Origin of the sequence: Pseudoalteromonas sp. SWYJZ98, from assembly GCF_015864495.1 — a bacterium.
Classification (GTDB): domain Bacteria; phylum Pseudomonadota; class Gammaproteobacteria; order Enterobacterales; family Alteromonadaceae; genus Pseudoalteromonas; species Pseudoalteromonas distincta.
In genome coordinates this window covers 1-57,671 of record NZ_JADYXA010000019.1, presented here as the reverse complement: position 1 = coordinate 57,671, position 57,671 = coordinate 1, and the positions used below count along the sequence as shown (strand labels likewise).

Below are 57,671 nucleotides of genomic sequence, written 5' to 3'. Positions count from 1 at the left end.
TAGGTTTTAAAACCTGTGCCCACTGCTACAGATGGCTCAGTGGTTGCTATATACTCATTGTTTAGTAAATCAGGTTTTATAACGCATTCTTGGTTAACTAAAAGCATTAGATTATTTTGCGCTTGGTAATGTGCAAAGTATATCTCACCCATACGCGCATCTATACTTGGATAAACACTCAGGCTGCGATTTTGTTCAAACGTTTGTTGAGCCATAGTTGCCAGTGTAGACACACCAACAAGCGGCAAATTAGTTGAATACGCTAAACCTTGCGCTATAGCAACACTAATACGTACACCGGTGAAACTACCTGGCCCTTGGCCAAAACCGATTACGTCTAAATCTTTTAATTTACAGTTTGCTTTAGTTAACAGTTCATCCACAAGTGGAAGTATTTTTTGGCTGTGCTGCTGCGGACACTCTTCAAAATGATGAAACGTTTGGCCCTGGTAATGTAAGACAATTGAAAGTGCTTCAGTTGAAGCATCAAGGGCGAGGATATTACTTTTGATCATTTTAGTACTCTAATTAATTTGTTTTAAAAATGTATTGGCATCTTCTAAGCTTCGCGTGCGGCGCATCGGTGGTAAGCTTTTCAAAAATACTTGGCCATATTGGCGCGTAACTAAGCGATTATCGCATATTACAAGTACGCCTTTGTCTTTACTATCTCGAATTAAACGCCCTACACCTTGCTTTAGCGCAATAACAGCCTGCGGTAATTGTATGTGTGAAAAAGGGTCTTTTCCCTGCATTTGGCAATCTTGCATTTTAGCTTGTAGCAATGGATCGTCAGGGGCTGCAAATGGCAATTTGTCTATAATAACACAGCTTAATGTACTGCCGCGTACATCAACGCCTTCCCAAAAAGAAGCCGTGCCGAGTAATACCGCATTACCATGGCGAGTAAATTTCTCTAAAATTATACGCTTAGACATTTGCCCTTGCATATAAACTGGGTAGTCTATTTGTGTAGTTAGCCCTTCGGCCACTAAGTGCATCATTCGATAGCTAGTAAATAACACAAAACAACGCCCTTGTGCCGATTTTATAAGCTCAAGCGTTAGTTTTACAATCGCATGCGGCATATTATCAGCATGCGATTCGGGTAAGTAGCGAGGTAAACACAGCAGCGCCTGATTAGGGTAATCAAATGGGCTATCTACCATCATACTTTGTTTTGGTTTCAAACCTAGGCTTGCATTAAAATGCTCTAGTTTGTTATCAACCGAAAGTGTTGCAGAAGTGAATACAAAGCCTGCGCCCGTGTCTTGCATCATTTGAGCAAACTTAGCTGATACATTCAATGGCGTTATATTAATTGTTAAATAACGGCGCGTTGTTTCATACCAATAACTAAAGCCGGTTTGGGCTGTATCAAAAACCCGCTCTAACTGCCCTTTAAACGCAAGTGCACGTTCAAATGGATGCTCAATTTTGTCGCTTCTATCTAGGCAAAGCTTGAGTACTTGATAAACAAAATCTAAATCACTGATCACACGATGGAGCGCCGCGCAAATTTGTTTATCGCTTAGTTTTTCTCGCCAATCGCCACGGCTGCCATCAACACCAAATTGTAATCGTAAATCAGCAACGCTTGTCTCAAGCTTGTTTAAGCTTTTACCAAGTTGCAGCATATCGGGAATTTCAGCTCTATAAATAGCACGTAAATCATTAATTAAATCTACCAACTTTTTAGTGCTTAAACTTTCACCAAAGTAATCACTAGCAATTTCGCTTAACTGATGGGCTTCATCAAATATATATGCGTCGGCTTTTGGCATAAGTTCAGCAAAGCCACTTTCTTTTACAGCCATATCAGCAAAAAACAAGTGGTGATTAATAACAACCACATCAGCATCGGCCGCAGTTAAACGTGCTTTGCGTATATAACAGCTTTGAAAATCTGGACACTCTTTGCCTAAACAATTATCGGCTGTTGAATTTACATAAGGCAGTACTTTGGCATCATCTTCTATACCTATGCAATCGGCTAAATCGCCCGATTGTGTTTCGCTTGCAAACTTAGCTACCATAGCTAGTTGATGCATTACGTCAGAGTCGTCAGTAGGTACATGTGCAACATGTTGATTAAGTCGGTAGGTGCATAGGTAATTGGCGCGCCCTTTTAATAAGGCGGTTTTTTTTGAAGCACTTAAAGCTTTAACTAGTTGCGGTAAATCTCGGTGATAAAGCTGCTCTTGTAGAGCTTTAGAACCTGTTGATATTATCGTGCGCCCTTTTGACTTAAGTGCAGGGGCTAAATATGCAAATGTTTTACCCGTACCCGTGCCTGCTTCAACAACTAATTGCGAACTGTTTTTTAATGCATCCGCAACAGCTATTGCCATATCAATTTGTGGTTGGCGAGGCATATACCCATCTAAAGATAACGCTAAAGGCCCGGTTGCACTAAACAGCTGTTTGATAATACCAATCACTTTAAAATAAATAATAGCGGGATTTTACGTAAGCAAAGCATTAAGGGCAAGTAATTACAAAACCCACTTTTACTTTACGAATTAATACGCACTTTAAATAGTGAAATTAATCATTCGATTTTACAATACACTGTGTATTTATAACGTACATTTAATTTAATAATGACAATATTTACAAAGCCTAATTTCCTATTAACTCTTACTAAAAATAATCCGTATTAAAAGCTATATTTAGGCATAAAAACTGTGACTCTGAAATATTACAGGAGTACCATACGCGGGTTTATAATCCTCTTTTTCGTGTGTCGTTAAAAAAATAGTAAGGTTAGCCAATGAATGCTTGGTATCTCATTTGTTTTCTCTCTGCCATTGCAATTTTTATTGCTTTTGCAAACCAATATATCCTCAAAATGCAAACTACAATTGCCATTACTACAGGCTCAGTTGTTATTTCTTTATTATTGATTATTGCCGTTAAATTATTAGGCGATCAAAATGCGTTAGCCATGACCCAAATTGTTTCCAGTATTAACTTTAACGAGTTATTACTCAAAGGTATGCTCGGATTTTTACTTTATGCTGGCGCATTGGAAATTAACCTTATGGCGCTTCGTAAACAGCGCTGGGAAATAACCGTACTAGTGCTATTTTCTACTATTGCTTCCACTTTTATAGTCGGTTATTTAAGTTTTTATCTGTTTGCCTTATTTGGCTTTGATGTACCGTTTATATACTGTTTATTATTTGGCGCGCTTATTAGCCCAACCGATCCTATTGCCGTACTTGCTATTATTAAACAAATGCGAGCGCCAGAAGGAATCTCAGTTCAAGTAGAAGGTGAGTCGCTATTTAACGACGGTATTGGTTTAGTAATATTTACGACCATTTTTTCGGTTGCTTTTTATGGCACCGATGCACAATTTGGCGATATAGCAGAACTCTTTTTTGTAGACGCCCTAGGCGGCATTGCGTTTGGTTTGGTTATCGCTTTGGTTGGCCACTTTTTAATTATTAACAGCCGCGATGTAAACATTCGCTTATTGATAACCTTAACTATTCCTACCGCAGGTTTTGCTGCTGCAAATATTTGGGAAATATCAGGCGCACTTGCCATGGTAACGAGCGGCATATTAATGGGTAACATTACTCGTACTAAAGCAACTGAGCGCACGGGGCCTGAAGACACTCGTTACGTAAAAGATTTTTGGCATGCAACCGATAGCTTTTTAAATGCCCTACTCTTTTTAATAATAGGTATGCTAATAGTGACGATGCCAATCACGCTTGGTGAAATTGGCTTAGGCTTACTAATGGTACCTGCAGTATTACTAGCACGCTTTATTAGTGTAGGCGCACCCTTTGTTATCTTTAAACGCTTTAGAAGTTACGATAAACACAGTGTTAAAATTTTAACCTGGGGTGGGCTACGCGGTGGTCTTGCACTGGCAATGGCGGCAGCAATCCCACGCGAGCAAGTTTTTGTAGGCGGCTCTGACCTACATAACCTAATCGTTATTGTTACCTACGTTGTGGTTATATTTTCTATTATTGTACAAGGCTTAACTATTTCGCCGCTTATTCAAAGCAGCATTAAGTCAGCTGAGCAAGCAAAGTAATAAATGCTTTGTGAGCAATCAACTCAGTAACCAAGTTATTATATAAATCACTTGGTTACTGTTACTCACATGTTACAAAAACACTTTAAAGTTCTATAAATTGTTATCCTTTTTATTTATCTTCTTTGTTTAAATTAATCCGCTTGAAATGCAAATGAAAACAATTATAATTTTGGCTTTTCCTCTGTAGGGCTTTTCAATGTCCAAAAATAATTCTCACGTGTTTTTAAATTTGGTATCTATGGGCAAACGACAATTTCATTGTTTTTTTGTGCTTTTTATAATGGCTATGGCAAGCTTTAATGTGTCGGCCTCACCTAATGAGCAAACAAAAATAAAACAAATTGCACAGCTTGCAGAGTATATAGGTGTAGATTACGTGGCAGCTGTTGGAAATGGTGAAATACTAGACCCCGACGAATATCAAGAAATGACTGAATTTTCGCACGTTATTATTGAGCAAGCTGGACAGCTATCAAGCCAAACCAATGAGTTTGATACAGTAAAGGCACAAGCTAAAGCACTGCATACAGCGATTGCTAATAAAGTGAGTGTTGCCGATGTACGTGCAGCAAGCTCAGCGCTTCGTGAGTCGCTGCTTACCTTTATGCCACAACTATCGTTACCTACATCGTTGCTTCCGGTTGAGCAAACTAAAGCGCTTTTTGCTGCTAACTGCTCAATGTGTCACGGCCAAAGTGGTCAAGGCGACGGCCCGCTTGCAAAAGATTTATCGCCAGAACCTACCAACTTTACCGACGAAGAACGTGCAACTAACCGCTCATTAATGGGGTTGTTTGACGCTGTAAGTAACGGCATTGACGACACACCTATGGTTGCTTTTACCCAATTTAATGAACAACAACGATGGTCTTTAGCTTTCTATGTAGGTAGCTTGGCATTTAAAGATGTTCAAAAACCACAAAATGTAGAACAAAACATTACCGCTTCGCAGATTGTAAACCTAAACCCTGCACAATTATCGGCAGGTCAAAGTGAAGCACAAGCACATTACGTTAAATGGCTTCGTGGTAATCCAGAGCAATTATTTAGCGCTAACAAAAATCCGATAACAGTTACTCGCACGCAATTACTTGCAGCGCAAGCCGCGCATGCTAAAGGCAATTACTCACAAGCAAGTGATTTAGCAATTAGCGCATACTTAGATGGCTTTGAGCTTGTTGAAAACAACTTAAATGCCTACGACGAAACACTGCGTAAAAACATCGAAGTACAGCTGATGAACCTGCGCCAAACATTCAAAAACGAAAAAGATACAGCCGTCGTTGCCGAAAAAGTAAGTGCGGCACTAACACAACTAGCTAAAGCAGATAGCATGCTAAACGAAACCAAGCTAACTGATGGCGCTCTACTTTCAGCGAGTTTAATAATATTACTGCGAGAAGGCTTAGAGGCACTCTTAGTTATTATTGCCCTTATGACTGTGCTTATTAAAACGAAACGTCAAGATGCGCTTAAATACGTACATATTGGCTGGGTAACAGCACTTATTGCCGGTGGCTTAACATGGGCTGCTGCGCAAACATTAATAGAAATAAGTGGTGCAAGTCGCGAAGTTATGGAAGGTGCTGGCGCATTGTTTGCCGCTGTAATTTTACTGTATGTTGGCGTATGGATGCACAGTAAAACAAGTGCTCAACAATGGCAAAAATATATAAAAGACAATATAGATAAGCGTCTTGAGTCGGGGACACTTTGGGGATTAGCGGGGCTTTCTTTTATTGCCGTATACCGTGAAGTATTCGAAACCGTATTGTTTTATCAGTCTTTATTAACGCAAAGCTCGCCTGCTCAATATTCATCTATTGCATCGGGTTTTGCGATAGCTGTAGCAATACTGGCTATTATTACGTGGGTATTAATTAAGTACTCAATTAAATTACCGGTTGCTAAGTTTTTTGCAATTACCACTTACCTATTATTTGCACTCTCGTTTGTGCTTATGGGCAAAGCCGTTATTGCATTACAAGAGGCCGATATAATAGGTATTGCCCCGCTACCAATGAGCTTGGAAATAGCATGGCTTGGTATTAAGTCAACATGGCAAGGTATTGTAGCTCAGGTATGTGTGTTCGCTATATTTAGCTTTTATATATTTAAAAGCAAAAACCAAGAGTAATGCCAATCTGCTTAAGAGTTTAAGCTAATTGGCATAAGCAAAATACATAGTAAAAAGGCCCGCAAGGGCCTTTTTAGTTAATTGCTTATGTATTTAGTAAAGCTGGTATTTTCAAGCCCATGTATCTAAATGGGGGTTTTCGTCATCGTCTACGTTAGACTTTTTTTTACTACTTTGATCATCAAGCATATTGAGCTTTTTCTTTTTCTGTAACTCACGCCTTTTTTTATTCTCTAGTTCAACTTTTTCAGTAGCCGATCCACTTTGCACACCCGCAATATGGAAAGCGCCTTTTGACTCAACTTCTAGCCTGGTGATTCTTCCTAAATAAGGGATCATGATATCCATACGTACTTCCTTATTTAACTGTTTGATTATCAAAATGCTAAATTTGAATGATAAACAAACAATTATTCGCTAAAATTGCGCTTATTATCTTAATATTATCGACAGTTATAACATATGCTTTAATTAAGCTAAAAAAAACTTGCCATAATATCGCTGTTTATGTTTTTATGAATGCGAAATTTATTTAAACAGATAACAACTGCACGTTAACAAAGCAACGGGCAGTTATATAGGATAAAAAATGCGCTTAAACCTGACAACAGTACATCATCACCACCATTCACCGGAATAACCTGTCAGGTCTTTCGCTGAGAGGTTATTCCTAAAAGGAACCTCTGGCGATTCAAATAACATTGATTCATTTTCGCCCTGAGGTTCCCCTCGGGGTTTTTAGTTTTTAAATTAAAGGAAAATGAATAATGAACAACAGTAATCGTCTACGTATCGCCATCCAAAAAGGCGGCCGCCTATCTAAAGATTGTCAAGATCTGTTAAAACAGTTAGGTGTTAAACTTAACCTTCGTGAACAACGCTTAATTGCACACTCAACTAATATGCCAATTGACGTACTACGTGTGCGCGATGACGATATTCCGGGTTTAGTAATGGACGGTGTATGTGACTTAGGTATTGTTGGCGAAAACGTACTAGTAGAAGTTCAAGCAGAACGTGAACGCCAAGGTGTTCCAAGCGAAGTAAACAAACTTTCAAAACTAGATTTTGGTTACTGTCGTCTTGCACTTGCATGGCCACAAGAGCTAGGCGCTCGCGATAAAAGCTGGTTTGAAGGCAAACGTATTGCAACTACCTACCCAGAAATTTTAACTCAGTGGTTAAAGCGCGAAGGCATTAACGCAAGTACAGTAATGCTTACTGGCTCTGTTGAAGTAGCACCACGTGCAGGTTTATCTGATGCAATTTGTGATTTGGTATCTACTGGCGCAACACTTGAAGCTAACGGCTTAATTCAAGGTGATACAATTTTAGAATCAAACGCATGTTTAATTCAAAATAAAGATCTGCAAGACGCTGACAAACTAGCACTAATCAATAAGCTTATGCCGCGCCTACGTGGTGTTAGACAAGCTAAAGAAAGCAAATACATCATGCTACACGCACCAAAAAATAAACTTGATGAAATTTGTGAAATTTTACCTGGTTCTGGTCAACCGACTCTACTTGCCCTTGCGGGTAATGAAGAATACGTAGCACTTCACATGGTAAGCAGCGAAACATTATTTTGGGAAACAATGGAGCAGTTAAAGGCCCTAGGCGCTAACTCTATTTTAGTTATGCCAATTGAAAAAATGATGGAGTAAGTACCATGCTTCGTTGGAATGAGGAATCTTCACAAGTACAAGCCGCGGCGCTAATGCGCCCTGCAGTTTCTGTAAGCGCAAAGGTTGAAGCAATATGCAAAACTATTTTAGCTAATGTAAAAGAGCAAGGCGATGAGGCCTTACTTAGCATGGCCAAAGAGTTTGATAATAGAGCTAACCCACGTTTGCGTGTACCGCTAGATGAAATTAACGCATCAGAGCAAGCACTAAGTGCAGAGCTTAAATACGCAATTGATACCGCTTATGCAAACGTTAAACGTTTTCACGAAGCGCAGTTGCCAAAAGATATTAAATTATCGACCCAACCAGGCGTTGTATGTGAACTGAAATATCAAGCCATCGAAGCAGTCGGTATTTATGTACCCGGTGGCAGTGCTCCACTGCCATCGTCGGTTATTATGCAAGGTGTATTAGCACAGTTAAGCGGCGCTAAAACCGTCGTACTTGCTACACCAGTACAAGGTGACAAAGCAATTAACCCTGCTATTTTATATGCAGCTAAGTTATGTGGCATTACTACTTTGATAGAAAGTGGTGGCGCAGGCGCAATTGCAGCAATGGCTTATGGCACCGAATCGGTTCCTAAAGTAAACAAAATTTTTGGCCCAGGTAATAGCTTCGTAACAATGGCTAAACAGCTCGTTGCGCAAACTATCCCAGGTATGGCAATTGATATGCCAGCAGGTCCGTCTGAAGTATTAGTTATAGCAGATGAACGTGCAAACCCAGAATTTATAGCCGCCGATTTACTCTCACAAGCAGAGCACGGCGCAGACTCGCAGGTTATTTTATTATGTAACAGCGAAAGTATTATAGAACAAACTCAGCAGGCACTTACACGCCAATTAGCTAATTTGAGCCGCAAAGAAACAGCCGAGCAAGCGCTCGCTAATTCTTCACTTATTTTGGTTGATTCAATTGAGCAAGCATTTGACGTATCGGCGCAATACGGCCCAGAGCACTTAATTTTACAACTAGGCGATGCAACACCTTACCTAGACAAAGTTAAAAATGCAGGCTCAGTATTTGTAGGTGACTACACACCAGAATCTGCAGGCGATTACGCATCGGGTACTAACCACGTGTTACCAACATATGGTTATAGCGCAAGCTATTCTAGCTTGAACTTACTTGATTTTTTTCGCACCTACACAGTACAAACAATTACTAAAAGTGGTTTAACGCAGCTTTCAAAAGCAATTTTACCACTTGCAGATGCAGAAGGCCTTGATGCCCACGCTAATGCGGTTTCAATTCGTTTAGAGGCAATTAAAAATGAGCAATGAGAGCGCACAAGCGTCTAGCTTATTACCTAAGAATATTGCAGCCCTTGCTGCATACAGCTCTGCAAAAAGTGAAAAGCTAACCGGTACTACGTGGCTAAATGCTAACGAAAGCCCGTATGCTAAAAATCTTGAACTGAGTATTGAGGATTTAAATCGCTACCCCGACCCACAACCGCAACTGGTTATTGACCGTTACGCCGCTTATACAGAGCTTGAAAGCGAAAATGTATTAATGACGCGCGGCGCAGATGAAGGCATTGAGCTTTTAGTGCGCACATACTGTGAGCCAGCTAAAGATAGTATTGCGCTATTTTTACCAACCTACGGTATGTACAAAGTTACCGCCGATACACACAATGTTAGTATTAACGCGCTTACCCAAGAATTATTATTAAATGGCAGTGCTGACGAAATAGTTGCAGCTGTTGGCAGCTCAAAACTGGTATTTATTTGTAACCCAAATAATCCAACGGGCAGCCTAACACCACTTGATAAAGTAAAAGCGATTGCAACAGCACTTATGGGTAAAGCACTGGTTATTGTTGACGAAGCCTATATAGAGTTTTGCCCAGAGCAAAGCGCCACAAAACTTATTAATGAGTTTAGTAATGTAGTGGTTTTGCGTACGCTTTCTAAAGCCTTTGCGCTAGCAGGGCTCAGAACGGGCTTTACGCTTGCACAAGCAGCAACACTAGCGCCAATTCGTAAAGTTATTGCGCCGTATCCGGTATCTGGCGTAGTAGCAAGTATTGCAGCGCAAGCAATTGCACCCGATGCAATTACCTCAATGCGCCGCCAAGTGATTATTTTAAACGCTTTAAAAGCTAAACTTGTACAGTGGCTAAGTGAATCGCCTGCTGTATTAAAAATTCTCACTGGTGAAGGTAACTTTGTTACTTTAAAGTTAGCCGATAAAAACTATTTTAAAATCGCACTTGAGCAAGGTTTGGTTATGCGCGCTTTTACCTTATATGGTGAAAACGACTGGCTACGCATTTCAATTGGTAGCGAACAAGAACTTAAACAAGTAAAAATTTGGCTTGATGGCCTAGCATTGCCAACAGCCTCAGCAATTTCAGCACAACAGGAAGTATCATGAGTAACCCCTATTTATTTATTGACCGCGACGGCACCATAATTGAAGAGCCAATTACCGATAAACAGGTAGACAGCCTTGAAAAGCTGGCGTTTTTACCCGGTGTAATGCCCGCATTATTACAATTACAAGCCGCAGGTTACCGTTTAGTAATGGTGTCTAACCAAGATGGTTTAGGCACAGATAGCTTTCCTACTGCTGATTTTGACATAGCACAAGACAAAATGATGGACATAATGCAAAGCCAAGGCATTAGCTTTGACGAAGTATTAATTTGCCCACACTTTGATGAGCAAAACTGTGATTGCCGTAAACCTAAAACGGGCTTACTTACCGAGCTTATGCGCTCTGGCAAAGTAGACTTAGCGCGCTCTTTTGTTATTGGCGATCGCCAGACCGATATTGGCCTTGCTCAAAACTTATGTTGTGAAGGTATTTTATACGACGGCGATTGGAGTGCGATAGTGACAAAATTGACTACCGCAAACCGCGAAGGTCGTGTTACACGCAACACTAAAGAAACCCAAATTGATGTAGCCATAAACTTAGATCAAACTAAAAATGGCAGCATAGACACCGGACTTGGCTTTTTTGATCACATGCTTGATCAAATTCGCACCCACGCAAACATTGGTTTAAACATTAAAGCCAAAGGCGATTTACACATAGACGAGCACCACCTTGTTGAAGACATTGGTATTGCTCTTGGTGTCGCACTTAAACAAGCGCTTGGCACTAAATCGCAAATTGCACGCTATGGTTTTGCGCTTCCTATGGACGAGTGTAAAGCTGAAGCACAAATTGATTTATCGGGCCGTGCATCATTTGTATTAAACGCTAACTTTAGCCGCGAAAAAGCAGGCGACTTAGACGTGCAAATGGTTGAGCACTTTTTCAAAAGTTTGAGTGATAACGCCGCAATTAGCCTTATTTTATCGGTAAGCGACGGTAACTGTCATCACCAAGTAGAGGGCTTATTTAAAGCGTTCTCACGTGCTCTTCGTATGGCAGTAGCACAAGACACGACCCAACAAACAGCCAGCTCTAAGGGATGTTTATGATTGCCATAATTAATACCGGTTGTGCCAATATAAATTCAGTGCGCTTTGCGTTTGAGCGCTTAGGGCAAACGCCAACAGTAATTACTTCACCAGAGCAATTAGCGGGTTTTGAGCGCGCTATATTGCCAGGTGTAGGTCACGCGTCGGTTGCTATGAAACGCCTATTAGATAACGGCTGGCAACAAGCTATAAATGAATACCAGCGCCCGCTTATGGGTATTTGTTTAGGTATGCAGTTACTGTGCGAGAGCACCGAAGAAGGTAACGTACAGTGCCTAGGTAAAATACCAGGACAAGTAAAAGCACTTGATGTAGGCAACTTAACGTCGCCGCATATGGGTTGGAATAACTTAAGCGTTAACAAAGAGCATGCATTAACTAAAGGGCTGACGCTTGATGAGCAAGTGTATTTTGTTCACAGCTTTGCGCACACCGTAAACGACGCCACACTAGTGAGCGGCGAATATGGTCAAACCTTTTCAGCCATTGTTGCTAAAGACAATTACGCAGGCATGCAATTTCACCCAGAGCGCAGCGCAAAAGTTGGCGCACGTTTATTACAAAATTTTGTTGATTGGCAGTTGTAAGCTGCCCATTAACTAACAAAAAAGAGATTATTTGTGATTATTCCAGCATTAGACGTATTACAAAATCAAATTGTGCGCTTGTACCAAGGTAAATACGACACAGCACAGTTTTACCCTTTCGAACTTGGCGCGCGTTTAAAAGAATACGCCGACAGTGGCGCAGGTAAACTACACCTTGTTGATTTAGAAGGTGCACGCGATCCAAGTAAAAAGCAGTGGAAACATATTCAAGCTGCAACCAAAGCACTTAACGTACCGTACCAAGTGGGCGGCGGTATTCGCTCAGAGCAAGATGTAAGTGATTGGCTAAAAGCCGGTGCAAACCAAGTTGTTATTGGTTCAATGGCAGTAGAAAAACGCGAACAAGTAAAAGCCTGGATTGAACAATTTGGCGCAGAGCACTTTGTTATTGCCCTTGATGTAAATAAAACAGCCACGGGCTGGGCACCAGCAACACACGGTTGGTTAAGTGAATCTGAATTTGGTTTACTTGAGCTGGTAGATTTTTATGTGAACTTAGGTGTTATTGATTTTTTATGCACGGACATCAGTAAAGATGGCACCATGACAGGTCCATCGTTTGAACTTTACGAAGACCTAACTCGCCACAACAGCACAATTAAAGTGCAAGCCTCAGGGGGCGTAAGCTCACTTGACGACATTAAAAAGCTTAAAGAGCTTGGTGTGGGCGGCGTTATTTTAGGTAAATCATTGCTTGATGGCGCATTTAGCGTTGAGGAGGCATTGGCATGTTATCAAAACGCATAATCCCGTGTTTAGACGTTAAAGACGGCCAAGTAGTTAAAGGCGTTAAGTTTAAAGGCCATGAAATAGTTGGCGATATTTTAACAATGGCTAAAGCCTATAGCGAAGCTGGCGCCGATGAACTAGTTTTTTACGAAATCAGCGCAAGCGTTGAAAAACGCCTACTTGATGTAAATTGGGTAGAGAGCATTGCACGCAATATCGACATTCCATTTTGTGTAGCGGGCGGTATTAAATCGGTCGCTGATGCAGCGCGTGTACTTGAGCGCGGCGGAGACAAAATAAGCATCAACAGCCCTGCTATTGCTCGCCCTGAACTTATTAAAGAATTACACGATGAGTTTGGCAAGCAATGTGTTGTAGTCGGCATTGACAGCTTTTTTGATGAAATTACCGGCGAGTATTTAGTGTATCAATTAACCGGCGATCCTAATGCATCAAGCCGTACGCGCTATAAAACACAAGAATGGGTTAAACGCGTACAAGACCTAGGCGCAGGCGAAATTGTATTAAACTGTATGAACCAAGATGGCGTTCGTAACGGTTACGACAACGAGCAACTAAGTAAAATTCGCGAGCTGTGTGACATTCCTTTAATCGCCTCTGGCGGTGCGGGTAGTATGCAAGATTTTGTTGATGTATTTAAACAAAGCAAAGTAGATGGTGCATTAGCCGCCAGCGTTTTTCATAAAAATGTGATTAACATTAGCGAACTAAAACAATTTTTAACAGATAACCAAGTGGCAGCAAGATTATGCAAGTAACACAACAAAACCAAGCTCAGGTCGATTTCGCTAAAAGTGACATGATCCCTGCTATTATTCAAGATGCCCGCTCTGGTGTTATTTTAATGCAAGGCTTTATGAACAGCGAAGCACTCGCTGTTACGCTTGATACCAATAAGGTAACGTTTTACTCGCGTTCAAAATCGCGTTTATGGACTAAAGGCGAGTCATCAGAAAACTACTTAAACGTAGTATCTGTGCATACAGATTGTGACTACGATTCAATTTTAGTACTTGCCAACCCAGAAGGCCCAACATGCCACTTAGGCACACAAAGCTGTTTTGGTGATGAAGCAAAACCAAGTTTAAGCTTTTTGGCACAGTTAGAAGATGTGATTGTTGCGCGTAAAAACGACGACCCTGAAAAAAGCTACACAGCGTCATTATTTGCAAAAGACTTAAGCCGTAGTTGTCAAAAAGTAGGTGAAGAAGGCGTAGAAGTTGCTCTTGCCGCTATGAAACACGATAACGATGAGCTAACAAACGAGTCTGCTGATTTAATTTATCACCTGACAGTATTACTACAACGCCAAGGCTTAGCCCTTGAAGATGTAGTTAAATGCTTGCAAGGTCGCCATAAATAGCATTAGTTGCAACTAACAAAGAGGCTCATATTTATATGGGCCTTTTTATTTTTACAGTAAATCACGTGTGATATAGTGCGTGGCTAAATTAATCGGTTACTGTGAAACATGAAAAACTATATTATTCCTTCTATTGTCGCGTTTATTTTAGCGGGCTGTACCAGCAAAACTAATCAGACTACAACTACAACAACCACTACTACTACAACGAATCAGTCTGTAAAAACCACAGTAACACCCGACGAATGCAGCACCATAAATAACCTTATAAGCAGTTATGAGTCTGGTTTTAATTCAATCAAAACAGATAAAGTAAATAACCAGTTTACTAATCAATGGCGTACTAGTGCTCATATGATTGGAGCAAACTGTACGGTTACTTTAAATAAGTCAGAGCAAGCAAGCTACCAATGCCAAACACCTGTTAAAACACAAACGCAAACAATAAAGTCTCATCAAAAACTGGCTAAGCAATTACGCCAATGCTTAACCAAAACAGGTTGGTTGGAAAGCCAAAAAGAAACAGCAAGTTCAATTTACAGCACCTTTGTACTTGATACTAAAACCCCAGTCATTACACTTGCTACTAATCAAGAAGGTAACGGGTTTTCTTCTCGCTTTGAAATTGCACCACCACTAGGACTTTAATATGCGCCAATTAAATCAAAACAAAAAACAATCTAAATTTAAAACTGATTGCCTAGGAATATGCGAAAGGCGCAGCGGTTACTGCACCGGTTGTGGGCGTACTAACGAAGAAATTTTTGATTGGATAATATTATCTGAAGATGAAAAAAAAGCGATTTTAGAAACACCACGAGCAGACGCTAACTCATAACAAATAAAGCCTTTAAATGTTAAAAGTAACAGTTAATTGATTAACTAAAAACTTTTTACGTGTTGTGGCTATTCATTTAGTTGCGCTAATACAGCTTTCGACTACTTGCTCAAATGAGTTATTAATATCTATATTTATAACATTGGGCTCATCTTCTTTTGGTACTTCTAGCGTTTCAAATTGGCTTTTGAGTAAATCAACAGGCATAAAATGCCCTTTTCTGTCCTGCATACGGCTTTTAACCAGTTCAAAATCACCATAAAGATGTAAAAAGGTAATACCTATATTTCCGTCACATATTTGTTCTCGGTATTTCTTTTTTAATGCAGAGCAGACTATTACCGCAATTTCATTTTTCTTTTCAATGCTAAATGCAGCATCACGTATTCTTTCTAGCCAAGGCACACGATCAGCATCGTTTAAAGGCTGCCCAGATGACATTTTTAATATATTAGCCTTGGGATGTAAGTCGTCTCCGTCGATAAATTTAGCGCCAATGCGCTTTGCTAATGCATCACCCACACTTGACTTTCCTGTGCTTGAAACCCCCATTACAATATAAACACGACCTACATTTGTGTTACTCATGTATTTACCCTCGCCTTAATTTAATAATTAATTATTTTCAATGTATATATTATATTGAGTTACGGGTAACATGTTACCCGTAACAAATACGAAAGTGAAGTTAAACACACTAAACATCATAATTCACACTGAATATAAGTAGGGAAAAATGTCAGATTTATCATTAATACTAACAGCGGCAGGCTCCATATTTTTATTGCTTTTCTTAGTAATGAAAGTACGACTACATGCTGTCGTCTCTTTGATCCTTGTTTCTATGATTGCAGGATTATTCTCAGGAATGAGCCCAGAAATAATTGCCGCTACAATTCAAAAAGGAATGGCCGGAACACTAGGCTTTGTAGCGGTTGTGGTCGCTTTAGGTGCCATGTTTGGCAAAGTAATGGAAGAAACCGGCGCGCTGGATCGTATTGCCCACACTCTTTTACACCGTTTTGGAGAAAAAAACGCTAATTGGGCGCTTACCTTTACGGGCTTTATTTGTGCCCTCCCCCTCTTTTTTGATGTAGCCGTTGTACTTTTAATCGGTATTGTTTTTGCTGTGGTACGAAAAGGCGGTGGCAGCGTTGTTAAAATTGGTATTGGGCTACTTGCTGGGATAGCGTCTTGTCAGGCGTTTCTTATTCCTGCGCCAGGGCCGATTTTGGTTGCCTCTCAATTAGGCGCTGACTATGGTTATATGATTTTATTTGGCCTTATTGCTGCCATACCGGCAATGATTATAGGAGGTCCAATTTGGGGCTCTATTATTTCTAAATCTATTCATGTAGAACTCCCACAACACGAACAAATCGACGATAACCAAAGAGTTGGTAAAGGCGCGCCTAGTTTTGGATTAGCATTAGGTTTAATTGCTCTGCCGTTAATTATGATTAGTTTAAATACTATTGGTAGCCGCTTTGTTGAAAAAGACTCTGATTTATATAATTGGTTAGCCTTTATAGGTCATCCATTTACAGCAATTTTAGTTGCCTGCCTAATGGCATTTTATTTGCTCGGTGCAAGGCGCGGTGTCCCTAATGCTAGAATCATGGAAATTTGTGGTAGTGCCTTACAACCTGCGGGAATTATTATTCTTGTCACTGGTGCCGGTGGGGTATTTAAACAAGTATTAGTTGATTCAGGAGTAGGTACGGCACTAGGTAATTACTTAGCTGGCTCAGGCTTACCGATTGTAATACTCGCTTTTGTATTATCAGCCGCTGTGCGGGTTATTCAAGGCTCTGCGACTGTAGCTATGCTTACAGCGTGTGGCTTAATTATTCCAATGCTTCAGCCTTTAGGCCTTGATGGAGCGCAGCTTGCCGCTGTCACCATCGCTATTGGTGGGGGCTCTATTGTGCTCTCCCATGTAAACGACTCAGGATTTTGGTTAGCGAGTCGCTATCTCGGTTTGAGCGAAATGCAAACTCTTAAAACGTGGACAGTAATGGAAACTATTATTGGTACTGTTGGCGCACTTGTCGCTATGATTATTTCTCTGTTTTTGTAAATTTACAATACGTAGATTTATCATCACACATATAAAAATTACCTGAGCCTTTTGTTATTTAGGCTCAGGTAATTAGGCTCAGGTAATTTAAGTATTTAAACACTCTCACCTAGATGAACTATATAACCAGTATCAATTACTTGCTTATAATTCATGCTAGTATCCAAATCGGAATTAATGCGGCTCAACAACTCTCTTCCCGCAACATTACCTATCTGATAACGAGGGGTGATCACACTTGCTAATTGAGGCACCATTGCTTGGCCAATATCATGACCATGAAAACCCACAATCCCTATTTGGCTAGGCACTAAAATGTTGTTTCGCTGGCATTCAAAAATAGCCCCAATTGCTAAATCATCATTAGTACAAAACAAACAGTCAGTATTTGGGTAGTCAGTACGCGCTTTTTGTAAAAGTTCAGCGCCTAAACTATAAGATGAAGCTTGATCAGTCATCACACTTTTAGGCGTAAAGCCTTTAGCTAACATAGCATCTGAATAACCTTGAAATTTTAGGCGTGTTCGTACATCGAGCCTTGCACCTATATAAACAATATTGCGATAGCCTTTATTTAAAAGTGCCGTCGTCATATCAAAAGCGGCTTTAACGTTATCAAAACCAATCGCTTGCTGCATAGGAGAGTGATGAGTATCCATTATTTCAATCACAGGTACGCCTGACGTTTCAATCATTTTTAGCGTTCTGTCTGTGTGTGTGGTTTCTGATAAAATTAAACCATCAACGTGATACGACAATAGATACTCAACCCGTTTTTCTTCAATTTCAGGGTTATAACCATAATGGGCTAACATTGTTTGATACCCTGCAGGCCCTGTTACATCTTCAATGCCTTTTATAACTTGAGCAAACACGTGATTCGTTAACGATGGGACTAGTACACCAATAGAGTAACTTTTAGCATTAGAGAGTAAATCAGGGGCTTTATTTGCAATGTAACCTAGCGTATCAATAGCTGCACTAATTTTAGTGCGAGTAGACTCTGATACTTTTTCGGGATTACGTAAATAACGACTCACCGTCATTTTGGTTACACCAACCGCATCGGCAATATCTTGAAGAGAAGAACGTTTGTTTTTTTTCATCACACACAATTAAATAAAATGTTACTTGTAACATACCAACTATTGTGAAAAATCACTACTTTTAGCCCATTTTATTTAGGTTAAAGTAATAAATATTTAGCCTACCGCCTGTATTTAAACTGTAGCTAAATGAATGGCTAAAAAGGTTTAGAAAACCTAAACCTTTTTAACAAACAATACTGTATTTACAGTAAAGCTGAACAAGCATTTCTAATTAATGTAATTTTAAGCTTTATCGAGCGCTTGGCTTACATCGGCAATTATATCTACAATGTTTTCAATACCGACCGACAAACGAATTAAATCGCGACTTACGCCCGCATTAGCAAGCTCTTCATCATTTAATTGGCGGTGTGTGGTTGACGCTGGATGACATGCAAGCGACTTGGCATCGCCAATATTAACTAAGCGTAAAATCATGTTTAGCGCATCAATAAAACGAGTACCCGCTTCTAGGCCACCAGCAATACCAAAGCTTAAAATACCCGATGCTTTACCACTGGTAATTTTTTGGCTTATTTCGTTATACGGGCTTGATTTAAGCGCTGCGTAATTAACCCAAAGCACTTTTGGATGATTTTCTAAATACTCAGCTAACTGCTGTGCATTTTCGCAGTGGCGATCCATTCTTAAACCTAAGGTTTCAAGGCCGATTAAAATGTCAGATGCGTTTTTAGGCGCAAGCGCTGCGCCAGTATTTCTAAGTGGCACTACTCTGCAGCGACCGATAAATGCAGCTTCAGCAAAAGCTTCGGTATAAACCACATTGTGATACGACGGATCGGGCTCGTTCATCATTGCAAAACGCGTGGCATTCGCTTTCCAATCAAACTTACCAGAGTCGACAATCATGCCGCCAATGGCAGTACCGTGCCCGTTTATGTACTTTGTCAGCGAGTGAACCACTATATCGGCGCCCAGCTCAAATGGGCGGCATAAATACGGCGTAGCCACGGTATTATCAACAATAAGCGGCACACCTTTGCTGTGTGCAATACGTGCTAAACGTTCAATATCAACAATATTACCTGCTGGATTACCAATAGATTCACAAAAAACAGCACGGGTGTTGTCGTCAATTGCATTCTCGAACGCGGTAAAGTCATCGGCTTTAATCATGCGTGCTTCAATACCTTGCCTAGGTAGTGTATGAGCAAATAAGTTATACGTACCACCATATACTTGGCTGGTGCTTACAATATTAGTGCCTACTTCGCACAAACATTGAATAGCATACGTAATAGCAGCCATCCCAGAGGCAACAGCTAGCCCACCAATACCCCCTTCCATTACTGCAATACGTTGTTCAAGTACGGCATTGGTTGGGTTCATTATGCGGGTGTAAATATTTCCAGGTACTTTTAAATCGAATAAATCAGCGCCATGCTGCGTGTTATCAAATGTATAAGAAGAAGTGTGATAAATAGGCACGGCTGCCGATTTGGTCGTAGCCTCAGATTCGTAACCGTGGTGCAGTGCTAATGACTCTAATTTCATAATTATTTCCTTCAATTAATTTACCACTAACCTAGCACTTCTTGGTTATAAAATGTACATGAAATATATTAAAGGGTGGTGAGGTGATTTGATTTAAGTTAAAGGCGGATAAGAGCGAGAAGCGGACAGTCGCTCTAAAACACTTTTGGACATAACTGAGTTATAGAGATTACTAAATTAGCGTCTAACGAATTACTGTGGCATAGCAAGCTAGGGACAAATGCGCAAAATGATCCCGCTATTGATTAACTAAAATTTCATAAGTGAAAGTTACAAGCTCGGGTACATACTGTTCAGTATTAATTTCACGTTGGACTTCTTCGATAGTCAAAACACAAAGAGCACCCTCACTATTCAAGAGCACGGCTTTTTGTCCGACAGTAGGCGTGATTGTTCGACCGGGGGTTAGAAAAGAATCGACTGTTGAGGGGGTAAAGTTTGGAGTTGTTATTAGCCCCACAGCTTTAAGACCACCATCAGTGTATACATAGACACTATTTCCTGAACACCCACTGAAATGGATTTTGAACTGGTACTCACCATTTCCAACGGTATAACCTAAATGCTCTCGATAGCGAAAAGTTACACGCCCACTTAGAGCTGGGTTTGCATAATTACCAGAGTCTTTCAGAACATCAATCCGCTCAAGTCGCGCTGCTCGTTTATGAACGACCGAGATAGGTATCGCATGTTGTTTGTCTGCGGGAAGTCCTTCAATCCATCGCCATACTGCGTCTATCTGGGTTGATCCTGGATATCTCCTAGCATCAGGGTTTGAGTTAAAATCAAAACCTTTAGGACTTTTAGCTTTTAGCCAACGAGGTAATCTATAGTTAGGGTTTCTAACAAAAATAACGGACAGCCATGTGTTTGGTTTACTCTCAAAAACACTGCTTATCCATTCTGTCTCAATGCCAACTCCTGATGTTGGGGAGTTGTCTGCACGTTCAACATAATTTTCATCAACAACTAAAAGTACATGAGAAGCATCGGTTACTTCTTGCATGAAGCCACTTAAACTCGAACCATAGTCGACTGCTTCGTCAATTTTCACCGTGTAACCCATTAAATGAAGTTGGCTTGCGAGTAGGTGAACCCACTCTTTATGATCATTTGACGTCCAAGCGTATGAAATAAATAAATCCGTTTTCATTTTAATGTGTTTTCCTTATGTTCGTGACATATTGTTTAAATGCAATAGTAAACAAAAAGAGAATTTAAAAGCTACTCAGACTAATGACAATAAGTACAAATTCATCAAACTGCTTCTCATCTTCGGATTACGATTTGTTAGTTTGAATATGTACCAAGGCAGCCTAAACAATCACACTCCCTAGCTCGAAAAGGGGCATAAACGAGTTAGTTATAATGTCCGCAAATGGTACTAAGACAATAATCGGCAACCAGCAATATCTAATTTTGAAAAGTTTGGATAATGATGCCTGAGTTACAACTTAAATCCTTTTCTTTTTTTATACTGCATTAGATAACCAAAAGCTTCGATAGGAATATTGTATAAGTGAGCTAGTTTTCATTTTTATAGGCTTCCACTGAGAGTTTTCCAAGCAGTGTTTCTGCACCGAATGCACTTATAAAACAGTTATTATTTACACTTACATAATTTGAAAGTAATGCTTCTTCAATATTTATTTGAAGTGGGGTTATTCCATCTAAACCTGTTTCATCTATAATACATGAAATATCTTCTAAAAGACTGTATTTAACAACTAGCTCTTTCAAGTCCCTAAAGCTTGGATCATTTGCTAGTAAGACTAAAAAAATGAAAGACTTTTCATATTCATTTATTTGGGCTTTAATAATATTAAAATAAATATCTTTAAATTCTATACCATCAGCCTGATCAACAAAGTTAAGTATTGAACAAAGAAGTTTAAGATAATTTCTTGTAAAGCTTCCGTCCATCTCAAGAACTAATTTTGTTATATCTGCTAAATTACCTCTCCCATTAGAACAGTAGTGAACGCATTCAATAGTATTAACAATCGATTTAAATACTTCATTTCCTTTAGCTTTTTCGAAATTAATATTTTCCAAATTATCTACAAAAAATTCTCCTTTAAATTCATTAAATAAACTATGATCGAAATTAAAGTCATGAAGGTAATCACTGTTTTGAGTTCGTGAAATAGAAAGATTATTAACCAGCTCTGTGAGAAATTTCATATAGCTATAAAATGAAGATTCAAAATTGCTTAATCTGGCTTGTATTTCCGATCTATTAAGTTGCGCTGCTGAGAGGTCTATTGAGTTTTTTGAGTTTTGTAGAGCATCGTGATTCTGGCGCAATGTATGTAGAATGAGTAGCAGGCTACAAAAGCTGAGTATGGGGGTTAAAGTACCACTAAATAAAGTCGCAGTATTTGACCAGTCGGTTATCTTGTTAGAAAACCCAACACCAAAATTATTAACAAATAAAATCGCTACTAAAGCAAGCGTTGTTAATATAGTAATAAAAATCAAAGTGACTAGATTTTGCATTTCTTCTTTTTTATAGTAAATACGGACTGTTTTACACGATATTATTAAAGCTATTCAATTACAACTAGGTAGAAATTTTTAATTTATTTCATAAGGTACCAAAAATTTATAATCAAAGCTTCAATTCTAAATTTTACTGACGCAAGCCCCCGCTTTGAGCGATAACCGGTCATTTATGTGAGTAGTCATTAATTTAGTGAAAAAAGAGGAACTTTCCTCTTTTTTACATGTTTATATAGGCTACAGAAAGCATAATATTTATAGCTGGCAATTAGTAGCCATAAATAAACGAATCAAATAGTAGCCATAAATAAACGAATCAAACATCAACAAAAAAGGCGCTTCCTTTACGGTAAGCGCCCTTCTCTAATCTCACTAATTACTTATTTTACGATTGTCATTTCGTCTAACAAGTTTTGTGCATTATCTACTTTATCCATTACCCACAGCATGTAGCGTGAATCAACATGGATTGAGCGATTAAGCTCAGGGTTGTAATCCCAATCACCAATAATACTTTCGTAAACACCATCAAACAGTAAACCAACAAGCTCTGCTTTACCGTTAAGTGTTGGCGAACCTGAATTACCACCGGTAGTGTCTACATTTGATAAAAAGTTAACGGGTACTGTATTCATGCCACCGGTGTAATCACCGTAAAGCTTGGCTTTAATTTGCTCTTGTAACTTTTTAGGTGCATTAAATGGGTCAACATCGGTGTTTTTAGCGAGTAACCCTTCAAGCGAGGTAAAAGGTGTTGCTACCAAGCCATCTTGAGGTGAGTAGCCACCTACGGTGCCATAGGTTACTCGTAATGTGCTGTTGGCATCGGCGTATACAGGTTTGTTTTTAGCTTTGTTAAACGCAATGATTGCGCTCATTAGCTCTGGGCGAGCTGCTTGTAATTTACCTGCAAGTGCTTTTGATTTATCTTCCTCTGCTTTCATTACTTTAAATATTGCTTTAGCGTACTGCACAAATGGGTCTTGGCTTTGATTTAGCTGGCTAAACGATTGCTCAAATAATGAATTTCGAACAGTGGCATTATCAAGTCTTGACTGTTCATACATGCTATCAAGTAACGCGCTTTGGGTTGCTTTATCAAACCCATTTTGTACTTTAAATACGTTATCAACGTCGCTAAAACGCTCTTCTTTTGGAAATGCTGCATACAGTTCTAAAAAGTGCAGTAAAATAGCTTTGTCTACTTTGCTATCATAACGGCGCGTCATGCGCTCAAGCCCTGCTTTAATGCGCGGTAGGTCACGTTCTTGATAACCAGATTCACGTTCGCTATTTGGCTTTTGTTTTTCGTAAGCTAAGCGGTATAAACGTCGTGCTGTGCTGATCATTTGTGAGCGGTGCACATAACCTAACATACGGTCGCGTTCACTGTGCTCTTGTGATTGCGCAATTAGCTCAGATAGCTCACCTAATACGCTTCCGTATTGCTCTTTACGCTCACCATCACTATTGATCCATTGTGTTAAGTCTTGTTCAAACTGTTTTTTGCGCTCAAGCATAGTGCCTTTTTTGAAGCTTTCGATCATCGAACCATAGTTTTTAATATAGTTGTTATAACCTGCAATGGTGCTTTCGTAAGCAATACGCGCTTTACTGCCGTCTTCTGAGTTTTCTTCAATAAGCGACACGTATTTTGAGTTATGAACGCGTGCTTTAGGGTAGCTGTCGTTAAATACGTTATCTACCTCTGTTGCAATGCGGTATCGGTTAGTACGCCCTGGGTAGCCTGTAACCATTACAAAGTCGCCTTCTTGCACGCCTTTGGCACTTACTTTTAGGTAGGAGTCAGGTACGTAGGGTACGTTGTCTTCGCTGTACTCTGCAGGTTTTCCATCTTTGCCTACATAAGCGCGGTAAAAACCAAAGTCGCCTGTGTGGCGCGGCCACATCCAGTTATCTATATCGCCGCCGTATTTACCTACGCCCATTGCAGGTGCATAAGATAAGCGTACGTCTTTAATTTCAAGTGACTTAATTAGGTAAAACTCTAAACCACCATGAAACGAATACACATTACAACGATAGCTTTCGTCGGCTTCACACTGGGCTACTAGCGCTTTTTCATTTTTTTCGAGTGCGTCGTAGCGTGCTTTTGCTGTTAACTCGTTAGTACCTTTAATTACTTCATCTGTTACGTTGGTAACCGTTTTTGTTACATAGACGCGTGAGCCCGGCGCTGCAGGTAAATCTTCTGTAGGACTTTTAGCTAAAAAGCCATTTTCTAAAATATTGTTTTCAGGTGTTGAGTTGTATTGTACCGAGCCATAAACACAGTGATGGTTTGACACAACTAAACCCTTAGGCGATACAAACGATGCTGTACAGCCACCTAGGCTAATTACCGCATTCATTGGGAATTCGGTTAATTTAGAAATAGATTCAACATCAATTTCAAGCCCTTTGGCTTTTAAAATTGATTCTAACTCTGGAAGTTGGTGTGGTTGCCACATGCCTTCGTCGGCTATGGCACTACTTGCAAATGATAAAGAAAATGTGGCTACTAATGTAGCTACAAGAGGTTTTAAACGCATTATAGAATCCTTTTTATTTGTTTCTATAACAGGTTACTCGCGATGGGACAATAAGGTCAATAGCCGTGCAATGAATTGTTACAATCGAGTGTTTAATCTTACTTTTTATCAAAATTCATCGAAAAATCAAGAAACTGTTTTGCTGGTATTGGTTTACTAAAATAGAAGCCTTGCATAAAATCACAACCCAATTCGTTCAATAAAGTATGCTGCTCTTTTGTTTCTACACCTTCGGCTACCACTGTCAGTCCTAAGCTGTGCGACATAGCAATAATTGCCTTTACGAGATTACAATCTTCATTGTTTAGTACAATACCATCAATAAAACTTCTATCTATTTTAAGTACATTAAAAGGGTATTCTCTCAAATAACTTAATGATGAATAACCTGTACCAAAGTCATCCATTGATAAGTTAATGCCTAATGCAGTAATTTCAGTCAGTATATCAACAACATTAGTGTGGCAACTCATCAATACTCCCTCAGTTATTTCAAGCTCTAAACTTTCGGGGTTTACGTTTGCTTCACTCAATGAGTTTTGAATAAAACTGAGCAGCCCTACGTCTCTAAATTGGCGAGGAGATAAGTTAACAGCCATGGTGTATTTTTGTTGGCGTTTACAGGTACTTTGCCATGTGTTTAAAAAATCTAATACTTGGCTAATTACAAACTTACCAATAGGTACAATTAATCCTGTATTTTCGGCAATAGGTATAAACTCATCGGGTGTTACATTACCTAGCACAGGGTTATGCCAGCGTAATAACGCTTCTGCACCAATGATGTGTTTATTTTTGGCGTCAAATTGGGGCTGGTAGAATAACTCAAATTCATTACGCTCAAGGGCGCCACGCATCTGCTCTTCTATTACTAGTCGGCGCTGAATAATTACGTTCATCTTTTTAGTAAAAAATGAATAAGTATTACGACCATATGATTTTGCTTGATACATTGCAGTGTCAGCATTTCGTAATAAATCAGCAACGGTTGTACCATTTTCTGGGTATATGGCTACACCAATACTCGCTGTTAGTATGTGTTCCCGGCCCTCAATTTTAAAAGGGGCTCTAAAGTTATTGACCAGTTTTTCAGTAATTTTTAGCGCTGCATGGTGATCAGTTATACCTCGTAGTAATACGATAAACTCATCTCCACCTAGGCGCCCTACCGTGTCGTCTTTTCGCAGTGCCTCTTGTAGCCTTTGCGCTGATTCAATTAAAAGTTTGTCTCCTGTTTCATGGCCTAAAGAGTCATTTATTTTTTTAAAATCATCTAAATCTAAAAACAGTACCGCTGCTTTTTCGTTATTTCTTTGTGCTTCAATAAGTAATTGCGACAAACGATCAAGTGCTAAAAAACGATTTGGAAGCGAAGTTAAACTATCGTAATACGCTTGATGTCTAATTAGTTCATCTGATTTATGCTGTTCGGTAATATCTCGAATAATAACCATTAACTGGTTATGTTCTGTTATTTATTCTTGCTTCAAAAAAACGAGCCCATGGGGCAAAGCTAGCTCGTATTTAAAGCTCATCATCTGCTCTTTTTCTAATACAAGGCTGATATAGGTTTCAAATTTTTTGGCTACATCTTGAGGGAGTACATCACCCATTTTTTTACCAATAAATTGCTTTGGCTTGGTGTAGAGATCGGTCTCATTACTGGCATGATACTCAATAATAGTTCCATCATTTTCCATCAAGAAAAATAAGTCAGGAATTGCTCCAAAAATAGTTTTTAGCATATGCTCATTAAATGACGCATCTGCTTGTGCCTTTTTAACCTCAGATAAATCAATATCAATACAGTACATTTGTTTTGTATTATATTGATTTGTAAACATAACATGGCTGGAAAAAACCGATACATTGTTTCCATCTTTGTCTTGTAAGATATTTTCAGATGCTGGAATTTCTATATCTTTTTTTACCCAATCACTATGTGCGTTAATAACTAATTCACACATTGGCTCTGGAATTATAAGGTCTTCTATTTTTTGTCCTATGGCTTCTTCTTTGGTATATCCATAAAGTCGCTCACTGCCTTCATTCCAATAAATAACACGACGTTCATTGTCATAACCTTGAACAGAAATAACATTTACCGCATCAAATAACTGATGCAAATAGTCGTTAATTACAAATTAGTTGGTTAAGTATGAAGCAACGTCGTCTAATTTCATTTTGAGGCTATATCCATAAATAATTTTATTTAATAATAGGAAAATACTAAATAATAATTAAATTTAATTTTAACATTAAATTTCCATGTACATTATATACGCCATTATACAAAACAAAAAAAGAGCCGAAGCTCTTTTTAATAATTGTTAACTGTATTTAAACGCTATAAAAACTGAATTTATTTTTTTGTCACATCATTTGGATGTTCCACGCCAATCCATGCTTTAAATAGTGCTTTTTGCTCAGGCGTTGCCTCTTTATCAGCAACTACTTTTTTAGGCTTATCAAAATCTTCTGATAATACTAATGTTAAGCTTTCAAGAGCATCGCGACGAAGATAGTCAATGGTTACTTTATCGCCCGCCTCAAACGTCTCTAGGCTGGTTTTTAAATCTTTACCTACGTGATGTTTGTTTATAGCAACAATTTTATCATCGGTAGTTAAACCCGCTTTCCACGCACTGCCACCACGGCGTACATAACTTAACGTCAGTAACTCGCCCGTATTTTTAGCGGTAGCATCAATACTTGCAAGCGCTTTTGCTTTTTCAGGGCGCTCAAATTTTAAACCTACTTTAGTAAGTAAGTCGTCAAAGTTAATACTTGCAGGCGACTCAACATTTTCTTGCCACCAGCTTGAATAATCACGCCCTGTTAAATCTTTTAAGATATTAAGTACATCTGTATCTGTAAATCCAGCTGGCATTTTATGATTGTTATAAAGTGCTTTGTGTACGTCGCGGTAGCTTATTTTACCTTGGCTTTTTTCAAGTAGGTCGATATCTAAAGCAAGTGAAAGTAACGAACCTTCTGAGTAAATATTAGTGCTGTAGTTACGTGCGTGATCGCCACCTTGATTAATCCATTTATCAAAGCTTGTTTCACTTGCGCTTTGTACTTCACGGCCCGGTGTTTGCAAATGGCGATTAATTGTTTTACTCATCACTTTAAAAAATTCATCCGTTGTTTGAATGCCTGAGCGCACTAATAAATGATCTTCAAAATAACTTGTTGAACCCTCTGCAATCCAAAGCAGTTTTGAATAGTTCATATTAGTGTAATCGTATGGCACTAAACCTTGAGGGCGATATGCTTTTACATTCCATGTATGAATAAATTCGTGTGCGGCTGTGCTAATAAAACCTAAGTAATCTTCGCGACTACCAAATCGGTCACGTGGACGTTGAATAATTGTTGAGTTTAGATGCTCTGTTGCACCACCAGCACCTGATGTTGCATGCACCATAAATACATAACGTTCATACGGATAGTCATCCCAAATTACATTACCCGTGGCAACTAATTTTTTAAGATCTGTAAGCATTAGCTCTACATCGTAGTTACCATCGCCCCAAACAACTAAGTCGTATTCACGCCCTTCTACTTCAAATGTGTGCAGTTGATTAATACCCGTTTCGATTGGTGAATCAACAAGTACGTCGTAATCGGCTGCTTTAAATGAGTTTTTGCCTTTAAAATTGTCCATACCCGATACAGAACGCCACTTTTTAGGTACGTCTAAATTAACGGTTACAGGCTCTTGGCGAAACGAGTCACTAAACATAAAAAAGCCTGATGCATCTATAAATGCATGGCTGTCGTCAATGTGGCGAGCACGTTTACCAAGTTCATTTGCGTACACTTGGTAGTCAACATTTACTTCTGTAGGCTCATTAAGATGTACACGCCATGTACTGTGATCTATTTTTTCCCATTTTAGTTCTTTGCCATCTTCGTCTTTGGCTTTGAAGTAGCGAATGCCATTTGCAAGGTTTAACATTTCGTAGCGACCCGTGCGCCACGCAGGAAGTTTTATATCAAGATGTGCTTGCGCAGTTTTTGGAAACTCGACACTTACATCACCTAAATGATGCTGTGGCTGCGAAATTTCTAAAGAATAATTTACATCGGCAAATACAGGCGCTGAACATGCAGCTAAAATTGAAAGGGCTAATAACTTTTTCATAGAGACTCTTAGTGGAAACTTAATTGCTTACAAGACTAACAAGCCCCTATTTAAAAGTGAATTAAATACGATAAATGACCCTATATACGAGTTTATAAGTAGTAGCTTATTAAAATTTCTAAGTTTTTTACTAGATAACTACACATAATAAAAATTTGTTGTAAACTGAAGATAATGAAATTAATTTGATGGCGGTACGCTTAGGTGTCACAAAGATCTAACGCAACAGATAAAAAGCTAAAACAAGCAATAGATGCGCGTATGGTTGTTGAGAGTGCTCGTAAACATCAAGTAGATGTTCTATGTGACTTTACAGCTAAACTATCGTTGAGCTGCAAAGGACTAGATATCGAGTTAGATAATCGCCTCGCCAAATTTAGAAGTGCGCTTAATAAAGGCGTGAGTTTTGAAGACCTTGCGCCCCTTATTAGTGAAACTTTAATTCTACTTAAAAACCAAGAATCGATTCAACAAACTCAGCAACGTAATTTATTCGACAGTGTGCAAAATGCCGGTAAACAATTACAAAAAACCAAAGGTTTACCTGACGATACTCGTAGAACTCTAAGAAATCTACTCGATCACGAAATTAATAATGTTCATTCAACTCATGGGTACATTCCGCTACTTGATCAACTTATTAGCTTTTATCATGAAGCATTACTTACCAAGCAAGACCCTCAAGTAGATCAGCAGCGCCCAGTAAAACAGGCGCGTGCAAAAAAACTGCTTGAGCTCGCAAATGAACTTATACTTGAAGAAGAAGCTACGCTACAAATTAATAATATAAAAAATCATATTACTGAAAGTGACTCAATCGATGCATTACTTGATGCAGCAATTAGTATTATTGATGTAGTGGTTAAAAATATAAGTAAAGAGCGTAAATCTGCGCAAAGCTTTTTAGTTTCATTAAATCAAACCCTCGAAGATCTTCATAACTCTATCATCTCAACTAGCAAGCACTCTGAGTCTATGGAAGTTGAGTTTGACTCACTTAATAAAAGCATTGAACTAAAAATAAAAAATCTTAATGAGCAAACGCAAAAAGCAACATCAATCTCATCTTTAAAAGAACTTGTAGATAACGAATTAAAATCAATAAGTGAAGATTTTATAGCAAAAGAAAAGTTAGAACGAAAAGACAGAGAAATGCTTAGCGCTAGCTTTAATGAAATAAATACTCGAATTGTTACTTTAGAAGATAAGTTAACAACGTATAAAAAACGCTTAAATGAACAGCGCTTTAAAAGCTTACTAGATGGGCTTACAAAACTGCCTAACCGTGCTGCATTTGACGAACGTTACAATCACGAAATGCATTTGTTTAATGTGCAGCCATCAGATGTTACGCTTGCAGTTATTGATGTTGACCACTTTAAATCTATTAATGATAGATTTGGCCACACCGCAGGTGATATTACCTTACAAGTTATATCAAAAGCGTTGCAAAAATCGGTAAGAAAGTCGGATTTTATAGCGCGTTACGGCGGTGAAGAATTTGTACTATTAATGCCAGGTGTGTCGCTTGAAAACGCAACCCTACCCTTGGATAAAGTAAGAAAGGTAATTAAAAATATACCTTTTAAATTTAGAGAAAAACAAATTGAGATCACTATTTCGGTAGGTGCAACTCAATTTAAAAAAGGCGATACCCTATTAAAGGCATTTGATAGAGCTGATGATGCACTTTACGAAGCCAAAAATTCAGGGCGAGATAGACTTTGTACCAGTAAATAATGTCATAGCTATTATAACTTTTATGACAAGTAGTTTTACGATTTAGCAGTAGGAGCACGTCTATGTTAATACAGTTAAACCCAACTGGGGTTTTAGATTTACTGTCGCAATTAGAAGTTGATTTATTAGAGCAATCGTCTGCTAGTGAGCGTTATAAGTTATTTAGAAACTGCGTACTTGCAGTGCTCAATGTAGGCAGCCATACCGACGACAGTAACGATATATACGACAAATACAAAGATTTTGATATTCGTTTAGTAAGCCGCGAACGAGGCATTAAAATTGAGCTTGAAAACCCACCCGCAACCGCATTTGTTGATGGCGAAATAATTACCGGTATTCACGAACATATATTTTCTGTTATTCGTGATATTTTGTTTATTTGTCAAAAATACGAAAAAGATTTAAAAGAGCAAAAAGCCATAACCCATATGGTGTTCGATATGCTCAGAAATGCAGGTGCACTGCGTGTTAAAAGCGAGCCTAACATGGTTGTTTGCTGGGGCGGACATTCAATAAACGAGGTTGAATATAAGTACACAAAACAAGTAGGTTACGAACTTGGTTTACGTGGATTAAATATTTGTACCGGTTGTGGTCCTGGTGCCATGAAAGGCCCAATGAAAGGCGCAACTATTGGCCACGCAAAGCAACGTAACACCGATAATCGCTACTTAGGCTTAACAGAGCCAAGCATTATTGCTGCCGAGCCACCCAATCCTATTGTAAACGAACTCGTTATTTTACCTGATATTGAAAAACGCCTTGAAGCTTTTATTAGAACAGCTCACGCAATTATCATTTTTCCTGGTGGCGCAGGTACTGCTGAAGAGTTGTTATATTTATTAGGCATATTGTTGCACCCAGATAATACTAAACAATGTTTACCTGTTATTTTAACTGGCCCCAAACAAAGCGAGGCGTACTTTAAAGAGCTATGCGAGTTCGTTGAAATGACACTTGGTAAGGAAGCGTTGGATAAGTTTGAAGTAATTATTGATAATCCTGAATTAGTCGGTCAAAAACTAAAGTCATCGATGGCTAATGTTCGTGATTACCGTAAAAGTGAAGGTGATGCCTACTACTTTAACTGGACATTAAAAGTAGATAACGACTTTCAACAACCTTTTGCACCAACACATGAAAATATGGCAAGTCTTGATTTACATCTTGATCAGCCAAAACAGCTACTAGCGGCTAATTTACGCAGGGCTTTTTCAGGTATTGTTGCTGGAAATGTAAAAGACGAAAGCGTTAAAGCCATTAAGCAAAATGGTCCATATGTTTTAAGCGGCGAACCTGCCCTTATGGAAAATATGGATACGTTATTACAAGCATTTGTTCTTCAAGGTCGTATGAAACTCCCTGGCAGCAAATACGTTCCGTGTTACAAAATAAAAGCATGAGTTTTATAGTTTGAAACCTCATTTACTTCTTATCGATGCGCTTAATTTAATTAGGCGCATTTACGCCGTTGACGCTAATCAAAAACATCACAGCGACGAGCAAATGATACAAACGTGCTGTGCACGTGTAGCCCACGCCTGTAAAAAGCTTTTAGATACCAGTAATGCAACCCATGCTATTGCTGTGTTTGATGGCGACAAAAGCTGGCGTTATCATTTTTATAGAGACTACAAACACTCGCGCGCGCCAATGCCTCAAGTATTAAAGGACGCCCTATTGCATTTTAAAACTTCAATTGAAGAAACCGGCATTGTTGTATTTGAGCCTATTAACGATGAAGCCGATGATATTATTGCAACGCTTGCGTTTAAAGCATCAAATAATCAAATAGCTAATACTGTTGTTTCTACCGATAAAGGCTTTTTACCTTATATTGGCCCTTACATTACAGTTTACGATTACTTTAAAAAGCTCTATCTAGATGAGACAAGTATAAAAGAGCGTTTTGGTGTTGAGCAAAATAAACTCGTTGATTTTTGGGCATTAGCGGGCGATAAAACAAATGATATTCCGGGAGTTAAAGGAATAGGTACTAAATCTGCGCAGCAAATAGTTAATAACTATAACTCAATTGAACAAGCAGCCGAAGATGAGTCTCTAAGCCCGAGTATTAAAGCAAAGTTAGCCGCTAATATGGATATGTACGTAATTTCAAAGCACTTGGTTAGTTTACGCACCGATATAAATTTAGGTTTTAGTTTAAAGCAGTTAAGACTTAATTAGTCGCAAGTTAATAGCCTCTAAACATTACAAAACGTATACTGATATTAGTTACCGGAGTCAGAGTAAGCCATATTGAAAAAATTTATCCGATATTTAATTTTAGGTTTAGGGCTATATGCACTGATAGCTGCATTGGTGATTACCTTTTATAAAGACGATCCTCAAGCTATGATTTGGCAAGACCGAGAGGCTTTCAATAAACGTTACATCGAAAAACTATCACTTGAGCAGCCAACAACACTAAATAGTGTTCTTGATTACTTAGGCAGCCCCGATCTTACTTATGCCAAACGAGATGGTGAACAAGTATTTCAGATAGTTTTTTATCGTACACAACATAAAACATCTGACGGTATTACCACTATGGATGAATGTACTGGCCTATTATTTAAAAATGGGCAGCTGTTTTTATGGGGCCCGAGTGCATACAATAAATACCAAGAACAAAATTAGGTGAAGGTTTAATGGATGAAGCTGTTTCAACTACCTTAGAGCAGCTGCTTAATAATACGCAGCTGTTTTTAAGTTATTATAACAATAAACAAAAATGGACAGCTCTATATCCAGTGGCAAGTAAGCTAGCTGAGCAATATAGAGTGCTCTACAGCAAACAGCCATTCGCATTACAATCCCGATTAACGCTTTATAATCCAAGTTATTCTTATGCAACAAATTTAGTTGTTAGTCAGAGCGTCATAACTGCTGCCCTGTGTAAATCTCAAAATTATAATAGTGCCTTAAGTGAGCTATACATAGCCGCTACACTCATTGAACATTTATGTGTTGGAGCGCAATTAAACAAGCTTTGCGAGCAAACACCTTTTCAAGATTCTGATAAAAAAATTTGGAAAATGCGTCATCAGTTAGCAGCAAAAGTAATGTTAGCTAGTGACGATTCAGCAAAACCTGTTACGCAGTTACTAGCTAAATTAAATAAGTATAAACAAGCATTGGTAAGTGCTCCTAAAATAATGCTTTACGATGGGGGCATAACGCTGATTGCTCTAGCAAATATTATTAGCATGAACATTACGAGCAACACGGCTAATAAACATATTAGCTTATATAAAGCACTTACCGATTTGTACATTCGCACACCTAACTTGTTCGCACTGCAATTAATTAAATCACTAATAGCGCATTTAGGGCCATTATTACCGGGAAGCCGCGTTTTATACGCTGAGCAAACCATGATTTATTTAGCAACTGATGCACAACAACGGCATGTTTTAATTAGTACAGCAAATCCAAATAAATTAACCTGGTACAGAGTAAAAGCAACGCTTAACGATAATCCAAAACAATGGCATTGCACTGATAAAACCATTAGCTTCAAAGTATTTAACAGTGAACATGTAAAACCACAAAGTGAGCTTGAGGTTGATAAGGCACAATCTTTACTTGAGCTAATAAGTAATATTAAGTTACAGCACGAATACAGCTATAAAGGATTAAGCCTGCTGATGGCGCCTCACCCTCTCGTAATTGCTAATTTATGCGAGGCAGTAAAACCATATAATAAAGAACATCAGCCCGCAAAAGACTTAAAACATAGTTTATCTATGGTCGGTTATTATAATGCACCTGCAATAATTCAACGGGTTGTTTTTGAACAATTAGTTAATGTTACCCCACATCCATTGCAAGCCTACGTGACTAACAGATTAAATGGATTAGTAAAAATAATGGCTTTATTGGTTAGTAAAAATGATCATGACCAGTTTGAGCACATTACTTTACCTTTATACGCTTACGCCCATTTTTTATTAACGCAATGCAGTACACAGCTTTCTCGTAAAACGCTGATTGACGACACACCAAATAAAACATTGAGTGCCCCTATTTGCTCATTTTTTGGGGTAAGTTCAATTAACACCGAACAACTAACACAACAGCTTACTCATTTATTGAGTGACAACCCATGGACTGCAGCACTCTTAGAAGCAGAGCAAACACCTAAAAAGCACTTAACTGAGGCCCATAAACTTTGGATCTCACTTAAGATTGTTGCTCAAAATGTGTTTAAACCTGAACTTTCGCTAACTCCGTGGCAGCAGCAAACGTTAAATGAACAGCTAAAAATACTCAAGTGGCATAACCAAGCTGATTTTTATCAACAATTAGAATCTCTTGAGTTGTTTAATAGTATTTAGTTTATTAGAAGCTATTTTATGTCTTTATACCCATTATAACTTTCGTGTATACCCAGTATTTTTTGTATAAACTAGCAAAATGGGTGATAAATTGATATAAATGCGCCCTTAAATTTTCAAGCACGTTCACATAAATGTTCTAACAAGCGGTTACTCTCTCAGAGTAATAATTTATGTGCAAATCAAACTCTTTAAAGGAAAAGTCAATGGCCAAACAAACCATCACAGTGATCAAAGGCGACGGCATCGGTCCGAGCATTATCGACTCAGCACTTGAAATATTAAAAGCCGCAGGTTGCGACTTTGATTATGAATTTGTTGATGCTGGCCTAGCTGCACTTGAAAAAACAGGTGAGTTATTACCGCAAGAAACAGTTGATACAATTGCTAAAAACAAAATCACTCTTAAAGGCCCATTAACTACGCCTGTAGGTGAAGGTTTTACATCTATTAACGTAACACTTCGTAAGCAATTTGGTTTATACGCTAACGTACGTCCAGTTAAATCATTTGTTGGTACTAAAGCACGTTACGACGATATTGATATCATTACTATTCGTGAAAACACGCAAGGTATGTACTCAGGTGCTGGCCAAGTAGTAAGTGAAGACGGTAATGAAGCAGAAGCAAAATCGATAATTACGCGTGAAGGCGCAGAAAAAATCGTAACTTTTGCATACGAGCTAGCGGTACGCGAAGGTCGTAAAAAAGTAACTGCAGTTCATAAAGCTAACATTTTAAAATCAACATCTGGTTTGTTTTTAAAAGTAGCACGTGAAGTAGCTGAGCGTTACCCACAAATTGAATCAAATGAAATGATTGTTGATGCAACATGTATGAAGCTGGTAATGACACCTGAAGAGTTTGACGTAATTGTTACGACTAACTTATTTGGTGATATTTTATCTGACCTTTGTGCTGGTTTAGTTGGCGGTTTAGGTATGGCACCTGGTGCTAACATTGGTGAAGATGCAGCAATTTTTGAAGCTGTACATGGTAGTGCACCAGATATTGCTGGCAAAAACCTAGCTAACCCAACATCTGTAATTTTAGCATCTATTCAAATGCTTGAGCATTTAAATATGGGCGATACTGCAGAGCGTATTCGTAGTGCTGTTGCTGATGTAATTAAATCAGGCGACCGTACAACTCGCGATTTAGGTGGCAGCCACGGTACAACTGATTTCACTCAATCAGTAATTGACCGTTTATAATTAATATTTGTTATTGATTTAAATAGCCCGCTAATTTAGCGGGCTTTTTTATGTTTGCTAACTGCGTTTACTACCTAATGTATTTAGGCAAGTTAGTATTAAACCTAAATAAACTTAACAGTAGTAATCCTAATAAACCCGCCAGTGATCCGCCACTTGAACCCGAACTACTTTGTTGTTTTTGTACAGTAGCAGATAACTCTTGAGTAAAAGTATCATTGGTTTGAGTATCAGTAACATTCAACGTTACGTTATAAGTCCCGTCAGCTTGATAAGTATGCCTTGGGTTTTGTAAATTTGATAACGCACTGCCATCACCAAAATCCCAACTGTAAGTGTAACTATTAAAGCCGCCGGTTACTTGGGCATTAAATTGTGCGCTTAAATCACTAACTGTAGCGTTTGCGTTTATGCTAAGCGGAACATTAGCAGTTACATCAATCGCTTTTGATTGTTCAGTGCCGTCGTCATCTGTCACTGTAAGCGTTACTTGGTAATCGCCAGAGTACAAATAATTATACGTAAGCGATTGAGTCGCTAAAGTACTTCCATCTCCTAGCTGCCAATTATAAGTATACGGTGCAACTCCACCTGTAAGCGATACCTCAGCTGTTAAAGTTCCTTGGTTTATTTCATATTCAATTTCACTTACAGTTAATGGTTCAACTAATGTAACTTGTGCTACAGCTACTTGCTGTGAAGTACCATTATCTGCCATAAACTCAACGTTATAAGTGCCATAGTCTTGGTATTCATGAGTAGGCGTTAACTCTGTGCTGGAGCTCCCGTCGTCAAAACTCCACGTAAATTTGTCCGCTGGAGTAAGTGCAAAACCTTCTACACTAAAATTAACGGTTAAACCGTTTTTAGTAAAATTAATTCCCTTAGTAACATCGTAAGTAAGCTCTACTTCTATATCTTCACTGTCTGTTGACTGGCTTATAATACTAAACCCAAAACCAACCTGTGGAAGCACAACACCCGATGGTTTTTGCGCTGCAAAGCTATAATCGGTTTTATCAGTAAACCCGGTGATAGCTGATAAATCATCATCACCTAACCCTGCCCTTTGTTGATATAGACTAAAAGCAGCATCACGTATTTGAATTGCTGAAGCTGCCGGTGTTTGCGTACTACCTTTATTTATTGATCGCTGATCGGCATCTACCACTAATGCAAAACCACTGCCTGGATGCTCGGTAGTATTATTATCTGCTTGAGATTCATTGCTGTACCACAATAATAACCCCGGTGAGTACTGCTCTGCTTGCAAACTACTGTCAACGCCTGTGTATGAACGCAGTTGTAAATAGTAATGTGATGGCGATGCATATGTGTAACTACCAACTTTTTCAAAGCCATTAAACACAGTGTTAACTTGATCTTGTGCATTATTTTGCCAAATTAAAGTATCACTTTGCTCAATGCGCATATCATCAACAACAAAACCATAATAATGTGTGTTCGCATCTGTTATGTATTCAATTTTTAAATCAATTGTTTGCCCAGCATAAGCTGATAAATCAAACTTATGGGTCAAATAGCCGTTAGGTTGCTTAGCATCACTATTAAGAAATGAATCACCTGAGATATACGGACCAATATCACCGTAGTATGGATTAAGCGCTTGCGTATAATTACTCGCGATTGGCTCGCCATCTACTTTTACTTGAACTAAATCGTAATCGCGCTCAATACTGTAATAAGCAATAAAGCTTAAAGTAAGTGTCTCAGTTGTGCTTGGTAGCGCTATTGTATTAGCTAAGCTGTTGCTAATATTGTCGCCCGTATTTGAATAGTATTGAAAATCACCTTCTACTGGAGCCCTAAATTTTTCGAGCCTTGGTGGTAGTGATATTTTTATTTGATTTTGCTGTTGTGAAGTACTCGCAGTATTAATTAATGTTTGCTGTGAATTAGCCTCTATCTCATCCATATCAAGCGTAAGCTGGTTAACCCAGTTACCCTGGTACCGCTTTTGTAAATATTCAAGCGCATAAGGGCTAAACATAACTGGCTCTGAGCCTCTTGGCGAACCAGCCCAACTTCCTGTCGACATAACTGACCAAGACGCGACAGGCTCACCTACCGTGTTAGATTGTAAGTCGTATTCATCTAATAATCCTAAATCATGCCCAAACTCATGCACAACCACACCAATCCCAGCATCAATAGGGTTAATGGTATAACCAAAGAGCTTAATGTTGCTGCCTGCAATCTCGCTCGGCCCGCTATTTTCATCAAATACATAGTAGCGGTGTGACCAAATAGCATCGGTGCTTAGGTAACCGCCACCCGCTTCTTCGCCAATACTTGAATGAAATACCATTACATGGTCAATAATGCCATTAGGTTCATTAAGGATACCGTCGCCATCAATATCATCTAAATCAGTTAAGTCATAATCCGCTAAATTAATATTAAACTTTGCAACTGCTTTCTCCACAGCCTCTTTAATTAAAGCGGGCGCATTTATATCCCGTGTACTGCCTTGGCGCTCACCATATATTTTTGCATTGCTATTAGCGGTTACCCAGCCATATACCTGCCCGCTAAAGTTTAAGCTGTTTCCCGAAGCCGCTTTATAATAATCAGCAGCCGTTTTTAAGCTTTGTCCATCAGGGCCTGTATAACCTTGAGTATTAAAAAGCATTTGCTGATAGTGCTCAGTTGAATAATCAGCGTAAAACATGTCGGTGTCTTGCTCTACAAGTTGATTGTCGTCATGTTTAAGATCAGGAAAATCAATTAAAATAGCTAACACTTTTACATCATTAACGCTTTGATCTGGCACTAGCGACGTTGAAAAAGCGACCTGTTGTTTATTTGTGTTTGAAAAAACGTTGGAGGAGGATTTTAATTGCCTAAAGCCATTTTTAATTGAGTGATTGGCAACGTTTTTGTTACTCATATATAACTTAAATGAACTATCTAACTCACTAGAGGATATTTGGTCTCTTTTTTTAAGCCAATATAAAATACGCTCTTCGTTAGTTATACCAACATCATGCGGACTTAAGTTATTAGCCGCCACCATAGGGCTTAATAGCGTAGTTAAAAGCGCAATTAACGTCACTTTTTTCACTGTGTTTTCCTCAAACATAATTATGTGGTAATCATACCTAATAATAGAAATTTAAACATGCGATAAAAACATATAGTTAACATATGCAATTAAGGCTAATGGTCTCTAACACACTTTTATATCTAAAATCGAACTTACAACCTAAAATGCATAATTTCTGCCAGTAAACTCAATTAAACACAGATTTCCTGCAGCTTTAAATTAAAAAAAAGCCACAAAACGAATTTAAAATGCAAAAAACAGCTTTCAAGGTTGACATGAAGGCTTAAAACCCTTAAAAATAAACCTATACAAAATCTTTAATTTAAAAGCAGTGTTTTGCTAAGTAGAGTAAAAACTATGAACACACACATTAATCTTTTAGTCGTACTCGTACTGGTCTTAGTTATAAGCCCAGCGGGGATGTATTAAAAGGTGATACTGCTTTTTAAAAACCCTCGCACTACGCGGGGGTTTTTTTATGCATAAAAAAGCGCACAGAGGAATGAGGATGAGCAAACAAGAATATAATGGTTCTGAACTAGTAGTTCAGGCATTAAAAGAGTTAAAGGTAAAATACATATTTGGCTATCCCGGCGGTTCGGTTTTAGACTTATATGATGCACTTTTTCAGCAAGATGATATTGAACATATATTAGTACGTCACGAACAAGCTGCAACACATATGGCTGACGGCTATGCCCGCGCCACTGGAGACGTTGGTGTTGTACTTGCAACCTCAGGCCCTGGCGCTACAAACTGCATTACAGGTATTGCAACGGCCTACATGGATTCAATTCCTATGGTTGTGTTATCAGGCCAAGTGCCTACAAATTTGATTGGCGACGACGCATTCCAAGAAACCGATATTGTGGGTTGTTCTCGCCCTGTAGTTAAACACAGTTTTAACTGTAGAAGTGCTAAAGACATCCCTACAATCTTAGCTAAAGCTTTTTATATTGCTAGCACTGGTCGCCCAGGTCCTGTCGTTGTTGAGCTTCCAAAAGATATGCTTAACCCTGCTATTAAGTTTGAATACGAATTTCCTCAAACAACAGAACTTAGAACGTACAGCCCTAATACTAAAGGGCACTCAAAACAAATTCGCAAAGCCGTAACAGCTATTTTAGAGGCCAAAAAACTGGTTATCTACTCTGGTGGTGGTATTGTTATTTCAAATACATCAGAGCAATTAACGCATTTAGTTGAATCATTAAATGCCCCCATTACAAATACACTAATGGGGCTTGGTGGTATATCAGGTGTGCATCCAAACTTTGTAGGTATGCTAGGCATGCACGGCACGCTTGAGGCAAACAAAGCAATGGCTAACGCCGATGTGATTTTAGCGCTTGGTGCCCGATTTGATGACAGGGTAACTAATAATGTTCAAAAGTTTTGCCCTAATGCCACAATTGTTCATGTTGATGTTGACCCAACTTCAATTTCTAAAACAATTAAAGCGCATATTCCCGTTGTGGGTTGCTTAGCAACGGTGCTGGAGCAACTACAAGCAGGTATCGATAAGAGCCCAATTAAAATAGATCGCAGCGCGCAAGAAGATTGGTGGCGACAAATTATCAGCTGGCGTGAACAAAAGTGCTTAAGCTACAACACTGATGGCGACAAAATTAAGCCACAAGCTGTAATTGAAGCGGTGTATAAAGCCACTAATGGCGATGCTTATGTAAGTTCAGACGTTGGTCAGCATCAAATGTTTGCAGCGCAATATTATCCATTTAAGCATCCTCGTCAATGGATCAACTCAGGCGGCCTAGGCACCATGGGCTTTGGTTTACCTGCTGCAATGGGCGTAAAGCTAGCCTTTCCTGATAAAGAGTCTGTGTGTATTACGGGTGATGGCTCTATTCAAATGAATATTCAAGAACTATCTACCTGTTTACAGTACAACCTAGCGGTAAAGGTTGTATCACTTAATAACCGCTCTTTAGGTATGGTACGCCAATGGCAAGACATGGTTTACGGTGGACGTCATTCATCATCTTATATGGATTCACTACCTGATTTTGTTAAGTTAGTTGAAAGCTACGGCCATGTAGGCATACAAGTAAACACACTAGATGAGTTACAACCTGCTATCGATAAAGCAATGTCAATTAACGACCGATTAGTCTTTTTAGATATAAACGTTGATGAAAAAGAACATGTATACCCAATGCAAATTAAGTTAGGCGGCATTGATGAGATGTGGTTACGTAAAGGAGTAAAAGCATAATGCGTCGTATTTTATCTATTCTACTGGAAAACGAACCAGGTGCCCTATCACGTATTGTTGGGCTTTTTTCACAACGTGCATATAACATCGACAGCCTAACTGTGGGCACAACTGACGATCAATCATTGTCGCGTATTACCATTACCACTATGGGTGATGACAGAGTTGTAGAGCAAATTACAAAGCAGGTTAACAAACTAGTCGACGTGCTTAAAATTATCGACTTAACAGAAATGAGTCACATTGAACGTGAGCTATTGCTTGTTAAGGTATTTGCTCAAGACGAGACGACTCGTGCAGCGGTTACGCGAGTAGTTGATGTGTTCCAAGGTGCTATTTTAGATATGGGCCGACAAAGCTATAGTCTACAATTAGTGAGCAGTACAGACAAAATAGAGTCGTTTTTAGACACTCTTCGTCATGAAACCGATATTATTGAAGTTGTACGTTCTGGCGCTGTTGGCATTGGTCGAGGCGATAAAGCCTTAAAAGCATAAATTTATAATATAAAGGCATCAATTGATGTCTTTATTAAACATAAAAAAAAAGAGCTAATTAGCTCTTTTTTTAATTTAATTCGTTAAACCTATTAAGGGTTTACTTGGTCTTTAAGACCTTTACCTGCTTTAAAGCTTGGGATAGTTGCCGCTGCGATTTGGATCTCAGCACCCGTTTGTGGGTTACGGCCAGTGCGAGCTGCACGTTCTTTTACTGAGAAAGTACCAAAACCAACTAATGCTACTGAATCACCTTCTTTTAAAGAAGAAGTCACAGCACCTGTAAACGCGTCAAGAGCACGAGTAGCAGCAGCTTTAGAGATTTCTGCATCAGTAGCAATTTTTTCAACTAATTGAGCTTTATTCATTGTTAGATTCCTATTCGTTATTATTTTGCCTTCGCAAAACCTATCTTTATGCATTTTTAAAGAGTTAGCAACAGCAAATTGCATTTTTTGCTTAAATTCTTAAAAAATGAATAAAATTTAAATAATTCTCTGTAAAATACAGCGTGTTGGGTTAACAAAGACTTAATTTGAGTACAATTTTGGCGCAAGTTAAGCAACTGGGTAAATAAGCTATATTTTTTCGATCACTAAGGTCACTTCCCCGACCTCGACTCCAAACTTAACAATAGATGTGCGGTTTATCAAGCGCGATTGTGTAACCAGGTACATCCAATCATCAAAATTCACTTTTAAAGTACTGCCATCGTATGGAAGCTCTACATCGTAATTCCAATGAAATACGCTGCCATCACTTCTACCTTTTGCTGTACCTATAACATCATCTGCCAACCCTGTTAAACTATTGTCTTCGTTTAACGTTATTTTCCAAATACGCTTTTGAGTTTCGCCATCGTCATAAACAAAGTCTTCTTCAATAACGCCCTTGTTACCATCCCAGCTCGCATTCATATCTACGACAAGCTTGCGGGTCAATTCACCCTTAAAGTCTTGTACAACACCGTAGGCTTTCAAATTTCCACTAAAAAATGTTTTAAAGTCAAAGTTTGGCGATGTATTTTTATAATGCTCTACATTTGGTGCCGAACAGCTTATCAGCAACAAAGCAGATAAGCATACAAGAGCTGTTTTAAACGCGTTAAATACATTCATATTAATTCCCTAATAGTTGCTTTCGTAGTTTCGGCTCAGAGGTTTTTTCATCCAGCCAAATAGCTAAAAAATCATCCGAAAATTGAGGTTCATTTATTTCGCCAATTTTTTCATCATTATGATAAAAAGTACTCATACCCTGCTCATTTGTGACTAACGTTAGCGAATCACCTTGTCTAATATCAGGCCAAATAGACAATAATTTACTGTCGTATTTGTCTGCTAGCTCTTTTTTTCCAATATGCTCCCACTGCTCATTTGTTGCTTTTACGATTTCTTTAGCTTCAAAGTCACGTAAATAGGTAAGTTTAAATTTAATAGGATGCGTTCCTGCGCTGTAATTACCTGAAGAGGTAAATAAAACCGCGTCATATACATCCCAAAATAAATACTCCATTCGTGCTTCGCCTACTTTGTTAAACTGTGTGTTAGCTAAAACAATTGAAGTTGTAAGCAAATAAAAAGTAACTGCCTTTAGTAAAAATTTCAAAATAAGCTCCCTTGAGTCAATGAGTAATGTTACGAAATGTGAATTGTGGGCGATCAGCGATTGATGAATAACTTGATTTTTTGGTTTATAAAAAGAATAACAGTAAACACTGTAGACCAAAGCGCACCGTAAACGAGCCAAAACTGCCATAAAGGTAAACCTAAACTTATTACTTCAAAGCGTGCTCCAGCCCAATAACTTGCTGGCGCAAAAGCCATGCATACTAAAAAGGCCTGCCAAAGCTTTAATTTACTCAAAAAAACCATAGAAGTATTTAAAGAAAGTAATAACGCAGCCCATAAAAAGACGAGCCATAGAGGGAAGGGATAAACTTTAAATTCTAACAAGCCTAACTTTACTGCTATAAATTCTAATAATAGTGCTAAAGGTAGGACTTTAATAAGAAGTAAGGTGTCTTGTTTTTTTTGTTTTGACAACCAAAACATTAAAACAATAATCAATCCGCTAAAAAGTAGCGAATCAGCTTCAAGCAGCAAGGATAAAAACCACACTGCTTGAAATAAAACAAAATTAGTAACCGAGCGCAATATCATCGTTATCGCTAATAAAACGTGGTTTACGCGCCATTAAATGCACCGTACTTGTTGCTCTAGCTCTAAACGCGCCTTCGCAGTAAGCAAAATAAAACAACCATAAACGATAAAAACGTTCATCAAATTTTGAGCGGTCCAAATCAGGCCAGCTTTTTATAAAACGGCTTCGCCAGTCTGCTAATGTTCTTGCGTAGTGTGCACCAATATCATTAACAGTATGAATTACCATGTCTGTATTATTTTTAATCTGCTCACTCATTTCATTAAGTGATGGCAAACACCCGCCTGGAAAAATATACTGCTGAATAAAATCAGAGTTTTTTAAGTAATGCTTATAACGCTGATCGCCAATAGTTATAGCTTGTATGAGCATGGCACCGTCGTCTTTTAACAATTCACCACATTGGGTAAAAAAGCTAGGTAAGTACTCATGACCCACCGCTTCTATCATTTCGATAGAAACAAGCTTATCGTACTTTCCTTTCAACTGCCTGTAATCAAGCTTAAGTAATGTAATTTTACTTTCAAGACCAAGCTCAACAATCTTGTTAGCTACATAATCATGTTGCTCATCAGATATGGTTGTTGTTGTTACATGGCAATCGTAATGTGTGGCTGCATATATAGCAAAAGCCCCCCACCCTGTACCAATTTCAATTACTGAATCATTTTTTTGAAGCTCAACTTGCTCACAAATGCGTTTAAGCTTGTATTGTTGAGCCTCTTCAAGTGTGGCTTCTTTTGTAGGATATACAGCACTTGAGTAAAGCATTTCTTTACTCAAAAATGATTCGTACAAATCATTGCCTAAGTCGTAATGAGCAACGATGTTTTTCTTAGAGCCCGATTCAGAGTTTTTATTTTTTATGTGATTAAACCGGTGTGCAATATTACTAAAAAATGCGAATTTCTTCTCAAACTCATCAAGTTGCTTCTCATTTATAGCAAATATCTCAATGAAAGAGGTTAAGTTGTCACAAGACCAATGCCCCAAAATATAGGCTTCACCAGCGCCAACGCTCCCAGATAATGCAAATGCCTTATACATAGCTTTATCGTTTACTATAATCGTTGCTTTTAGCACTGAAGATGGGTCACCAAAAACTGTACGCTCATTTGCATCAATTAAAATTATTTGGCCTGTTTCAATTGACGAAAAGGCTTTAGTCACTAATTTTTTATATATGTTAGTTAACCAATTTGTGCTTTGTTCGCAATTTAAGCTCGACACTTTATCCATTGAAATACCTATTAATTGTCCTGACTATCTATGTGCTTTATGGCTTGCCTGAGTGACCTAAAAAAGGAACTCGTTTAATAAACAACTTTAACGCTTGATAATAAATACCTTTGAAAATAGACCATGTCATGGCCGGAAAACGTTTAAATAACTTATTAACTTCTTCTTTAGTAAGCTCTTTACGTTTTAAGCGAAGTGTAGCATCAAATAATAGCTCTTCATTTCGCTTATTTTCAATGTGTATCAATGTTTTATCAAGCGATTGCTTAACATGCCAATGATAGTTCATATCTAGATTCATAAAAGGTGATACGGAAAAAACCTTTTTAAAGTTCACTTTTTTTTCTAAAGGTACTAAATAATAATGACGTTCGTTCCATGGTGTATTACTTACTTCAGCAATCATGTATTTAAAACGGGTGTCGTTATGTCCAAAAAAGTAAAAATTAACAGGACTAAAATACACACCAAAACAACGAAGTTGCCCAAGCATGTAAATATGAGAAAAGGTTTCAGTAATACCTAAATTGGCAAGTTGTTCGTGTGCACGCTCAATAAGGGGACGTTTAGCAAGCTGTGAGGTGCCTGTAAGATAATCATCTTCATTAAACTTTAACGCCTTTAAGCCTGACGTACCTATGTGTTTATGCACACCATTTAGTTGTTGAGGATTATTTAAATCTACCCACATCATATATAAAGGGTAACTAAAGCGATGTTCTTTAACAGCAAAACGGCGATGTTTAACATCGCCTAAATACACTGCACTAGTCAAATTCGACCCCAAGTTGCTTGGCTACATCTACACCACTGTGTACGCCATCTTCATGAAAGCCATTGTACCAATAAGCACCACAAAAATAACTATTATTATGCCCATCAATACTGTGTTTAAGTTTTTGAGCCGCAATAGACTCTTGGTTAAATACAGGGTGGTGATAAGTAAACTCGCGCAAAATTTTACTTTGGCTTATTCCTTCAAGATGGTTAAGCGTTACACAGAACTGTGTATCTGATTGTATACCTTGCAAAATATTCATTTGATAAGTTACAACAGCGGCTTTATCAGTGTTGTTATTAAGTAGGTAGTTCCAGCTTGCCCATGCTGCTTTTCTATCTGGCAAAAGGTTTGTATCGGTGTGCAGCACCACTGAGTTCTGAGTGTAAGCTATTGCACCCAATACTGACTTTTCTTGCTCAGTAGCATCACCCAGTAGTGCAAGCGCCTGATCTGAATGACAAGCAAATATTACTTTATCAAATTTACTTTGCTCACCATTGGCAAACTCTATTGTTACTTCATCATTTTGACGCGTAACTGATTTAATATTTGTATTGAGGTTAATTTTGTCGGCAAAACCTCTGATCAACGGCTTAATGTACTGACGAGAGCCTCCTGGTACTACATACCACTGTGGTCTATTGGTTACATCTAAAAGCCCATGATTAAAGAAAAACTTAACAAAAAACTCAACGCCTACGTTTTCCATTTCTTTAATACTGGTAGACCAAATAGCCGCGCCCATAGGAAGAATATAATGGTATTTAAAAAAGTCATTAAACTGGTTATCGTTAAGCAATTGCCCTAATGATTGATCAGACTGGTAATCACCTTTTTCATGCATTGCTTTGCACAGTTTGTTAAACCTAACAATGTCGTACAATAATCGCCAAAACTTAGGTCTAAAAATATTACGACGCTGTGCAAATAAGCTTGTAAACGTATGTCCATTGTATTCAAAACCAGTGGCTTCGTTATGCACACTAAAGCTCATCTGGGTTGTTTGTTTATCAATACCAATGCGCGAAAGTAGCTTTTCAAAATATGGGTAAGTTCGGTCATTAAATACAATAAAGCCAGTGTCTATTGCGTATTTGATGCCACACACATCAACATCAACCGTTGCTGTGTGGCCACCTATGTAATCATTTTTTTCAAATACGGTTACATCGTAATGTTTGTGAAGCAAATGCCCACATGTTAAACCAGATACACCAGTTCCTATTATTGCTATTTTTTTCAACGGGCTAATCCTTTTGCGATTTTAAGCCAAATCGGCAGTGGTAAAATGCGTAAAGCTTTTAATATAAGTGTAAAACGATAAGGGAAATGAACGTCTTTGCGGCGTTTTTGAATACCCTTAATCATGTAGTCAGCTGCTTTTTCAGCAGTAACGGCCATAGGCATCGGGAAATCATTTTTATTAGTAAGTGGCGTTTTTACAAACCCAGGATGAACTAAAGTCACATCAACATCATTTAAATCAACCGCTAAGCTTTTTGCTAAGTAACTTACACCCGCTTTTGATGCGCCATAAGCTTCTGAACGAGGTAGCGCAAGATAAGTAACACTTGAGCTGACCAAAACAAGTTGGCCGCCTGGATTTATTTTAGGAAGTAACGCCTCAAGGCAATACCCCATAGAAAGTAAATTTACGTTTATTACACGCTCAAACAGCGCGCTATCAAAGTTGCGCGCATCATCTATATATTCACAATTACCAGCGTTTAAAATAACACGGTCAAAATGAGGAAAGCCAATAGTAGACTCTTTTATATCTTGCAGGTTAGTTGCATCAAATTTGCATGCTTGGATATTGTCGTATTTAGCAAGCTCGGCGAGCTTATCACTATTACGGCCGCAAGCTATAACAGTGTCTCCTAGCTGTGCATATTTAATTGCTAGCTGCTCGCCAATACCTGATGTAGCACCCGTTATAAGTGTGATCATAATTAACCTGCTCTTTTATCAATTAGCTTTATAACGCTACCAAGTAAAGGAATGTGTTTGTATAACAACTCGGCCACATTAAAGTAGTCTCTGTGCTTAATAATTTTGCCATCTTTAAAAATAAGCTTGCTATGACCGTCTACCGAGATAGTTTTACCTGATGAGAGCTTTGGATGTGCATAATGCATAGTCCAATAAATAAAAGCATTGTTACCGCTATTAAACGAATCACTAATATCAAACTGGCAATGCTTAACATTGCTGTATAAGTTAGCAAAGTATCTGCGCAATTCTACAATGCCGTTAATTTCATGCATCGGGTCTATAAACTGTATGTTGTCACAGTAAATATCACTCAATAAATCAAGATTAGTACTATCAAGCTGTTGGTATATTTCAACAAATTTATCTACTGGTAACTGGTTATCCATATCACACCTTAAATGCAGCAAGTGCACGTTCTCGTGCCGCTTTATGATCAACTATTGCTGGCCAGTAACATTCCTTATCTTTGCCTGTTGCGGCTAAATAAGTGTGTGGAAAATGAATGTGTTTATCTGGCACGTTTTCAAGCTCTGGCAAATACTTACGGATAAACTTGCCCGTTGGATCAAAGCGCTCGCTTTGTCTGATAGGATTAAAAACTCTAAAATAAGGCTGAGCATCACAGCCCGTACTTGCAGCCCACTGCCAACCACCATTATTTGAGGCTAAATCGCCATCAATTAAGTGCTGCATAAAAAAGCGCTCACCTTCACGCCAGTCTATTAATAAATGTTTAGTTAAAAAGCTTGCAACAACCATTCGTAAACGATTATGCATCCAACCGGTTTGCTTAAGTTGTAGCATTGCTGCATCCACTAATGGGTAACCTGTACGCCCTTCGCACCATGCTTTAAAATCGCTTTCACTTTTACGCCACACTACAGCATTATACTTTTCGTTGAAGTTATCGCCGCGCGAAAGCTTCGGAAATTCAGCAATTAAATGTCTGTAAAATTCGCGCCAAACAAGCTCGTTAATCCACGTAAACGTTTTACTTTTTGATGTAGTTAAAATATCAGGATAACGCTGCTGAATATTAATAAGCAGTTGCTTTGTGCTTACAATACCTAGTGCTAAATACGGGCTTAAACCCGATGTGCCTTTTACACTGGGAATATCACGCTGGTCGTCGTAACTTGTAAGTTTGTCGCATATAAAGTTATCAACTACGGTAGAGAGTGTTTCGTCGTCAACCGGCCACTTATCTGAGCATCCATCACTTTTTAGTAAATCACTCTCGTCAAACTCAATAGGGTCAGAAGTTAAAGGCCATTGTGGCAAACTAAAGTGTGTATCTTGATACTGCTTTAACCATGCACGTTTAAAAGGAGTAAACACTTTATACATTTCATTACTTTGATTTTTGACAGAGCCTGCAGGCGCAATTAAATCACCTTCGTACAAAGTAAAAGTAATAGAAAGCTCATCGCATTCATGCAAAATTGCTTTATCGCGGTTTGCTTCATTAAGCTCATATTCTGTATTAGCAATTACGTGTTTTACATCGTTTGCTTTACAAAAGTTAATAAGCTCGCGCGTACAATCACTAAAGCTAGGCGCTTCAATAATATGTAAAGTAATACCGTAATCAGCAAGTTGTGATTGAAGATAAGCAACTCGGCGCTTGAGTAAGTCAATCTGAATAGGCGCAGCTTGGTGTTGTTGCCACTGCTTTTCAGACACAAAAAAAATGGCGTGTTTAGCGCCATTATTTAGCGCTTGAATTAACGCTTCATTAGAAAAAAGGCGCAAATCGCGCCTAAACCAAAATAATGTATCCATTAAATACCAAATCGTAATTTTAAATCGTGAGGGTATGGGTTAAAAAACACTTGTTTTTCAAGGTACTCATTCGGATGAACTTTCAAATGATGTTTTAACAAGGTAAGTGGTACATACAATGGCACCAATCCTTCGCGGTATTCGTCTATCGCATCACGAAGTTCTTGTTTTTCAACCTTCGATAAATCATTTTTAAAGTAGCCTTGTAAATGCATTAGGGTATTGCAATTATTTCTGCGAGAAGCTGGCTTTTTCAGACCCGTCATCAAACCTAAAATATATTCATCCGCAACTGCATTTATATCGTCACCTACGAACGTTCCAAGCAGATTACCCAAATCTCGATAAGCTTGGTAATTATGAGCCATCAACAAGTACTTATACTGAGAATGAAATTGAGTAAGCTTGTGAACCGTTAGTGGTTCTTGTACCAACTTTTGCCAATTTTTAAATACGTAAATTCTCATTACAAAGTTTTCACGTAAATGCATGTCGTTTAAGCGACCGTTTTCTTCACATGGCAATAATGGGTTGTGCTTCATTATTTGCTCAGCAAAAAAACCAACGCCTTCAGAGGTATTACCCGTGCCTGCTTCATTGTATATTTTAATGCGCTCCATGCCACAGCTTGGACTTTTTGCGCAAAATACAAAGCCGCTCAACTCTTTAGCTTGTTCTGTTGCGACTTTTTTACCATACTCGGTAAGTTGTTGGCCTACATCTCCAGTACCATCTGGGCGGCATACTTTAATAGTATCTCCCACTTTAACTTGGCGAATAGTTGGTCGAGGTATTGGTAAACCTACCGCTACCTCCGGACAAAACCGTGTATATTCAACGTGTTTACCTAACTCATCCATACAGAAATTTGACTTTTTATGACCGGTGTCAAATCTAACTTTTTCGCCTGCTAAGCAGGCGCTTATACCTATTTTTATTATATCTGTGTGCATAAATTCTCTTAGTAAATCAAATTACCTATTGGATTTAGTAACTTGCTGAAGCCCTTATTAAAATGTAGCGCACTACTGACAACTGTAAAGCACAAACAACCATCTTTTGTTAAAGGAGTATGTTGGTGGCTACCATCTTGCCATATAAAGTCACCTGCTACATATTTTCCTTCTTCATCACTAAACTCGCCATCTAGGAGTAAAGTAACTTCAAAGCCAGTGTGCGTGTGTTCTGGTATTTCACCACCAGCATCAATATGTAACAAGCTAGAGCGTAATGGGCCATCATCAAGTGCAATACGCGATCTCGCAAGCTTACCCACTTGGGTAAATTTACTGTGAGAAATACGCGTTAGCGCACGTGGAAGCTGATAGTTATGCTCATTAACTTTAATAGAAACAGGTTCTACTTCATAAACTTCGTCGATAGAATCATCAGACGTGATCATATCAAGCACATTCAATTCAAATTCTTCAAGTAACTCAGGTTGCTCAGCTTGAGGTTTCTCATATTGCGCTGGCTCTTCGCTGAATAATGCGTTTGCATTGCTTGCCTCAATTTTAGCTACTTTAGCTTGGCACACAGGGCACATATCTACATGTATAGAAACGGCTAAACTCAATGATGTAGCAAGTGATGCATCGCAATACTGTGTCAGTAAAGTTTCACTCGGGTGATGTTTAATCATGCTGATCTCCCATTTCATTACGTAATTTTTGCAAGGCCAAACGTAATCGTGATTTTACCGTGCCTACTGGAATATTAAGTTGATGTGCAAGTTGCTCTTGCGACATGTCTTGAAAATAAACGCCTCTTACCACTTCGCGTTGAGCAATAGGTAATTTGTCTAAATAACGTTTAATTTGTTTATCTTCTAAATGATCACTGTATTCGTGCTGTGTATCTTGTGATTCGTTTAATAACGGCCAAATATCTTCGCTTATATTTTCTTCTTTATTACTTTTCATTTTACGAAGCATATCGAATGAAGCATTACGCATAACGGTATAAACCCACGTAGTAGCCGCACCTTTATCACTGTGATACAAATGTGCTTTACGCCAAACAGATGTTAACGTCTCTTGCACAAGCTCCATTGCTTGAGCTTCAACACCAAATTGCTTAATTCCAAAGCGTTTAATTTTAGGCGCAAAGTATTCAAATAAATAGGAAAATGCTTTTTTATCGCGTGACTGTGCAACATCTATAAGCGCTTGCATGAGTTCTTTACTCGGCGTTTCTGGCATGGCAGTGTACTTACCTGTATTAGGTTCACAACGTGGTGACTGTTGTTGACTTACCATAATAATTTATCCCGTTATTGCTTTTGTATTAATTTATACGGGCAATAATTAATTTAGGATCATAAAATTTAGGCAAATTCGTTATTAATCACAGTATGGAGGAAATTCAGTAAGTTATCAAAGTTCGTTTCAAACGCAAGTTGCTGTTTTTTCTCAATAGAAATAGGTAGGAGCTCAAGCCAACGAGCTGCAATCCAAGGCAGTTTGTCAAAGTGAGTTTTTTTGTACAGTAAATTAAGTTCTGGATTACTTTTAAACACGTTTAAAAGCGCATCATGCAATAAGTCATGTTCGCCAACTGAGTTGTTAGAATCCTTATACCAGTATGGCGTATTACAAGAAGACACCAAACCATGTCGCAGTTCGTCCTCGTCTTGATAAACATCATTTATTTGAACACTTTGAGAAGCAAACACATCGATTAATAATACATCGTTGTCGTCTTGGTCAAAATCAATAATATCAACAAGGCAACCTTGCGCGCTTATATTAAATGGCGTGTCGTGCTCAAATGTACAAAGCACAAACCCTGTATTGTTTTTTAATGCGGTTTTAACCATATTTAAATAGCGAGGCTCAAATATGCGTAATCGCGTATAGCCTTCTGGTAACATAAAAATGGGTAATGGAAAAATCGCACGTTTCATAAAGTCTACTTCTTTCAAACATTCTGTCTTTATTTACGTGCGCTTTTGCTAAGTCGATCAGCTTTGTATGAATCGAATTAATTACCAGCTATATAATTGGCTAAAGATTAAACCAACCTCCCATAGCTTTAAACACTTGAACCGAGTAGTAAGCGCTAATCATGCTGACTACGGGTGCTAACATTAATGCAAATAATCCAAGTTCACTGCTCATCGTTTTAATCCTTTAAATAATTTATTTTGCGTTTTTAATACTAGTGTCAGTATTTTTAAGCGCTGTGCTATCTGTTAAAGCGGGCTCATCTAATAAACCCTCTAAAACAGTTTTAGCATCAAAATAAAGCGTTTCCTTTAGTGATTTTTCAAGCTCGATTGTGGTTTGCTTTACGTAGTTTGCTACACTTTGAGTTAATATATCAGTTACATCTAGGTCCACTTCTGTTGCATGTACTTGCGCAGAACCTAATACTAATAAACTTGCCATAGCGATTTTAATTGAATGTTTCATAATGGTATTCCTTGTTTGTGTATTGTTTAGACGTAGTTACATACTCAAGGGTTGTGCCAACACAAAAATAAATAGTAAGTAACTGTAATTAAACAGTTTTACATTCATCTCTTTAATTTAAAAAATTCATACCTTGTTAATTTAACCATTTAATTTAATTTTTTGACTATTTTTTAGTTAATAAATAAAAGGGTTTAAATGTATTAATACCGTCACACTAAATACATTTAGCGTTTATAAAAACGTCATATCTACCCGCTAAAGTGCACACCACTATAAATAATTCAAAAAGTGCAGTATGACCCTTTCATCACGTCGAAATTTTTTAAAAACCTCAGCAGCAAGTATATTTACCGTAGCAGTATCGAGTGCCATTACAGGTTGTGCTCAAACACTAGTAAACAAACCTCTATCGGCTATTGAATTTAAACACGGTGTAGCTAGTGGCGATCCGCTCAGTAATGCTTTAATAATTTGGACACGTGCAACCACTGCTCAATCAAATTTTGAAGTTACTGTTGCCTGGGAGCTGGCAAGTGATTCTCAATTTAAAAACATCATCCGCAGCGGGCGCGAACAAACAGATAAAAGCCGAGACTTTACAATAAAAATAGATGTGCAAGAACTTGCTCCAAACACAGAGTACTTTTATCGTTTTATGGGTTTAAATACACAAAGCCCAATTGGCCGTGCTAAAACACTACCAATAAACAATGTTGAGCAAATAAAAATGGCTGTTGTGTCGTGCTCAAACTACCCTGCTGGGTACTTTAATGCCTACACCGATGCCGCTAAGCAAAAAGATTTAGATGTAGTACTGCATTTGGGAGATTACATTTACGAATACCCAATGGGCGGATACGCTACCGAAAATGCTGAAAAAATTGGCCGCCAATTAGCAGCCGATAACAGCGGTGAAATTATTACCCTTAGCGACTATCGTAAGCGCTATGCCATTTACAGAACAGACCAAGGCCTTCAAGCACTTCACGCTGCAGCGCCTTTTATCGCAATATGGGATGATCACGAAGTTACTAATGATACCTACAAAAGTGGTGCTGAAAATCATACCCCTGATGAAGGTGACTTTTTTAAGCGCCGTGCAGCAGCTATTCAAGTCTATTACGAATGGCTGCCAATTAGGCCACCTATGGGCGAACAAAGCCCGCAAATATACCGCACCTTCGATTTTGGTAATTTAATAAGCTTGCACATGCTAGATACTCGCGTAATAGCGCGCGATAAACAACTCGCTTACAGCGACTATAAAAACCTAGAGACCAAACAAATGGATGTTGCGCGCTTTGCCAGTGATTTAAATAATCCAAAAAGGCAGTTACTAGGTGGCACACAACTAAATTGGCTCACCAGTGCAATAACTAAATCAAATGCAAAGTGGCAAATATTAGGCCAGCAAGTATTAATGACTAAAATGTGGCTACCTACTGAAATATTCTCGCAATCCGATCGCACTAAAATACCTCAGGTATTAAAAGAGCTTGTTGCCATTAAAAAAGCCGTATTAGCAAATAAAGCGGTAACGCCCGCGCAACTCGCACGCGTAAATACTTTAATGCCTTACAATTTAGATGCGTGGGATGGTTACCCAAGCGAGCGCGAAGCATTATACAAAAGCGTTACTGCATTAAATAAAAAGTTAGTCGTGGTTGCAGGTGATACGCACAATGCGTGGCATGGCACATTAAAAAATGCAAAAGGCGAAAGCGTAGGAGTAGAATTTGCAACGCCTGGTGTTACATCCCCGGGGATGGAGCATTATTTAGCGCTTAATACAGCACAAGCAAAGCAAATGGCTGACTCGCTTACATTACTAATAAACGACTTAAATTATTGTGACTTATCACACCGTGGTTATATGTTACTGACTATTACTAAAGAACAAATCACAACCGATTGGCGTTATATAGATAACATAAACTCCCCTAGCTACAACATCACTGATCAACACCAAAGTGTTTATAAAGGCTAATACTTTTAAAAAGAAGGTAAAAACATTATTTACCTTCTTCGTTTATTTTATTAAACGCGCTTAATTACAGCTATAAAGAAGCGTCCACGAAGCATCACTTCCGGGAATACTGTTTGTATACCAATTTGCGCTATACGCATTGCCTTGATATTGCATTTTATCGTCGGTGTTATTGTGAGTGAACGGACCGGCCGAATAATCTTTTTTCACCCAATTAGGATATGTATTAATACCATTACAATCTGTTGAACTTACAACACTGCATCCGTTTGTATCAACACTTGTACCAGCGGGTGTATCTGGGCACTGATCAATATCATCATTCACTCCATCGTTATCCGCATCGCTTTGTGGTTCAACTACTTCAACAACGCAACCTACATTATTAACAGTTTCACCTGCAGGTGTATTAGGGCATTGATCAACACTATCGCTAATACCATCGCCATCGCTGTCAGTTACCTCACAACCAATACTATCAACCGTTGTACCTGCGGGAGTATTATCGCACTGCTCAAGGCTGTCACTTATACCATCGCCATCAGAGTCTAAAGCGACCGTACTACCACCCAACCTTGAATGATCTCTTTAACTTTAGTGCCTGACGATGTTAGTGAATTCCAACTACCGCCTGGAGTAAATAACGATGCACCTTCGTTTTTATCGTTTAAAGCCCAGTTAGCGTGGCTAATATTGTTTGTTTTAAAAAATGCCATCCATGCATCAGTTTCATTAGCATTAACACCACCATTGCCATCAGCATTAACTGTTCCCCACTCTGTAGCAAATAGTGCAATGCCGTTATCGAGTGCTGTTTGTGCTTTATTTCGATACGATTGACCATGCGTGCCAGCATAAAAATGCAGAGTGTAAGCAATATTGGCGCGATCAATTGGATTTTGTGATGCCACATCAACATCTTGCGACCACGTAGGCGTACCAACCACAATTAAGTTATCAGGATCGATTGCTCTAATTTTATCAATAACTGTTTCTGCGTAAGGCTTAATATCGTTAACCCACGAAATTTGTAACGGCTCGTTATAAATTTCATAAATAACATTGTCGTACTGCCCATATTTAGTAGCTACCTCTTCAAAAAAGCGAACTGCAGTTGCCTGATCGGTATGTGCTTCATGGCTATGAAAATCAATAATAACGTACATATCTTCGCTAATAGCTGCGTTTACAACAGTATCAAGACGGCTCATATTGCCCTCCCAATCAAAGTTCAAACTACCACCAGTACTCGTACCATGACCAATAGCTGCACGAATTAATGTTGCATTAAATTCAGTTTTTGCCTTTGCTACTGTTTGTGCTGTATAAAACTTTTCAGCGCCCCAACCGGTGTTACTCCAAAATAGGCTAGGTCCTGCAAAGCTTGTGTTTTCTCCACCTGCAAGAATTTGATTCCCACTCACCGTTAACTTTTCAACAGCGGCATTGGCCATTGTTGAGCATCCTAATAATAAAGCTAACGATAAGCTCGCCACTTTAAAATCCTTTCTTTTGTGATTATTTGAACTGTTATTCATCGTATTTCCTTAAATTGAAATTATCAGTCGTCATTGCTTGACGTAATAAATTGACACCAAACCAATACTTAATAGTCAAATAAAGTTAATTTGGCGAGCAGAAAGTACCACTTATTTAATAACATTAAATGAATAAAAAGGTACAAGAAGAAGGATTTTAATTAACTAAACTTCAACAAGTGAACGATTTAACGAGGTTTGAGGATTTTACTCAGTATATACAGGCATTTACACGATGTTTACATGGTGCAGGCAGAAATCTCGGTTACAAAAAATATGTATAAAAATGGAAAAGGCGGTAATAATAATTATTACCGCCATCAATAATAGCTAAATGTCAGGGTAAAATATTAATAAGCCAACCAAACCTAGTTCTGATTAAGTCGCTTATTTTTTAGTAGGCAGCGCTTTTCTGCCCAAACGGTATGCATCCATAATGCTCAGCACCCAAATTATAATCATTAAAGGTACATACTTATATTCAGCGAGTTGAGCGCAGGTGTCAGAAGGTTGTTGCGCGGCTTTTAAAATGGCCGTAACCGACATGGGTATTTTTCCGTTTACAATTTCATTTGCAGTACACTGTGCAATCGCAAATATATCTTGAAAGGTTAAAATTAAAAGAACAGAGAATACACCCGCAAAAATAGCGCCTATAAGGTGTTTTTTTAAAGAAAAATGCCCCGCACCAGGATAAATAATGGCAGTAAGTAAAGCAGCTTTTAGATCTTGTTTCATGGTTATTTCAGCTCGTAATATGTATTACACTAGACACCAATATAGCCTAGATTCAAATTGTAAGTGCATAACTTGTTTTGGCTAGATTAAGTGGTCAGTTGCTCATAAGCTAACTACTTTTTCTCCGGCAAGAGATTTTACAATGAGACATTACAAACAACTGA

Annotated in this window: 49 protein-coding genes and 2 pseudogenes (1 of these 51 running past the window's edge); 22 read left to right on the top strand and 29 right to left on the bottom strand. The window is 38.5% G+C overall.

The features are described 5' to 3' along the window. Positions 1-515, bottom strand: the 5' portion of a protein-coding gene (tsaB, locus tag I6F10_RS12260; protein WP_165742638.1) for a tRNA (adenosine(37)-N6)-threonylcarbamoyltransferase complex dimerization subunit type 1 TsaB. Its footprint begins 187 nt before the window's first position; only the first 515 of its 702 coding nucleotides appear in the window; it begins with the start codon at positions 513-515; its stop codon lies beyond the left edge, outside the window. A gap of 9 nt (positions 516-524) precedes the next feature. Next, complete coding sequence (locus I6F10_RS12255; protein WP_165742637.1) at positions 525-2,441, bottom strand: ATP-dependent DNA helicase; 1,917 nt, start codon at positions 2,439-2,441, stop codon at positions 525-527. 332 nt (positions 2,442-2,773) lie between these two features. Here I6F10_RS12255 and I6F10_RS12250 point away from each other — a divergent pair, with 332 nt between their 5' ends. Then, positions 2,774-4,057 (top strand): cation:proton antiporter, encoded by a 1,284-nt coding sequence (locus I6F10_RS12250; RefSeq protein ID WP_197098912.1) that lies wholly within the window; start codon positions 2,774-2,776, stop codon positions 4,055-4,057. A 283-nt stretch (positions 4,058-4,340) separates the two neighbouring features. Beyond that, on the top strand, positions 4,341-6,197 hold the full coding sequence (locus I6F10_RS12245; RefSeq protein WP_197098913.1) for a cytochrome c/FTR1 family iron permease: 1,857 nt from the start codon (positions 4,341-4,343) through the stop codon (positions 6,195-6,197). Between the two features lie 111 nt (positions 6,198-6,308). Here the strand turns inward: I6F10_RS12245 and I6F10_RS12240 are convergent, their stop codons facing one another. Beyond that, positions 6,309-6,545, bottom strand: a complete 237-nt coding sequence (locus I6F10_RS12240; RefSeq protein ID WP_096794606.1) for a hypothetical protein — start codon at positions 6,543-6,545, stop codon at positions 6,309-6,311. Between the two features lie 419 nt (positions 6,546-6,964). On the opposite strand from I6F10_RS12240, the gene hisG reads away from it, so the two are divergent. From hisG to I6F10_RS12190, 10 genes are all read left to right on the top strand, one after another. Next, complete coding sequence (gene hisG, locus I6F10_RS12235; RefSeq protein WP_007376294.1) at positions 6,965-7,864, top strand: ATP phosphoribosyltransferase; 900 nt, start codon at positions 6,965-6,967, stop codon at positions 7,862-7,864. A gap of 5 nt (positions 7,865-7,869) precedes the next feature. Then, positions 7,870-9,171, top strand: coding sequence for a histidinol dehydrogenase (hisD, locus tag I6F10_RS12230; protein ID WP_197098911.1), 1,302 nt, complete (start codon positions 7,870-7,872; stop codon positions 9,169-9,171). Then, on the top strand, positions 9,161-10,270 hold the full coding sequence (gene hisC, locus I6F10_RS12225; protein ID WP_197098910.1) for a histidinol-phosphate transaminase: 1,110 nt from the start codon (positions 9,161-9,163) through the stop codon (positions 10,268-10,270). Before hisD ends, hisC begins: the two co-directional genes overlap by 11 nt. Next, positions 10,267-11,328 (top strand): bifunctional histidinol-phosphatase/imidazoleglycerol-phosphate dehydratase HisB, encoded by a 1,062-nt coding sequence (gene hisB / locus I6F10_RS12220; RefSeq protein WP_197098909.1) that lies wholly within the window; start codon positions 10,267-10,269, stop codon positions 11,326-11,328. The genes hisC and hisB overlap by 4 nt, the downstream gene beginning before the upstream one ends. Then, a complete protein-coding gene (gene hisH, locus I6F10_RS12215) occupies positions 11,325-11,915 on the top strand; it encodes an imidazole glycerol phosphate synthase subunit HisH (RefSeq protein ID WP_197098908.1) in 591 nt (196 codons plus the stop codon). The genes hisB and hisH overlap by 4 nt, the downstream gene beginning before the upstream one ends. Before the next feature lie 33 nt (positions 11,916-11,948). Then, positions 11,949-12,683 (top strand): 1-(5-phosphoribosyl)-5-[(5-phosphoribosylamino)methylideneamino] imidazole-4-carboxamide isomerase, encoded by a 735-nt coding sequence (locus I6F10_RS12210; protein WP_197098907.1) that lies wholly within the window; start codon positions 11,949-11,951, stop codon positions 12,681-12,683. Then, the gene (gene hisF / locus I6F10_RS12205; RefSeq protein ID WP_197098906.1) at positions 12,665-13,444 is read left to right on the top strand and encodes an imidazole glycerol phosphate synthase subunit HisF; all 780 of its coding nucleotides are present in this window, start codon (positions 12,665-12,667) and stop codon (positions 13,442-13,444) included. The genes I6F10_RS12210 and hisF overlap by 19 nt, the downstream gene beginning before the upstream one ends. After that, complete coding sequence (gene hisIE / locus I6F10_RS12200; RefSeq protein WP_007376299.1) at positions 13,435-14,049, top strand: bifunctional phosphoribosyl-AMP cyclohydrolase/phosphoribosyl-ATP diphosphatase HisIE; 615 nt, start codon at positions 13,435-13,437, stop codon at positions 14,047-14,049. The genes hisF and hisIE overlap by 10 nt, the downstream gene beginning before the upstream one ends. A 108-nt stretch (positions 14,050-14,157) precedes the next feature. Further along, positions 14,158-14,697: a hypothetical protein gene (locus I6F10_RS12195; RefSeq protein WP_165742634.1), complete on the top strand. Its 540-nt coding sequence runs from the start codon at positions 14,158-14,160 to the stop codon at positions 14,695-14,697. Between the two features lies 1 nt (position 14,698). Further along, on the top strand, positions 14,699-14,887 hold the full coding sequence (locus I6F10_RS12190; RefSeq protein ID WP_165723885.1) for a DUF1289 domain-containing protein: 189 nt from the start codon (positions 14,699-14,701) through the stop codon (positions 14,885-14,887). A gap of 72 nt (positions 14,888-14,959) precedes the next feature. Here I6F10_RS12190 and I6F10_RS12185 read toward each other — a convergent pair whose 3' ends face one another. Further along, on the bottom strand, positions 14,960-15,475 hold the full coding sequence (locus tag I6F10_RS12185) for a gluconokinase (protein WP_165742633.1): 516 nt from the start codon (positions 15,473-15,475) through the stop codon (positions 14,960-14,962). 148 nt (positions 15,476-15,623) lie between these two features. On the opposite strand from I6F10_RS12185, the gene gntU reads away from it, so the two are divergent. After that, positions 15,624-16,967 carry a gluconate transporter gene (gntU, locus tag I6F10_RS12180; protein WP_165742632.1) on the top strand — a complete coding sequence of 448 codons (1,344 nt, stop codon included), beginning with the start codon at positions 15,624-15,626 and terminating at the stop codon, positions 16,965-16,967. A gap of 95 nt (positions 16,968-17,062) precedes the next feature. Here the strand turns inward: gntU and gntR are convergent, their stop codons facing one another. The 7 genes and pseudogenes from gntR to I6F10_RS12145 all read right to left on the bottom strand — a co-directional run bounded on the left by gntR (position 17,063) and on the right by I6F10_RS12145 (position 28,774). Then, positions 17,063-18,073 (bottom strand): gluconate operon transcriptional repressor GntR, encoded by a 1,011-nt coding sequence (gene gntR, locus I6F10_RS12175; protein WP_024604207.1) that lies wholly within the window; start codon positions 18,071-18,073, stop codon positions 17,063-17,065. Positions 18,074-18,298: 225 nt separating this feature from the next. Continuing rightward, positions 18,299-19,570, bottom strand: coding sequence for an O-acetylhomoserine aminocarboxypropyltransferase/cysteine synthase family protein (locus I6F10_RS12170; RefSeq protein WP_165742631.1), 1,272 nt, complete (start codon positions 19,568-19,570; stop codon positions 18,299-18,301). 238 nt (positions 19,571-19,808) lie between these two features. After that, entirely contained in the window at positions 19,809-20,723 is a 915-nt protein-coding gene (locus I6F10_RS12165) for a toll/interleukin-1 receptor domain-containing protein (RefSeq protein ID WP_165742610.1), read from the bottom strand. A 371-nt stretch (positions 20,724-21,094) separates the two neighbouring features. Further along, positions 21,095-22,069, bottom strand: coding sequence for a putative phage abortive infection protein (locus I6F10_RS12160; RefSeq protein ID WP_165742630.1), 975 nt, complete (start codon positions 22,067-22,069; stop codon positions 21,095-21,097). Between the two features lie 383 nt (positions 22,070-22,452). Continuing rightward, entirely contained in the window at positions 22,453-24,624 is a 2,172-nt protein-coding gene (locus tag I6F10_RS12155) for a S46 family peptidase (RefSeq protein WP_197098905.1), read from the bottom strand. Between the two features lie 98 nt (positions 24,625-24,722). Continuing rightward, positions 24,723-26,762: pseudogene (locus I6F10_RS12150) on the bottom strand (EAL domain-containing protein). Between the two features lie 224 nt (positions 26,763-26,986). Then, positions 26,987-28,774 (bottom strand): M61 family metallopeptidase, encoded by a 1,788-nt coding sequence (locus I6F10_RS12145; RefSeq protein ID WP_197098904.1) that lies wholly within the window; start codon positions 28,772-28,774, stop codon positions 26,987-26,989. Positions 28,775-28,978: 204 nt separating this feature from the next. Here I6F10_RS12145 and I6F10_RS12140 point away from each other — a divergent pair, with 204 nt between their 5' ends. The 6 genes from I6F10_RS12140 (at position 28,979) to I6F10_RS12115 (ending at position 36,071) form a co-directional block, all read left to right on the top strand. Continuing rightward, on the top strand, positions 28,979-30,514 hold the full coding sequence (locus tag I6F10_RS12140) for a GGDEF domain-containing protein (protein ID WP_197098903.1): 1,536 nt from the start codon (positions 28,979-28,981) through the stop codon (positions 30,512-30,514). A gap of 62 nt (positions 30,515-30,576) precedes the next feature. Then, the gene (ppnN, locus tag I6F10_RS12135; RefSeq protein ID WP_197098902.1) at positions 30,577-31,920 is read left to right on the top strand and encodes a nucleotide 5'-monophosphate nucleosidase PpnN; all 1,344 of its coding nucleotides are present in this window, start codon (positions 30,577-30,579) and stop codon (positions 31,918-31,920) included. A gap of 10 nt (positions 31,921-31,930) precedes the next feature. Beyond that, positions 31,931-32,704 (top strand): flap endonuclease Xni, encoded by a 774-nt coding sequence (xni, locus tag I6F10_RS12130; protein WP_197098901.1) that lies wholly within the window; start codon positions 31,931-31,933, stop codon positions 32,702-32,704. Between the two features lie 69 nt (positions 32,705-32,773). After that, positions 32,774-33,157: a DUF3192 domain-containing protein gene (locus I6F10_RS12125; protein ID WP_024596929.1), complete on the top strand. Its 384-nt coding sequence runs from the start codon at positions 32,774-32,776 to the stop codon at positions 33,155-33,157. A gap of 11 nt (positions 33,158-33,168) precedes the next feature. Beyond that, on the top strand, positions 33,169-34,857 hold the full coding sequence (locus I6F10_RS12120) for a hypothetical protein (protein WP_197098900.1): 1,689 nt from the start codon (positions 33,169-33,171) through the stop codon (positions 34,855-34,857). Between the two features lie 206 nt (positions 34,858-35,063). Continuing rightward, positions 35,064-36,071 (top strand): isocitrate dehydrogenase, encoded by a 1,008-nt coding sequence (locus tag I6F10_RS12115; RefSeq protein WP_039487666.1) that lies wholly within the window; start codon positions 35,064-35,066, stop codon positions 36,069-36,071. Between the two features lie 70 nt (positions 36,072-36,141). Here I6F10_RS12115 and I6F10_RS12110 read toward each other — a convergent pair whose 3' ends face one another. Continuing rightward, positions 36,142-39,156, bottom strand: a complete 3,015-nt coding sequence (locus tag I6F10_RS12110) for an immune inhibitor A domain-containing protein (RefSeq protein ID WP_197098899.1) — start codon at positions 39,154-39,156, stop codon at positions 36,142-36,144. A gap of 490 nt (positions 39,157-39,646) precedes the next feature. On the opposite strand from I6F10_RS12110, the gene I6F10_RS12105 reads away from it, so the two are divergent. Both I6F10_RS12105 and ilvN read left to right on the top strand, forming a co-directional pair. After that, on the top strand, positions 39,647-41,371 hold the full coding sequence (locus I6F10_RS12105; RefSeq protein WP_197098898.1) for an acetolactate synthase 3 large subunit: 1,725 nt from the start codon (positions 39,647-39,649) through the stop codon (positions 41,369-41,371). After that, positions 41,371-41,868: an acetolactate synthase small subunit gene (ilvN, locus tag I6F10_RS12100; RefSeq protein WP_002960314.1), complete on the top strand. Its 498-nt coding sequence runs from the start codon at positions 41,371-41,373 to the stop codon at positions 41,866-41,868. Before I6F10_RS12105 ends, ilvN begins: the two co-directional genes overlap by 1 nt. Positions 41,869-41,960: 92 nt before the next feature. Here ilvN and I6F10_RS12095 read toward each other — a convergent pair whose 3' ends face one another. From I6F10_RS12095 to I6F10_RS12025, 15 genes are all read right to left on the bottom strand, one after another. Beyond that, on the bottom strand, positions 41,961-42,236 hold the full coding sequence (locus I6F10_RS12095) for an HU family DNA-binding protein (RefSeq protein WP_002962474.1): 276 nt from the start codon (positions 42,234-42,236) through the stop codon (positions 41,961-41,963). Positions 42,237-42,446: 210 nt separating this feature from the next. Next, the gene (locus I6F10_RS12090) at positions 42,447-42,986 is read right to left on the bottom strand and encodes a DUF3833 domain-containing protein (RefSeq protein ID WP_197098897.1); all 540 of its coding nucleotides are present in this window, start codon (positions 42,984-42,986) and stop codon (positions 42,447-42,449) included. Between the two features lies 1 nt (position 42,987). Next, entirely contained in the window at positions 42,988-43,476 is a 489-nt protein-coding gene (locus tag I6F10_RS12085) for a chalcone isomerase family protein (protein WP_197098896.1), read from the bottom strand. Between the two features lie 53 nt (positions 43,477-43,529). Beyond that, complete coding sequence (locus I6F10_RS12080; RefSeq protein ID WP_024606006.1) at positions 43,530-44,030, bottom strand: DUF2878 domain-containing protein; 501 nt, start codon at positions 44,028-44,030, stop codon at positions 43,530-43,532. After that, entirely contained in the window at positions 44,008-45,270 is a 1,263-nt protein-coding gene (locus I6F10_RS12075; protein WP_197098895.1) for an SAM-dependent methyltransferase, read from the bottom strand. The genes I6F10_RS12080 and I6F10_RS12075 overlap by 23 nt, the downstream gene beginning before the upstream one ends. A gap of 37 nt (positions 45,271-45,307) precedes the next feature. Further along, positions 45,308-46,045 carry a DUF1365 domain-containing protein gene (locus tag I6F10_RS12070; protein ID WP_188161348.1) on the bottom strand — a complete coding sequence of 246 codons (738 nt, stop codon included), beginning with the start codon at positions 46,043-46,045 and terminating at the stop codon, positions 45,308-45,310. Continuing rightward, positions 46,038-47,294 carry an NAD(P)/FAD-dependent oxidoreductase gene (locus I6F10_RS12065; protein WP_197098894.1) on the bottom strand — a complete coding sequence of 419 codons (1,257 nt, stop codon included), beginning with the start codon at positions 47,292-47,294 and terminating at the stop codon, positions 46,038-46,040. The genes I6F10_RS12070 and I6F10_RS12065 overlap by 8 nt, the downstream gene beginning before the upstream one ends. Further along, the gene (locus I6F10_RS12060) at positions 47,291-48,001 is read right to left on the bottom strand and encodes an SDR family NAD(P)-dependent oxidoreductase (RefSeq protein ID WP_002962466.1); all 711 of its coding nucleotides are present in this window, start codon (positions 47,999-48,001) and stop codon (positions 47,291-47,293) included. The genes I6F10_RS12065 and I6F10_RS12060 overlap by 4 nt, the downstream gene beginning before the upstream one ends. Positions 48,002-48,003: 2 nt before the next feature. After that, positions 48,004-48,432 (bottom strand): nuclear transport factor 2 family protein, encoded by a 429-nt coding sequence (locus tag I6F10_RS12055; protein WP_197098893.1) that lies wholly within the window; start codon positions 48,430-48,432, stop codon positions 48,004-48,006. Position 48,433: 1 nt separating this feature from the next. Beyond that, entirely contained in the window at positions 48,434-49,828 is a 1,395-nt protein-coding gene (gene phrB / locus I6F10_RS12050; RefSeq protein WP_197098892.1) for a deoxyribodipyrimidine photo-lyase, read from the bottom strand. Beyond that, positions 49,828-50,781: a YbgA family protein gene (locus I6F10_RS12045; RefSeq protein ID WP_138490055.1), complete on the bottom strand. Its 954-nt coding sequence runs from the start codon at positions 50,779-50,781 to the stop codon at positions 49,828-49,830. Before I6F10_RS12045 ends, phrB begins: the two co-directional genes overlap by 1 nt. 8 nt (positions 50,782-50,789) lie before the next feature. Continuing rightward, entirely contained in the window at positions 50,790-51,470 is a 681-nt protein-coding gene (locus I6F10_RS12040; RefSeq protein WP_182768703.1) for a ChrR family anti-sigma-E factor, read from the bottom strand. Continuing rightward, positions 51,463-52,086, bottom strand: a complete 624-nt coding sequence (locus I6F10_RS12035; protein WP_197098891.1) for a sigma-70 family RNA polymerase sigma factor — start codon at positions 52,084-52,086, stop codon at positions 51,463-51,465. The genes I6F10_RS12040 and I6F10_RS12035 overlap by 8 nt, the downstream gene beginning before the upstream one ends. A 68-nt stretch (positions 52,087-52,154) precedes the next feature. Further along, positions 52,155-52,733 (bottom strand): LON peptidase substrate-binding domain-containing protein, encoded by a 579-nt coding sequence (locus I6F10_RS12030; protein WP_024596915.1) that lies wholly within the window; start codon positions 52,731-52,733, stop codon positions 52,155-52,157. Positions 52,734-52,968: 235 nt separating this feature from the next. Continuing rightward, entirely contained in the window at positions 52,969-53,241 is a 273-nt protein-coding gene (locus I6F10_RS12025; protein ID WP_197098890.1) for a hypothetical protein, read from the bottom strand. 298 nt (positions 53,242-53,539) lie between these two features. On the opposite strand from I6F10_RS12025, the gene I6F10_RS12020 reads away from it, so the two are divergent. Then, on the top strand, positions 53,540-55,231 hold the full coding sequence (locus I6F10_RS12020; RefSeq protein WP_197098889.1) for an alkaline phosphatase D family protein: 1,692 nt from the start codon (positions 53,540-53,542) through the stop codon (positions 55,229-55,231). 60 nt (positions 55,232-55,291) lie between these two features. Here the strand turns inward: I6F10_RS12020 and I6F10_RS12015 are convergent. Together I6F10_RS12015 and I6F10_RS12010 are read right to left on the bottom strand one after the other, a co-directional pair. Next, a pseudogene (locus tag I6F10_RS12015) lies at positions 55,292-56,769 on the bottom strand (cellulase family glycosylhydrolase). A gap of 387 nt (positions 56,770-57,156) precedes the next feature. After that, a complete protein-coding gene (locus I6F10_RS12010) occupies positions 57,157-57,507 on the bottom strand; it encodes a hypothetical protein (protein WP_197098888.1) in 351 nt (116 codons plus the stop codon). Positions 57,508-57,671 lie beyond the last annotated feature (164 nt).

Coding starts and splice junctions, on each gene's coding strand:
- I6F10_RS12155 (WP_197098905.1), bottom strand. CDS start 24,624: ATGCGTTTAAAACCTCTTGTAGCTACATTAGTAGCCACATTTTCTTTA.
- I6F10_RS12045 (WP_138490055.1), bottom strand. CDS start 50,781: ATGCACACAGATATAATAAAAATAGGTATAAGCGCCTGCTTAGCAGGC.
- hisG (WP_007376294.1), top strand. CDS start 6,965: ATGAACAACAGTAATCGTCTACGTATCGCCATCCAAAAAGGCGGCCGC.
- I6F10_RS12010 (WP_197098888.1), bottom strand. CDS start 57,507: ATGAAACAAGATCTAAAAGCTGCTTTACTTACTGCCATTATTTATCCT.
- I6F10_RS12190 (WP_165723885.1), top strand. CDS start 14,699: ATGCGCCAATTAAATCAAAACAAAAAACAATCTAAATTTAAAACTGAT.
- I6F10_RS12115 (WP_039487666.1), top strand. CDS start 35,064: ATGGCCAAACAAACCATCACAGTGATCAAAGGCGACGGCATCGGTCCG.
- I6F10_RS12035 (WP_197098891.1), bottom strand. CDS start 52,086: ATGGTAAGTCAACAACAGTCACCACGTTGTGAACCTAATACAGGTAAG.
- I6F10_RS12170 (WP_165742631.1), bottom strand. CDS start 19,570: ATGAAATTAGAGTCATTAGCACTGCACCACGGTTACGAATCTGAGGCT.
- I6F10_RS12020 (WP_197098889.1), top strand. CDS start 53,540: ATGACCCTTTCATCACGTCGAAATTTTTTAAAAACCTCAGCAGCAAGT.
- I6F10_RS12080 (WP_024606006.1), bottom strand. CDS start 44,030: ATGATATTGCGCTCGGTTACTAATTTTGTTTTATTTCAAGCAGTGTGG.
- ilvN (WP_002960314.1), top strand. CDS start 41,371: ATGCGTCGTATTTTATCTATTCTACTGGAAAACGAACCAGGTGCCCTA.
- I6F10_RS12090 (WP_197098897.1), bottom strand. CDS start 42,986: ATGAATGTATTTAACGCGTTTAAAACAGCTCTTGTATGCTTATCTGCT.
- I6F10_RS12030 (WP_024596915.1), bottom strand. CDS start 52,733: ATGAAACGTGCGATTTTTCCATTACCCATTTTTATGTTACCAGAAGGC.
- I6F10_RS12055 (WP_197098893.1), bottom strand. CDS start 48,432: ATGGATAACCAGTTACCAGTAGATAAATTTGTTGAAATATACCAACAG.
- I6F10_RS12160 (WP_165742630.1), bottom strand. CDS start 22,069: ATGCAAAATCTAGTCACTTTGATTTTTATTACTATATTAACAACGCTT.
- I6F10_RS12245 (WP_197098913.1), top strand. CDS start 4,341: ATGGCTATGGCAAGCTTTAATGTGTCGGCCTCACCTAATGAGCAAACA.
- hisH (WP_197098908.1), top strand. CDS start 11,325: ATGATTGCCATAATTAATACCGGTTGTGCCAATATAAATTCAGTGCGC.
- gntR (WP_024604207.1), bottom strand. CDS start 18,073: ATGAAAAAAAACAAACGTTCTTCTCTTCAAGATATTGCCGATGCGGTT.
- I6F10_RS12040 (WP_182768703.1), bottom strand. CDS start 51,470: ATGATTAAACATCACCCGAGTGAAACTTTACTGACACAGTATTGCGAT.
- I6F10_RS12120 (WP_197098900.1), top strand. CDS start 33,169: ATGGATGAAGCTGTTTCAACTACCTTAGAGCAGCTGCTTAATAATACG.
- hisIE (WP_007376299.1), top strand. CDS start 13,435: ATGCAAGTAACACAACAAAACCAAGCTCAGGTCGATTTCGCTAAAAGT.
- I6F10_RS12095 (WP_002962474.1), bottom strand. CDS start 42,236: ATGAATAAAGCTCAATTAGTTGAAAAAATTGCTACTGATGCAGAAATC.
- I6F10_RS12195 (WP_165742634.1), top strand. CDS start 14,158: ATGAAAAACTATATTATTCCTTCTATTGTCGCGTTTATTTTAGCGGGC.
- gntU (WP_165742632.1), top strand. CDS start 15,624: ATGTCAGATTTATCATTAATACTAACAGCGGCAGGCTCCATATTTTTA.
- I6F10_RS12145 (WP_197098904.1), bottom strand. CDS start 28,774: ATGAAAAAGTTATTAGCCCTTTCAATTTTAGCTGCATGTTCAGCGCCT.
- hisD (WP_197098911.1), top strand. CDS start 7,870: ATGCTTCGTTGGAATGAGGAATCTTCACAAGTACAAGCCGCGGCGCTA.
- I6F10_RS12060 (WP_002962466.1), bottom strand. CDS start 48,001: ATGATCACACTTATAACGGGTGCTACATCAGGTATTGGCGAGCAGCTA.
- I6F10_RS12075 (WP_197098895.1), bottom strand. CDS start 45,270: ATGGATAAAGTGTCGAGCTTAAATTGCGAACAAAGCACAAATTGGTTA.
- hisB (WP_197098909.1), top strand. CDS start 10,267: ATGAGTAACCCCTATTTATTTATTGACCGCGACGGCACCATAATTGAA.
- I6F10_RS12165 (WP_165742610.1), bottom strand. CDS start 20,723: ATGAAAACGGATTTATTTATTTCATACGCTTGGACGTCAAATGATCAT.
- I6F10_RS12025 (WP_197098890.1), bottom strand. CDS start 53,241: ATGAAACATTCAATTAAAATCGCTATGGCAAGTTTATTAGTATTAGGT.
- I6F10_RS12240 (WP_096794606.1), bottom strand. CDS start 6,545: ATGGATATCATGATCCCTTATTTAGGAAGAATCACCAGGCTAGAAGTT.
- hisF (WP_197098906.1), top strand. CDS start 12,665: ATGTTATCAAAACGCATAATCCCGTGTTTAGACGTTAAAGACGGCCAA.
- phrB (WP_197098892.1), bottom strand. CDS start 49,828: ATGGATACATTATTTTGGTTTAGGCGCGATTTGCGCCTTTTTTCTAAT.
- I6F10_RS12105 (WP_197098898.1), top strand. CDS start 39,647: ATGAGCAAACAAGAATATAATGGTTCTGAACTAGTAGTTCAGGCATTA.
- I6F10_RS12185 (WP_165742633.1), bottom strand. CDS start 15,475: ATGAGTAACACAAATGTAGGTCGTGTTTATATTGTAATGGGGGTTTCA.
- hisC (WP_197098910.1), top strand. CDS start 9,161: ATGAGCAATGAGAGCGCACAAGCGTCTAGCTTATTACCTAAGAATATT.
- ppnN (WP_197098902.1), top strand. CDS start 30,577: ATGTTAATACAGTTAAACCCAACTGGGGTTTTAGATTTACTGTCGCAA.
- I6F10_RS12250 (WP_197098912.1), top strand. CDS start 2,774: ATGAATGCTTGGTATCTCATTTGTTTTCTCTCTGCCATTGCAATTTTT.